A 55,508-nucleotide genomic window follows, 5' to 3' on the forward strand; every position below is an offset into this window, starting at 1 on the left:
TCACTCTTGAGCAAAATGGTGAAAACCTACTGACGGGTTTAGAGAAGTTAAAAGAAGATGTTGAGTCGAGTGCCGACATTCTCAAAGTACGCATGACCAACAACAATGCGTTTCGCGTTGGGGATGATGTAGCGACGACTGCGGGCGATGTTGTGTTCCAAAACGAATTGTTTGAGCTGATTCAGTACCGTCCCTTGACGGAAAAAGTGAATGCGACACCGCTATTAATCGTTCCACCGTTCATCAATAAGTACTACATCCTTGACCTAACGGCGAAAAACTCAATGGTTCGTTGGTTATTAGAGCAAGGTCATAGCGTATTTATGATGTCTTGGCGCAATCCGGGTAAAGAACAAGCGCAGGTTGAGTTTGGGGACTACGTAACCGAAGGCGTAGCGAAAGCGGTTACTGCGATTGAGGATATTACTGGTCAAGAGCAAATCAACGCAGCTGGCTACTGTATCGGTGGTACGGTTCTCGCCAGCACCGTAGCTTACTATGCAGCGAAACGTATGAAGAAGCGTATTAAGTCTGCGACCTTCTTTACGACCTTATTGGACTTCTCTCAGCCGGGGGAGGTTGGGGCATACATCAATGACACAATCATCAGTGCTATAGAAACGCAAAACAACGCCAAGGGTTACATGGATGGTCGCTCGTTAAGCGTGACATTCAGTCTGCTGCGTGAAAACAGTTTGTACTGGAACTATTACGTCGATAATTACCTCAAAGGTAATAGCCCTGTTGATTTTGATCTGCTGTATTGGAACAGTGACAGCACTAATGTGAGCGCCGCTTGCCATAATTTCTTACTGCGAGAACTCTATTTGGAGAATAAGCTGGTACAAGACAAGGGTGTTAAAATTGGCGGTGTTTGGATTGATCTCAACAAGATTAAGATCCCAAGTTATTTTGTATCGACCAAAGAAGACCATATTGCACTGTGGCAAGGAACGTATCGTGGTGCTCTGAATACAGGTGGTAATAAGACCTTTGTTTTAGGTGAGTCAGGGCATATTGCTGGTATCGTGAATCACCCAGCGAAAAACAAATATGGATATTGGTTGAACGACAATCTTGATGACTCGGCGGACGAATGGTTCAACAACGCGAATCATCAAGAAGGTTCTTGGTGGACGCATTGGCACCAATGGTTGATGCAGTTTAACCCGAAAGAGCAAGTTGAGCCTTTCCCAGTTGGTTCTGAGCAAAATCCGGTTATTGAAGATGCTCCTGGTCAGTATGTTCGACAAGTTCTGCCTATCAACGAGTCCTAGACTGCTCCTCGCAAGCAGTATTATTTGGCGATCTGAATGGTCGCCTTTTTTCTGTCTGAAGCTTTGCTTCGCAAGGAGCAAAGAATCATCACAACAAGCAAGTGTGAGAACCTCCATAAGCCGTCAGAGAGTATTGGGTTTGGTGCTTTGGTTGGAAACGTAGAAAGAAAAAACGCCAAGCAAATGCTCGGCGTTTTCCGTCAACAAAATAGGCAAAAAAGTTGACTGGTTCGAGGTGAATTACACCTCTTTATCCTTACCTAGTGAGAGTAGCCATAGAGAGATTGCTGCTACTCCGACAAAGCCGGAAAGAATAATGACTGGCATTGCGCTGTATCCAAGGAAGTGCCAGATAAAGGATTCAAGATTACTCATTGTCTATGTTTCTCCTTATTGCCAGCCTTCAACACCGTGCATGTCAGGCAGTTTGTGTGCGATACCTTTATGACAGTCTACACAAGTTTTATCGCCTGAAGCCAGAGCGGTAGAGTGTTGAGCTGCCGCTCGTTTACCCTGCTGCGAGTAGTCCATGTAATCAAACTGGTGACAGTTACGACATTCAAGAGAATCATTCTTCTTCATACGCGCCCACTCACGTTCCGCTAAGTGTTCACGACGAGCTTGGAATTTCTCCGGCGTATCGATCGTCTTCGTTACGAAGTGAGCAAACAACTCTTTAGACGCTTGAACTTTACGAACGATCTTATCGGTCCATTCGTGTGGTACGTGACAATCAGAACAGATTGCACGAACACCAGAACGGTTCGAGTAGTGAATCGTTTCTTGAATTTCAGCGACGATAGGAGCGTGACAGCCAGAACAGAATTCTTCTGTGTTGGTCGCTTCCATACCTGTGTTGAATGCGCCCCAAAACAGAAGACCACCAGCGAAGCCAAGGAATAAAACCACACCAGCGGCAGCTTTACTCGGGCTCGACAGTCTCTTCCAAAACGCTTTAAGTATTTTCATAAGTAACCTCTTAGTACTCGCGTTTCAATTACTGAAGCGAATCGACTGCCTTAAACTCGTTTTCCACTAATGGTTTAGCATCCGTTTGTGGAACGTGACATTGCAAACAGAAGTAACGACGTGGTGACATGTCTGCTAGTACCGCGTCTTCACGGTTAACGTAGTGCGTTACACTGATCTTGGTAGCGCCTGCGTCTTTAGCATTTTTCCAGCTGTGACATGCTAGACATTTGTTTGCGTTCAAAGACACTTCGTAGTTACGGATGCTATGAGGGATCAGTGGCGGCTGATATACAAAGCTGTCTGCAACGATCTGGTCTTTGGGAAAGTCTTTAAAATCATCTGCAGGGCGAGTGTCTTCAAGTTGCGCAGTGCCGCGTAGCGAGTCTAGACCGCCTGTGCCACCTGGATTGTCCAGTTCCGCTTGTGCAACGCCTGTCAATAAAGCACCTACAGATAAAAGTGCGATAAGGTATTTTTTCATCATTTCATCTCCGCCTTATGGCTTAAATTCTTTTTAGGCCGCCGAGTCGACGGCCTTTGCATTCGTTATTTGACGGTTAAGCAATTTTCGTGATTTTGACTGGACACTTCTTAAAGTCTGTCTGTTTTGACAGAGGGTCAGTCGCATCAAGAATCAGCTTGTTAATCAAAATACGGGCATCAAAGAACGGTACGAATACCAAGCCTTCAGGTGGACGGTTACGACCACGGGTTTCAACACGAACGCGTACTTCGCCACGTTTGTTTGCAATCAGAACTTCTTCACCGCGACGTACATTACGTTTTTTCGCATCCGCAGGGTGCATGTAAACCACAGCGTCTGGTACAGCTTTGTAAAGCTCTGGTACACGACGAGTCATAGTACCTGTGTGCCAGTGCTCAAGAACACGACCTGTACATAGCCATAGGTCGAACTCTTCATTTGGTACTTCTGGTGGCGCTTCGTAAGGCGCAGAAATGATCTTCGCTTTACCATCAGCATTACCGTAGAAGTCCCAACCTGAACCTGCTTTAGCGTATGGGTCAGAACCTTCTTTAAAGCGCCATTGTGTTTCTTTGCCATCAACAACCGGCCAACGTAGACCACGTACAGTGTGGTAGACATCGTAAGGTGCTAAGTCGTGACCGTGACCGCGACCAAATGTTGCGTACTCTTCGAACAGACCTTTCTGAACGTAGTAGCCGAAGTGGTGCGAATCATCGTTTAGTTCACGAGCTTCTTCGATAGGGAACTGGTCAACTTGACCGTTCTTGAACAGCATGTCGTACATGGTTTTACCACGGTACTCTGGTGCTTTTGCAAGAAGCTCTTCTGGCCACACTTCTTCCATCTTGAAGCGTTTAGAGAATTCCATTACCTGCCAAAGGTCAGATTTTGCATCACCGATGGTCTCTACTTGTTGGTACCAAGCTTGTGTACGACGCTCTGCGTTACCGTAAGCGCCTTCTTTCTCGATCCACATTGCAGTAGGAAGGATAAGGTCAGCGGCTTGCGCTGTTGCTGTTGGGTATGGGTCAGACACAACAATAAAGTTTTCTGGATTACGGTAACCTGGAAGACGCTCTGTGTTGATGTTTGGACCAGCTTGCATGTTGTTGTTACATTGAACCCAATAACAGTTCAGAACGCCATCATGCAACATGCGGTCTTGCAGTACCGCGTGGAAACCTGGTTTCGGTGGGATGGTGCCTTCTGGCAGTTTCCAGATCTCTTCCGCGATTTTACGGTGTTTAGGGTTAGCAACCACCATGTCTGCAGGTAGACGGTGAGCAAACGTACCAACTTCACGAGCGGTACCACATGCTGATGGTTGACCCGTTAGTGAGAATGGACTGTTGCCCGGAGTAGCAATCTTACCGGTTAGTAGGTGGATGTTGTAAACCAAGTTGTTCATCCATACGCCACGAGTATGTTGGTTCATACCCATTGTCCATAGAGACATCACTTTCGTGTTTGGATCCGCGTACTGCTTAGCAAGTTCGATTAGTTTCTCTTTTTCTACGCCTGAGATTTCAGATGCTTTCTCTACGGTGTAAGGCGCGACAGTCTTCTTGTACTCTTCGAAAGAGATAGACGTCAGCTTGCCAGAGTTCGGGTTCTTAGCGGCTTTTTGTAGCGGGTCATCGTCACGCAGACCGTAACCGATGTCAGTGTCTGTTTTGGTAAAGTTCGTGTGCTTGTTCACGAAGTCCCAGTTCACTGCATCGTTTTGAATGATGTAGTTTGCGATAAAGTTAGCAATCGCAAGGTCAGACTGAGGATTAAAAATGTAGCCGTGGTCTGCCAACTCAAATGAACGGTGGTAGTAAGTAGAAAGCACGTTCACTTTTACATGAGGGTGGCTTAGGCGACGGTCAGTAATACGTGTCCACAGAACTGGGTGCATTTCTGCCATGTTTGAACCCCAAAGAACGAATGAGTCAGCGTTCTCGAAGTCGTCGTAACAACCCATTGGTTCATCGATACCAAATGCACGCATGAAGCCTACTACTGCAGATGCCATACAGTGACGCGCGTTCGGATCGATATTGTTTGAACGGAAGCCTGCTTTCATCATTTTGGCTGCGGCATAACCTTCCATTACTGTCCATTGACCAGAACCGAACATACCGATGCTTGTTGGACCTTTCTTCTCTAGAGAAGCTTTCCATTTCTCAGCCATGATATCGAAAGCGGTGTCCCAAGATACAGGAGCGAAGTCACCGTCTTTGCTGTATTTGCCATCTTTCATACGTAGAAGAGGCTGAGTCAGACGGTCTTGACCGTACATGATCTTAGAAAGGAAGTAACCTTTGATACAGTTCAGACCTTTGTTTACCGGCGCTTCAGGGTCACCTTGAGTCGCCACGACTTTGCCGTTTTGAGTACCAACAAGAACAGAACAGCCTGTACCACAGAAACGACAAGGTGCTTTGTCCCATGTGATCTTAGTTTGGTCAGAGCTTGCAATCAGATTGGTTGCAGAAGCTGGTAGTGTGATACCTGCGACAGCAGCAGCTGATGCAGCCGCGTTTGCTTTCACAAACGCACGTCTTGTCATTTTCATACTTCACCCTCGATTTGGGAATGTTGTGTTCCAGTGTCTTCTTCTTCCGTTTCTTCAAGCCCAGTTTCGATTTGGTGATAAACCAATACTGTGCTCAAGACATTCGGTAAATTATTAATCGCATCGATAGTGTCGGTGATGAAACCTTGATTCTCAGTTTCTAGCACCACCACGATTTTGCCTTCTGGGCTGTCACCGTAGATTTCTGCGTTTTCGTACGCTTCAATCTGGGTTTTAACTTCAGCCAAATGTTCAGGCAGAACATGGACTACCAGACTCGAAATGTGCACTTCGTTTAGTGACATACATCTCTCTCGTTTTATCGCCTATCGCGCCGACCACTAACGGCTAGGCTGTTATATTGCTCACATTGATGGATGAAGTAGGGCACACTGAAACACAGGCGCCGCAGCCGTTACACTCATCAAGGTCTAAATTTGGTTGTGCTACTTTGCCAAGTTCTAACTTGAACTTAATCGCCATCGGGTCGCACATGTCCCCACAGCTTCGGCATTCGACATCTTGTTTTGCTAAACAGCTATCGGTGATGCTCGCTTTTGCCTGCCAAGGTTGCTCCGCTTCTGCTAAAAACAGTGGCTCTGGGCAAGCCTCGGCGCATTGGTAACAAAATGTGCATTCATCAATAGAAAAATCGACTGCAGGAAAACCGCCGTCGCTTTTGGTTATAATCTTGGTTTCACATGCCTCGATGCATTTGCCACAGCGAGTGCAGTCATCCGTGAATTGAGTTGGCTTTGCTAACCAAGGAAGACGTACCGAATTATCCGGTTGCGCTTTGCGTGCAAAAAGTCTTCGTCTAGAAAGGTCTACCACTTAGTCACCTCAAAAATTGAAACCCAAACTAAGCATAGTCCACAATTTCATTAATAAACTGTCATTTAAGTACACGAAATTGTAGTTTTTGACATATATGTATAAATACCTCTTAGGAGGTAATTAGGATGCAATATTGTTTTGGATCAATAAATTCCGGCGCAGGTGATCACATATTGATAAAGTTGAAAGATAATGCGCGTTGTATAAAGACAAACGTGGTTATCAAACGAGCGGAGTTCAGAGTTGTTTAAAAATGTGAAAAAGTCAGTAACACGCACTATTGCGTCTGCCATGATGTTGATTTTACTCCTATCGGTGGCGACGACTGGCTTTGCTATATTCACTCTTGCATCAAGCCTTAATGATGCGGAGGCGGTCAACGTAGCGGGTTCGATGCGAATGCAAAGTTATCGTTTAGCCCATGATATTCAAAGTGAATCTGTTGACTATTCTTCACATATTGACTTATTTGAGCAGTCAATTTACTCCCATTCAATGCTGGCACTACAGCATTGGTCAGTACCAGAAGATATTACAAAAGACTACTATCGGTTGATTCTGCGCTGGCACGAGCTGAAATCGGTACTAAAGAGCCAAGATAGAGACAAATATCTGATCTTAGTGGCTGGTTTTGTTCAACAAATTGATGCTTTTGTATTTAAACTGCAGAACTACTCAGAACAAAAACTGATCAACTTAGCGTGGATTGGTGGCTTAGGGCTTGGCGGCATACTGTGTGTCAGCATGTTTGTCGTGCACTTTGTGAGACTAGAAGTTGTCAGACCTTTACGTGCTCTTGTGTTTGCAAGTGAACAAATTCAGAATCGTTCGTTTAATGTGTCACTCAATGTATCGAGTGACAACGAAATGGGTATTTTGACCCGAACTTTCAATAGGATGGCGAACGATCTTGGTAAGCTATATCGAGGGTTGGAGCAAGCTGTCGACGAGAAAACACGTAAGCTACAACATGCTAACCAATCGCTGAGAGTGTTGTATGATTCGTCGAAAGAGCTGACGGCGTCACGTATCTATCAGGAGAATTTCCAAGCGATTTTACAACATATTGCAAGTTTGGAAGGAATTCGTGCAGTTAAGCTCGAAATTGATCAAATTGGGGAACCAAATTGGATACTCTCAGAGGGGGAAGAGTGCCGTCACGAATGTGATAGCGAATGCCACACGAAGATATTAACGCTGGACGGTGTTCACCTTGGGTATTTGCATTGGAAAGCGGGTTTGCCGTGTCCTAATGAGTCTCTTATTGATAACTTTGTTCAAATTTTATCTCGTGCGGTATATTACAACCGAGCGCAGAGACAAGCCGAGCAGCTGCTTTTGATGGAAGAACGTGCCACCATCGCTCGTGAGTTACACGATTCACTAGCCCAAGCATTGTCTTATTTGAAGATCCAAGTATCGCTACTCAAACGAAGTGTGAAGAATATTCCTGATGACAAAGCGATAGAGCAGACAAATCAAGTTATTGCTGAACTCGATACTGGGCTTTCAGCAGCATATACCCAACTTCGTGAGCTTTTGACTACATTCCGCCTAACAATAAAAGAGGGTAGCTTTGGTCAAGCGCTTCAAGAAATGGTTTCGACGCTTGATGATCAAACTGCGGCGAAAATCTCGCTTGATAATGAGCTTTCTTCAACTGAATTAGATGCACACCAGCAGGTCCATCTACTACAGTTGATCAGAGAAGCGACAATAAATGCGATCAAACATGCTCAAGCGAACAATATTAAGATTCAATGTCTTGATTCTGATGGGAAAGTCACAGTGACTGTTACCGATGATGGTATAGGCTTTGAGCAGCAAGACGAAAAATTAAATCATTACGGTATGAGTATCATGCAAGAGCGAGCAGCCAGATTGCACGCTGAGTTGCAAATTGAAGCCGCAGCAAATAGCGGCTGTATCGTAAGACTAGAATTCCAACATAGTAAGGAAGTAAACATTGACAGTGTGTAAAGTAATGCTGGTGGATGATCACCCACTCATGAGACGTGGTATTCATCAGTTACTCAGTTTTGAGCCAGAATTTGAAGTCGTCGCAGAGGCAAGTAGCGGTGCGGATGCGGTTGCGAAAGCTCATGAACTTGAGCTGGATTTGGTACTTCTTGATCTGAATATGAAAGGCATGTCTGGTCTAGATACGCTAAAAGCTTTGCGTGCTGACGGTTGTGAAGCTCGCATTGTTATTCTCACCGTATCGGACAGTCCGGCAGACATCGAAGCTATCGTGCGTAGCGGCGCAGATGGTTACTTGTTAAAAGACACAGAGCCAGATGAATTGGTTGAACTGCTAAAACAAGCACACGAAGGGGATAAAGCCTACAGCCAAGCGGTAGCGAAATACCTAAATGAGCGTGAAGGTCAAGAAGACGTATTTGACTCATTGACTGACCGTGAAACGCAAATCCTCCAAGAGGTGGCGCGTGGTTTTCGCAACAAGCAGATTGCCGATCGCCTGTTTATCTCTGAATCGACCGTTAAAGTGCACATGAAGAGCTTGCTGAAAAAGTTGAAAGTACCTTCACGTACTGCAGCAACAGTGCTTTATCTAGAGCGATTCGGCGAAATTAAGTAACACTTTAGACGCCCATTCTAGAAACGCCAAATAGAAAAAAACCGCCCAAACAAGGGCGGTTTTTTATTGGTCTGGGCGAATGGAGTACAAATCACTGTTGTGTTTGCCACACTCCAAATAGTAACGATGCGCCGCTTTCTTATCTTCCGCGACGACTCTCATACTGTGCATTTTCCCCTGTTCAAAGTAGCGAATTTCGTATTCTACACTCGTATCAAGTTGCTCAGCAGCAGCCATGCTACGCCTCCATAAACTATCCTGATGTTATTGAAGCAATTTATATGCCACTTTAAGGAACGCTATATCGTTCGAGTTTTGGCTAATAATTGCGCACTAACTCACTTTTTTGCGGATAGTTGTGATAAAAAAGTTAATTTCAAACTCTATATACTACTAGGGTGGCAATGTCACTTTGCCAGACTGACGTAAGTTTGCCGCAATAATAAGTGATTTAGATTGAGTATAGAACTTAATCAATGGAAAAGGGAATATGGATCGGTGATGAAATTAAAAAGTTTATCTAATAAAGCGGTTCGATATGGATGTATCTTGTTATCTATTTTGGCGCTTGCTGGTTGTGCAAAGAAGTTTTTATACAGCAATATTGATTGGGTAGTGATCGAATATTTAGATGACTATGTGTCTTTAGATGGTGAACAAGAAGCTCTGGTAGAGGAGCGAATCTTATTATTAGCCGATTGGCACAAGAAAGAAGAATTACCTTTATATATCGATCACTTAAAGCAATTGGAGGCACTGAATAAAGACAGCATTACGTTGGAAGCATTGCAAGCGAATCGAGACCAAATGCGTGAACATTATCAACGTCTTGTTTCGAAGGCCGCTCCAGATCTGTTCTCGTTAAGTATGCAGCTCGATAATCAACAAGAAGCAGAGTTTATTGATAGTGTAAGAGAACGTTATAAGGAGAGAGATGAAAAATATGTAGGAAAAACGGAACAAGAACTGAGAGAAGTTGTCTTAGAGAATACAGAGGATTGGATGGAAGAATGGTTGGGGAAATTATCTAGCCAACAAAAAGCGCGAGCCAAACAGCTTTCTCAACAAGTGATTATAAATAGTCCCTTATGGCGTGATTATCGATCTTCCATTATTCAAGAATTAGAATATCTTTTCGAAAATAAAACCAACAGCGTGGTTTACCAGCAGGTATTCATGCAGCTCTTATTTGAACCAGAAAGTTATTATAGTGATCAATTGACTAAGAATATTGATCAAAATATCGCACTAACGGATCAATTCACTCTAGATATAGCTCAATCCATGAGTGATAAACAATGGAAACACTTCCATGGCAAAATCCGAGAGTGGCGAGAACTTGCCGAAGACCTATTGAATTAAAACTCGATAAATCAAATTCTTAATGTGAGTGCTGTAGGAGTGCGCCAGCACTTTTTAATGAAAAACTGATTCAAAGCAAATTCTTATCGCCTTATGAGCGTAACATGGTTTGTCGAACCATGTTGGATAGGATCCTCGCATACCAAGCATCCCTGTGTGTGGCATCCTTCGCCCAAAACAATGAGAATAATTATGAAACATTTAGTTGAAAGATTTCTTCGCTACGTCACGTTCGATACTCAATCTAATCCCCACGAATCAGCTTGCCCAAGCAGCAGCGGGCAACTGGTGTTTGCTCAGCAACTTAAAAAAGAGATGATTGAGCTTGGCTTAAGCAATGTGACGTTAAGTGACAACGGCTACTTGATGGCAAAACTGCCATCTAACGTTGATTACGATGTACCTGCTATTGGCTTTATCGCGCATATGGACACTGCACCAGATGCCTCTGGTAAAAATGTAAATCCTCAGTTTATTGAGGACTATCAGGGTGGCGATATTGCACTTGGTTTGGGCGATGAAGTGTTATCACCAGTCCAATACCCAGATTTGCACGATCTTCATGGCCACAACCTGATCACGACTGATGGTACGACACTACTTGGTGCTGACAACAAAGCCGGTATTGCAGAAATTCTTTCCGCGGTTGCGATGCTGATTGAAAACCCTCAAATCCCACACGGTGATATTTGCATTGGTTTTACACCAGATGAAGAAATTGGTCGTGGTGCGGACTTGTTTGATGTTGAAAAGTTTGGTGCGAAATGGGCGTACACTATCGATGGTGGCCCTCAAGGCGAGCTAGAATACGAAAACTTTAATGCAACCAGTGCAGATGTCATTTTCCATGGCGTGAGTGTTCACCCTGGTACAGCAAAAGGCAAATTGGTTAATGCGATGAACTTGGCGGCAAAATTCCAAGTGCAAATGCCAGAAGATCAGACGCCAGAAACCACAGAAGGCTACGAAGGCTTCTTCCATCTTAAATCAGGTGAACTTGGTGTGGCTCGCAGTGAGCTAGGTTACATCATCCGTGACTTCGATCGTGAAGGTCTAGAAAGCCGTAAAGCCTTCATGCAGAAACTTGTCGATGATATGAACGCTGGGTTGAAGCATGGCTCTGTTGAGTTGAAGCTCACTGACAGCTACTACAACATGCGTGAAATGGTTGAACCATACCCGCACATTATCGACTTGGCGAAACAAGCGATGGAAGATTGTGATGTAGAACCTCTGATCAAACCAATTCGTGGCGGAACAGATGGCGCTCGTTTGTCATTTATGGGTTTACCGTGTCCAAACATCTTCACTGGCGGTTATAACTTCCACGGTATCCACGAGTTTATTTCAGTTGAGATGATGGAGAAATCGGTTCAAGTGATCGTTAAGATTGCTGAGCTAACGGCGAAGAAGCACGGTTAATATCATTTGCTGAGTAATCTCATCCTTCAAGTAAACAAAAGCCCAGACACGTGTCTGGGCTTTTTAATTTTGCTCGAGTGAAATGAATTCTGTACGTTTATTAGCCATCCAAGAGGTGGTTTAACGAACGCTTTTTTCTTCGATTTCACTAATTGGTAGCCAGTTCACTTCGACTCCGGCTTGGTCGAACATATCTTGGCTTACTTGAATCTTATCACCCCAACGAGACAAGAAATCTTCAGACTGTTCCGGGCAACTCACGCGAGCGATACCTGTCTGAATGATCTTTGCCGCACAGTTTGGGCAAGGGAAGTGCGTTACCCAGATATCACATCCATCTAAGTCGCGCTTTGAAAACAAAATCGCGTTCTCTTCTGCGTGCAGTGTTTTTAAGTATTTCAGTTCACGTTCATCCGTATCCACACTGTCAGAAACACCATGTGGGTAGCCGTTGAAGCCAACAGAAACAATGCGGTTTTGTTTTGTGATAACCGCACCTACCTGTGTCGATGGATCTTTACTCCAAGATGCCACCAGCTCAGCCATTTGGTAAAAACGTTTCTCCCATTTAGAAATCATACTCATCCTCTCGGTCGAAAGCTTTGAATTATCTGCATGATAACGCATTCTGTTTAAAAAAATAGTCAAAACATGTCTAGCGATCATGAAGATTCTATTTTCCTATGTAGACTTTGATCTCCAAGTGATGATGACGCCATATTCTCATTGCTTACTTCACATCAATTTTCAGCGTGATTCGTGTACATGATCGCAACAAATTTAGCCTGTTGATTACGATGTTTGCGAGTCGTTTCATCGGCTTACACTTTGATACACTTTCCCCGGTTTCTCTTAAAGTTTTCGGACAAAGCACCCTGTAAGGTTAGGGTATTGTCAAACGAATCCTGTTCTATAAAGACGGTATATACATGCAAAAGAAACCACTCGTCGCACTAATGGCGGCAACAGCTATCCTCGCGGGATGCGGAGAAGCAAACAATGCCCAGAAGGGGGCGCAAGCTCCTCTTGTTGTGACTCAAGATGTCACAATTATCGACTACCAACCGAGCAAGTCTTACATCGGTCGCATTGAAGCAGTAGAAGATACGAATATTACGGCACAAGTCTCCGGCTATCTTGAAGCTCGCCATTTTGACGAAGGTCAGATGGTAGAGAAAGGGCAGTTGTTGTACTCCATCGAGCCTTCTTCTTTTGAAGCGCAAGTGGCGAGTGCAAAAGCAGCGCTAGCTCAGGCAAAAGCGGCGCTTAAGAAAGCAGAGCTCGACCACCAACGTGGTAAAAACTTGTTGCCACGTGGCAGTATTTCCCAATCAGAGTTCGATGCGTTGACGGCGACGTTACTTGGCGCGCGAGCAGAGCTTGAAGCAGCAAACGCTCAGCTTAAGCTTGCGGAAGTAAACCTTTCTTACACTCAAATTCGTGCTCCATTTAGCGGTCGCATCAGTGACAGTAAAGTAAGTACTGGTGATCTGCTTTCACCATCTTCTGGCATTTTGACGACATTAGTTAGCTTAGACCCAGTGCATACCTCATTCAGCGTGAGTGAACGTGAACGTTTAAACCTTGGTATGGACGGTATTAAAGGCGACGGTAGTGCAGAGTCGAGTGGCGTTGAGGTTCAGCTTGAACTGGAAAACGGAGAGTACTTCGAACATCTAGGTCAATTGGACTTTTTAGGTAATCGGATTAATACGCAAACCGGTACGATCGCGATGCGTGCAGTGGTACCAAACCCTGAGCAAAAGCTACTTCCTGGCCAGCACATTAAAGTGAACCTTCGCGACAAGAATGCAAAAGACGTCATCGTGATTCCTCGTCGTGCAGTGCAAACGGACCTAGAAGGTGACTTTGCCATGGTGATGGCAGAAGGCAATGTTGCGGAGCGCCGTAACGTTGAACTTGGTGCGCAAGTAGAGCAGGGTATCATCATCAAAGAAGGTTTGAACAAGGACGACACTGTGATTACACAAGGTCTACAACGTGTACGCAACGGTGTAGAAGTGCGTATTCAATCACCTGCTGAACAGAAACAGTAGGAGGCGTCATGTTAAGTCGTTTCTTTATTCAAAGACCGAAATTCGCACTGGTTATTTCGATCATCTTGACGTTGGCTGGTGCCATCTCATTAGCGATCTTGCCTGTTGCTGAATATCCTAAAATCAGTCCACCATCGGTGAGCGTGACAGCATTTTATACGGGTGCAAGTGCTGAGGTTGTGGAGCAGGCGATAGCCGACCCAATAGAAACCTCCGTGAACGGCGTTGAAAACATGATTTACATGTCTTCAAAGAGTGCTAACGATGGTTCTTACAGCCTAAACGTCACCTTCGATGTGGGTACTGATCCAGACATGGCGCAGGTTAACGTGCAAAACCGTGTATCGCAGATTGAGTCAAAACTGCCTCAAGAAGTACGCATGGTAGGCGTAACGGTGAAAAAGCGTTCTCCTGACTTGTTGATGGTTTTGAACTTCTACTCACCTGACGGTAAGTACGATGACAAGTTCCTTATCAACTACATCAACCTGAACGTAAAAGACCAACTTGCGCGTGTTAAGGGCATCAGTGAAGTTAACGTTATCGGTGGTGGTGAATACGCGATGCGTGTTTGGTTAGATCCAGAAAAAATGGCTAACCTGAACCTCACAACAACCGATGTGTACTCGGCGTTGGCGGAGCAGAACGTACAGGTAGCAGCAGGTCGTATTGGTGCTGCGCCATACAACAACCCTCAAGAAGTTCAGTTCAACTTGGTGACCAAAGGTCGTCTTGAGAGCGTGAGCGAGTTTGAGGATGTAGTACTTCGTGCAAACCCAGATGGTTCTACTGTATACCTAAAAGACGTTGCTCGCGTTGAGCTTGGTAAGAAGTTCTATGACGGTAACGGTAAGTTCCGTGGTCAAGATGCCTCTATCGTCGCGTTGTCACTGCAATCAGACGCAAACGCATTGGAAAGTGGGCAAGCGGTCATGGACTTGCTTGAGCGCTTAAGCACTAACTTCCCTGAAGGCATGGCTTACGAAACCAGTTATGACACAACCGTGTTCGTTGCAGAGTCGATCAAGGGTGTAGTGAAAACGCTGATTGAAGCGATCTTGTTGGTAATTGCAGTTACTTACCTGTTCCTTGGTAGTGCGCGCGCAACCTTAATTCCTGTTGTTGCGATTCCAGTATCCCTTATCGGCACATTCGCTATCATGCAGGCGACGGGTTTTACCATCAACACGGTAACCCTGTTCGGTTTGATCCTCGCCATCGGTATCGTGGTAGATGACGCGATTCTAGTTATCGAAAACGTCGATACCACTATGGCGAAAGACCCAACCATTTCACCACGCAAAGCCACTTTGCTGGCGATGAAAGAAGTAACGGGTCCAATCATTACCTCGACCTTGGTTCTATTGGCGGTATTCCTACCAGTAGCCATGCTTCCGGGGATTACCGGCATCATGTACCGTCAGTTCGCATTGACGATCTGTATCTCGGTAGTTATCTCGTCTATTAACGCATTAACGCTGTCTCCAGCACTATGTTCGTTGGTGTTGAAGCAGGGTGGTGGTAACACGGCAAACTGGTTCCAAGCGTTCAACCGCGGTCTAGAGCGCGTAACAGCGCGCTACGGTCAGATCGCTGGCTTCTTGGTCAAGAAGTCTATGTTGCTGATTGCTTTCTTCTTCGTCGCGGTTGCCGCAGTAACTTTCTTCGCGAAAACAACGTCTACGGCGTTTGTACCTCAAGAAGATAAAGGCATTTTGTTGGTGAACGTGCAACTTCCGGACTCTGCGTCACTTTCTCGTACCGAAGAAGTGACCAATGAACTGATGAAGATGGTTGAGCAAGAACCGGGTGTTGATGGCGTGACGGTTGCGAATGGTTACTCATTCATGACGGGGGCCGCAGCATCAAATGGTGCGTCTCTGTTTATCAAACTGCATGATTGGGATACGCGTAACTCACTTGACGGTGAACATGCTGCTAACGCAATTGCAAACCGCATCAACGGTCGTGCTGCGATGGAACTGCCGCAAGCGATAGTATTTGCGATGGGACCTCCTGCCGTTCCGGGTATGGGCGCAGCCTCAGGCTTTGAATTTGTACTTGAGGACACGTTAGGTCGTAGCCGTACTGATTTGTCGATGGTAATGGGTGAAATGATTCAGGCGGCTAACCAAGCTCCAGAAATTGCATATACCTTCAGTACCTTCCGTGCAAATGTACCGCATTACTATGTCGATATTGACCGTGAGAAAGCACAACAGTTAGGTATTCCACTGTCGTCAATCTTCCAAACATTGCAAGGTAACCTTGGTTCGCTATACGTGAACGACTTCACCATGTTCGGTAAGAACTTCCGTGTGACCATGCAAGCAGACAGTGAACACCGCAGCAGTATGGAAGATCTTGAGCGTTTCCACGTTCGTTCTTCGAGCGGCGATATGGTGCCACTGAGTACATTAGTGAGCTACGAACAGGTGTTTGAGCCGGATGTTGCATGGCGTTATAACATGTACCGCAGTGCCATCATCCAAGGTCAACCTGCTCCGGGTTATTCAAGTGGTGACGCGATTGCAGCAATGGAACGTGTCGCGGCTGAAGTTCTGCCACAAGGTTACACCTATGAGTGGACGGGTATGGCGTATCAAGAAGTCTTGGCAGGTAACCAAGCGATTTACGCGTTCGCATTGGCATTGATCTTTATCTACTTGTTCATGGTGGCGCAGTACGAGAGTTGGAGTATTCCTTTAGCGATCATCCTAGTGGTGCCAGTGGCAACGTTGGGTTCCTTCCTCGCATTGAACTTAACCGGAACGCCACTCAACTTATACGCTCAGATAGGTCTCGTCCTGCTCATAGCGCTCGCGGCGAAGAACGCAATCCTAATTGTGGAATTCGCCAAGCAAGAGCGTGAAGAAAAAGATGTGGATATCGACAGTGCAGCAGTACAAGGGGGTAAGCTTCGTTTCCGTGCTGTTAACATGACGTCTTGGTCGTTTATCTTGGGTATTTTCCCATTGATCTTCGCCGCTGGTGCGGGTCACGTGAGTCAGAACTCACTGGGTATTTCCCTAATTGGCGGTCTGCTATGTGTGCTTCTAGCAGGTACTTTCCTGATTCCGGGCTTCTACGCTCTGGTACAGAGAAAACGTGAGAAGATCCACGGTGGTAATACCAAATTGGTTCCTTTAGATGATGAATAAGCACTAAGTAACTTTAAATAGAAAAGCCCGAAGCATGAGAGTGCTTCGGGCTTTTTGTTGGTACTCATTTAAACCGAGTAAGTGAACTTGGGCTACGCGCTGCGAGTTTTAAATTCCGCAACCGCTTCGTCCATGTCATGGGCTTGAGCAGAGACAGAGTCGACTTCATGCAGACACTCTTGTGCGGATTGCATGTTGTTTTCTGAAATCACGTTCAATTCAGTAATCGAGTCGCTCACCTGATTCATCACGATGCCTTGCTCTTCAATTGCTGATGCGATGCGTTCAGAGTTGCCTTGAATTGCATGCATGTCTGCAATGATTTGCTGAAGGCTTGAATCCAGCTTCTCCGATGCTTGTAGGGTTTGCTGCCCCTGATCGTTACATTGGTCGATATCAGATACGACCATCGACATTTGTGACTGAATGTCTGATACCACGCGAGTGATCTCTTCTGTCGATTGATGAGTTCGACTTGCGAGTGCGCGTACTTCATCCGCCACGACGGCAAAGCCACGACCTTGCTCGCCGGCACGTGCTGCTTCAATTGCTGCGTTTAGCGCGAGTAGGTTAGTTTGCTCTGCAATATCTTGGATGATGTTTACTGCACCGCCAATTTTCGCTACATGTTCGTTTAAAGAGCCAATTGATTGCTGGCTGTTCGAGAGAATACCAGTTAATTGACCGACATTTGTTACTGTGGTTTCAACAACGGTACGACCTTGCTCCGCATTGTTTGCAGCTTGGTGAACGCCTTCTACTGCCACAGAAGTACTTTCAGAGATTTCACCAATCGTGGCGACCATTTGCTGAACTGCTGTTGCCATTGATGAGGTATGGTCTGCCTGAGTGTGGAACTGTTCCATCACACCTTCTAGTTCGCGATGCATGTTGTCAGTACTTGCTGATAGCTGTGCTGACTTCTCTTGTGTGCTGTGAATCAGGTGCTCAAGCTTATCCAACAGATCGTTTAAGTGGTGGCTGATGTCCGCCAGTTCATCTTTACCTGCCAACTCTGAACGTAAACCCATGTTATTACTTTCACTGATGTTCTTTATGGTCGCAAGCAGGCTACTAACACGTGCATTGATTGAGCGTGAGATTTGCGAAATCAGAGCTAAGATAATAATAAATACTACCGCAGTGATAACTTGTTTCACCATGGTGTTTTGACTATCACGTTCGGTCGCTGCATTACTCAACGCAGATGAGAAGGTCTTAAATTGTTCTTCAACTGTGTGTGATAGGGCACGAGTGTCACCCAGTAGACCTTTGTTGTACGCGACTCCAATCGTCTGTTTCTGCGTCGCAAGTTGGCGCGCATTTTCGATTAATGAAGGAACATACAAACCTTGCAACAGGCCTTCGTCCATTTGTCCGGCTTTAACTCGTTGTGCGAACTTAGTCAGTGCCATTACTTGTTGGTGGTTTGCATTTTGCTCGGCTTCAGATAAAGCCTGTTCAAAGCTCGCTAATAGACCACTGTTTGCATCGAGACCATAGCGTTCGTAAGCAGCAACTAATTTTTGAAATCCTTTTTGGTAAGCCAGTAAATCTTGCTTGAATTGATGACTAGAAGGAAGTTCATAAAGGTTGAGAATGCCAGCCAATTCTTGTTCGGTACCCAAAAATTTGTCGACGTTAGCATTGAATTTATCGAGGTATTTGATGTTGCTGCGTAGCAAGAAGTCTTTTTCATTACGGCGCAGGTTAAGGAGACGAATTTCGAGATCGCCAACCAATTTGATTGCATGGTTGAGCTCTTGGCTTTGGTTAGCGAAGTGTGACGAGGTACCCAATAGGGTAACAATGCCAAGAATGGCAATTACTCCTAGGGAGTAGAGCTTGTGCCTAATAGTCATATAGTTTGTCCTGAAGAATTGACTAAGTTAAGAAACCCAAAGAGGCTTCCAATGGCTAGCTCTGACGTTTGTTAGTACAGCACTTTCTGGCGTTGCTGTTTTTTTGTCGCTTGCTTGGTTTTGCTATCAAGTCTGCGACGTTGTGAAGCGCGAGTTGGTTTCGTTTTAATACGCTTCTTTTCCTGTCGGCTGGCAGATTGTATCAACGCTTGTAATCGATTTAGTGCGTCTTCTTTGTTCTGCTCTTGCGTCCGAAACTGCTGAGCTTTAATGATGATCACCCCTTCTTTTGAAATCCTACTATCCGAAAGGGCGAGGAGTCGCTCTTTATAGAATTCCGGCAGTGTGGAATGACGTACATCAAAGCGCAGATGTATTGCGGACGATACCTTATTAACGTTCTGCCCACCATTTCCTTGAGCCCGGATAGGCAATAATTGGATTTCCCAATCTTGAATTGTGACGGAGTTCGAAATTTTGAGCATGATTACTAAATGCCAATAAGGAATGTGACGATGGCTGATAAATTACCATCAGAGATGTACAAATAGAAGAATTGACATGAACACAATAGATTTAAGCCCCTATAAAGGGTTAATTTTCGATATGGACGGCACCTTGATTGATACGATGCCAGCGCACTTAGCTGCATGGCAAGCGACAGCAGAGCGTTTCGAGTTCCCTTTTAACCAAGAGTGGTTGCATAGTTTAGGGGGCATGCCAAGCTTCAAAATTGTTGGCGAAGTGAATCGTCAACACGGTTTATCTCTCGACCCAAAAGTTATTTCTCGTTTCAAAATGGACACGTTTGCAGAAATGGAACAACACGGTGAAATCATTTCATGCACGAATACGGTTTTGGACCAACATCTTGGTAATAAGAAGATTGCTGTTGGAACAGGCAGTCAACGTGATAGCGCACTGCGTCTGTTAGCAAAAGCGGGCATTCTGAAGAAGTTAAATGCTGTCGTTACGGCAACGGATGTAGAAAATCACAAACCTTTCCCAGATACGTTTCTTATGGCAGCCGAACAGCTTGGTTTGTCTGCACAAGAGTGTGTGGTGTTTGAAGATACCGAGTTAGGAAAAAAAGCCGCTCATGCCGCAGGAATGGATTGTGTGATGGTCGAGGGTAATGAGCTAGTATTTTATCCAAAATCTTAACTTAATAAGTTAATTGTCATTTAAAAGACCACGATATTATCGTGGTCTTTTTGTATAACCTCAGTGAATTTATATAATTCTCATAATGAGAATGTGAATGTTTATTGTGAAATTAATCAAATTATCAATCTAATTATAAAGTATTAATAATCTACACTCGCTATAGTTATTTATTCCTTTTACTAAATTATTTTTACAGGAAAGGATCATGACACGCTCTCAAAATGTTTATGTAATTTCTTCTGACTCAGATTGGTCAGGGTTAGTTATTGCTGGTTTATCTCATTCTTTTAAAAACTACACTTTTTACACTGAGAAAACTGTCAATAATATATGGAATTTAAAAAATACTGATATTGTTATTTATGATCGCCTTACTTTAGGTAATCCATCATTGCACTTAATCTCACCACTTTCGCGTGGCGGCGCTTGGTTGCTTGCCAATGCGAGTAAGCAAGACTTAGAGGGAGTTCAAGGGCTTATATCTCTGGGTTGGGGTGGGTTACTAGAGAATGACTTTACCTTAGAACTGCTTCACAAATCCGTCCGAATGGTGGCTTCTGGTCAGTTATGGTTTAGTCGAGAAGCCATGTCTTCTTCATTGAAGAATATTGTTAGGGGACAAGTTCATAGTTCTTCATCTGCGGAAGTTCTAGGTGCTAAATACGAACTTTCTACTAAAGAACAGAAAGTATTTATGTATTTAGTTCAAGGTTATTCAAATAAAGAAATAGCAGGTCAACTGAGTGTAAGTTTAAGCACGGTAAAAACACATGTCTCCCATATATTATCTAAAACAGGAAAGCAAAGCCGTTCTCAGTTAGGATCTTTAATGGTTGAGTGATTTTTGATCTAGTTCAAATTAATTATTTGGTTGTCCTTTACTCATCCTTTTATGTGGTTCTTTTGGTCAGATGACCGATAGGAAAAAAGTTAATAAGGCGTACATTTAACTCGTCTACTTAATTCAACTTTTGGTCTATACCGCAGGAAAAAATGTAAAGGAGAACAATCATGAAACGTTTAGCAGGTTTTGCAGCAATGGCGTTGCTTGTATCGGCTGGTGCAGTTGCGAATCCATGGGTCGTTGGGTCTGACGAAGGTCGCGCAGACTTTTACGTTAAATTCAAAGGTGAAGTGCCTAAGCGTTGTGAAATGATGACTTACGGCAACTTGGATGTCATCAATTTCGACTTAACTAAGTCATCTGATACAAAAGAATTTGGCTTTAAAACGTGGTGCAACTCATACGGCACGAAAGGTATCGTCCAAGTTGACCCATTTGGTTTTACCAACAGCAATGAAGATGAAATTCCAATGGAGTACAGCTTCAATGGTGAAACTAAGCTAAAAGACAAAGGGATTGACACTACCGTTGCTCGTATCCATCAAGTGGTTGAAATTAGTAACAACCTAGATAAAACGATGACTGATGAGCACAAACTTTCAATTACCTCTAAACCTCAAGCTGGTGCGCGCTGGGGTGAATACAGCGGCGCGATGTATGTGACTCTATTCCACATGTAGGAAGGAATGCGCTGAGGGAGGTCCCGTCCATCCCTCAGCCATTATGTTGTATGAAAACACTTCGAATATTATTTCTCATCTTGATTTACATGCCAGCACAAGTGTTGGCTTTTGAGCTTTTCCCAATGGTGCAATTTCTTTCCGATTCAGGGAAAGAGACAACGGTATTTTTCAAGGTAACCAATACCTCTCTTGCACCTTTGCCTATCGAGGTGACTGGCGTTAAGCGATTAGTTGAATTCAACAACGAAGAGTCGCTTCTTGAAACCGATGACTTGATGATCTTTCCACCGCAAGTACTTATTCAGCCGGGGAAATCTCAGACCATTAAGGTGCAATACATTGGCGCACCCAAGGGTGTAGCAGAATCCTATCGTTTGATCGTGAGCCAATTGCCACTCAAAGCGGATGAAGTTGAGAAAGATGCCATACAAATGTTGTTCCGAATCGGAGCGCTTGTGTTTGTCTCTCCACAAGATGCGCAAGACCAATATTCCAGCGAAATCACTGTATCCAATGACAACAAGCCAAATCTGAAAATTAGCAATACAGGTTCAAGTGTTATTGAGTTAAACAAACACACTTACTCGGTTGATTGGCAAGGTCAAACGAAACGTTGGGATTGGGAGCAACTAGAGCCGGTTCTACCGATGCAATATCTCGTGCCAAACCAGAAAGTTCAGGTGAACGTCGAGTCACTTCTTGTGAACTAACGACACCCAGTTTTCATAACGTCGCTGACATACACGGAAGGTTACAATGTGGCGCGCATTCGTCGTATCGATCGCTGTCCTTATTTCTGGGGCTGTATGGGGAAGCTCTTACAGCCTCTCCTTACCCCTTGTGTATGAACAAAATCAGCTTGGCGAACTCCCTGTTGAAATAAACGGCATGGCTCTTGAGCGAGTGTCTGTCGATGCCCTCCAAGATTTGCTCGGAACGCGCGTGAGTCCGGAATGGTGGTCGCAGTTTTTTGGTTCAGAGCCGTCAACATTCGTTGATATCGAAACACTCGCTGAGCGAGGTATCGAGGTGACACTTAATACTGAATCCTTGTTTATTGACGTTCGGCTCTCGGCACAAATTCTTAGCGAACAAGACATTACTTTGTCGTCTGGCTATCCCGATTTTATTCCCTCTGAAAGTGGCTCGATAAACTGGTTAAACAGTTTTAGCTTTGCCTATAACAATTATTGGCAAGAGGATGTTGAGACTTGGGATTCGTCGCTGGATTGGTTGTCACAAGGCAATATCGGTGGTGCCAGTGGTGTGAATTTTCTTTTAGCCAATTATCTTGAAGCGGATAACGAAACCACAAAGTTTTCCCGAGGTGAGTGGATTGCTTTCTATGATGATCCAAACTTACCGATGCGTGCTTCCACAGGGGATGTTATCAGTGGTGAATCTGGACATATTTATGGCATGTCCTTGGGTGGTTTTTCTATTGAGAGTCGATACGCTGACTTACAACCGGATCGTGAGACAAGCCCTGAGAGTAGCCAACAACTTGTTCTGCTCGAATCCGCTGAAGTGGAAGTTTATGTCAACGGTGAACGAATTTCTGGTGGGCGATTGGAGCCGGGACGTTACAACCTCAAGAATCTGATTTTAGATAACGGTGCTAACGATATTACGGTTGTCGTCAACTATGTTTCTGGTAAGCAAGAAGTATTGCGCTTTACTCAATTTTACAACGCTAAGCTGTTGAAAAAAGGTCTGATTGATTACTCGTTTTCCGTTGGGCAGCCAATCATCTATGACAACCGTCAAGTAGAATACGAAGAGGAATGGGTAGCGACAGGTTACTTAGAATATGGTGTCACTGACTGGTTAACTGCAGGTGCAAACGGCTTATATGCTCAAGATGGTTCGATATTTGGGGTTCTGACTACTTTCAAAAGCGGTGTAGGGAATGTGACTGCCCGTTATTCGCTAAGTTCTGCAAGTTCGGGAGAAGACGGTTGGATAGCTTCCCTTGATTATGAAAACAGCATTTTTGGAAGTGGGGAAAGCCAATCTCCCAACCTACGTTTTGCGATTGAAAAATCGGATGATTTTCAAAACAAACCTTGGAAAGAATCCCAAGAAGGCAACTCATATACACAATATCTCGCAAATTACTTTTGGCAGATAAACAGTAAATTTGATCTGACATTAACAGGACGCATGACTCAGCTCCCTCCTGATGACGATGAGTTACGTGGTTCGGTCTTGCTAAATTGGCGACATGGTGGTTTTACGGTAGGGGTTGGCAGCGAATACGAAGAATCCGAGCGTTATAACGAACCGGATACGCGTTTCTTGTTTACCTTTGAATACAATTGGTATTCGGATGAGCATGGAAATCGTATAGGTCTCTCTTACAACAGTGAGAATGAACGGAGCCGAGCGTATTTTAGTAATGAAGGTTTGAACTACGTTAGTGACTATGGCGTAAGAATCGAAGCTGAGCAGGACGAATTTCGTGATACCCAACGAGCTCAATTGAGTTACACCGCAAATCGTTTTAGAGCAGAGTCCGAAGTAAGCCGTGATGTAGTGAGAAAAGAAGATACCGAGCAATACCAAGCTTCACTGCGCCTAGCGACTGCAGTTGGTATGGTTGACGGTGATTGGGGGTGGGGACGTGCGACCAGTGGTCCTTTTGTTGTGGCAGAAATGCACCCGACGTTGGGTGAAGCGACTGCGAACCTAGATGTAGACTCCCAAGGAAGACCAACCGCAATAGCGACAAAGCATCTTAATGGTCTTGTTTCGATCTCCCAGCCTTATGCTCGCTATGCGATGGATTATAACGTGATGGATTCTCCCGTTGGTTATGACTGGGGAGATGGCAAACTTGAGCTAATGCCGGCGGCGGCCACCGGATATTTGTTGACGATAGGTTCCGATGCGTCATATACGGCGAGTGGTTATTTGAAGCGTCTTAGCGGTGAACCTATCGAGTACCGACAAGGGCGTGTGTTGGTTGATGATGAACAAATTGAGTTTTTTACCAACAAGCAAGGACGATTCTTCATTCAAGGTCTACGTCCTGGCATATATACACTTGAGCTTTATGGACTACAGACTAGCCCTGTCGTTATCTCGATTCCTGAGTCTGATACGAGCTTAATCGATTTAGGTGAAATCACAGTAATGCCGAACAATGACAAATAATTTAGCGCATTGTACTGGTAAAGGAAAAGGAGAATAGGATGAAAACAGTTAATCGCAGTGATGTCTTAACATTCGCAACCGTGCTATTTCTTACTGCTTTTGCTTCACCGTTGTTGGCGAATGATGCCAGCGAAGCGCAGTGTGGGGGGACATTTAGGGTAAGCATCAATGATACACCTTATAAACCTCATGTGACGCAACCTGATACCTTGTGGTTTCAAGGCAAAATAGAGTTAGATAGCCAACTAGTTAACTGTATGAGCGGCATTGTCATCAAGCCTTCAAATGGTTGGCAGCAGGTTGTTTCTGGCCCTCAAGGTAAGATCAATTCGACCGTCCTTAACACGCAAAGAAAAAGCCTAAATAGAACCCCTCAAGGAGACTTTTTACTACCAAGTCGTGGTAGTAAGCAGGTCGATTTTTGGGTGCAAGTGCCCGAAGGAAAAACCATGCAACCGGGCAATTATCGGGCAGATTTTGAATTTTCGTTACTTGGCAAGCAAGTTGAAGTTGGTGTGAGAAATGCAGGGCTCGACTACACGATAAAGCCATTCGTACGAGCACGCATAGAGGCAAATTCAAGTTCCAATGTGTCTGTTTCTGGGGCAAGAGTGACGGTGGATATGGGGAATTTAACCAAGCAAAACCGAAGGGATTTGGACATTGTCATGGTGAGCAACGCTTCCGTAAAACTTGAGCTCGACTCGTTGAATCATGGGCACCTTGTCAATACTAGGAAACCGAGTCATAAAGTTCCGTACACCACATTTTTGCAAGGTCAGACTCTTGGGTTGGATAGTCCGGTGTTTTTAAATACTCACCGTGGGAACCAAACTCGCTTCAATATGGCTTTTGAAAATAAGGCAGTGCCAGGTGCTGCTGCAGGGTTATATGAAGATGAGATGACCATTAGTTTGATTGCCTACTGATTAACGTAAGTTGAGACGAATAAAAAACGCCGCAATTGATGCGGCGTTTTTTTGTTCTTGCTGAGGATTATTGGATGTCCAATAGCTCCACATCAAAGATCAGTACACTTGCTGGTGGGATAGGGCCAGTACCGTTTTTACCGTAACCAAGTGTGCTTGGCACGAACAGGCGGATTTTCTCGCCTACAACCATGTATTGCAGACCTTCTTGCCAGCCTTTAATCACCTGATTTAGACCGAATGTGATCGGCTCACCACGTTCTACTGAACTATCGAAAACCGTACCATCGATAAGCGTGCCATGGTAGTGAACTTTCACTTTGCTAGTTGCAGTTGGATGAACGTCGCCCGTTCCTTTCTCAAGAACAAGGTATTGCAGACCACTCTCTGTGGTAATCACACCTTCTTTCTTGCTGTTTTCTAGCAGGAATTCTTGCCCTTTTGCAAAGTTTTCGTCTGCCGCTTTGTGGTTTGTCCAAGTACGGTAGATAAAGAATGCCGCTAGGACGAAAATAATAAGAGGAAACAGAAATTTAGACACAGTAGCTCCTTGTCTTATTTTGGTTGTTTTAGCAGGTAGTTGATAGTGTCAGCCATTGCTTCAACGGTCTCGTGGCCACCAGTGATTACTTGGTATTTACCATTTACGATGAAGGCAGGAACTGAGTTGATTTGACCACGAGTCGTGATCTCTTCTGCTTTAGTAATATATTCAAACAGTTTCGCTTGTTGTGCGTCGTCTAGCTGGTAAGGGCTTACTAGGTTACGAGACTCAAAAGCTTTCTCTACCGCAGCTTGGCGCTCATCGGCAGTTGCATCTGTACCCATTTGAACGGCAGCAAACAGTTCTTCCATAAACGCTTTGTCCGGAGTGCCGTTAACTTGCATTGCCGCTGTATAGAAAATGATCGCGCTGATTTGCGCACTTTCGTTAAAGGTAACGTGCATCTTCTCAACTTTCTGTTCTGTCAACGATTCAATTTGAGGAACGAACTGCTCCATCGTACGACAATGACCACAGGTGAGAGAAAACGCTTCAGTTACTGGTGCTAAGTTGTATTCAGCAAGAGAAACTGGCAGAACTTCGTATTGCTTGCCTTGTTGTGGCTGACTATTGCCGTTGTCACAAGCTGTTAGGGCAAAAACTGCGGCAAAAAGTGCAGCGCCTTTAGAAATGGTTTTGAACATGGGTAAGGCTCTAAATAGTAAAATTGGTGCTAGTTTATCGGTTAACGGTATCGACGAAAACCATTAATACGGCTTGTTACACTAAAGTGAGACAATCGAAGAAAGTTTAGACAAAACATGGCAATGACGTTGTGTTTAGTGCGCTCAGCTATTGAAAATTCGTGAAGTGAAACGCCATTAAGCGACAGTTTAGTTAACGAGATTTTCTTTGCTCTCTTATCTACCAAATAATGTTTGATAAAAATGAATGCCCAACTTAAATCGTTGGCATGAACTGTGCTTGTGTATTGAAGAAAATATGGTAATAGGCACTAAAGTTTGGGCGATTTAAGCCGACACAGTGAACAGGAATTCATTCTACGTTGGTAACGGTATGAAGCATTGGTTTTTAGTGGCATGCGGTCTATTAGCCGGGTGCACGAGTATTAATTCAGATATGGTTCCGGGCGGTAATATTCTCGATACTGCCCCGAGAACTAACTCAGAGCTAAGACATCCAGAGTGGGGTTACGCGAAATCTTACGTGTCAACTCCACGTTATGTTGCTCAGACTCCGAGTACAGCTGGAAAAAAGTCACAGGGCGTGACGTCACTGGAGATGTTTTTAAATAGACATCATATCGCCCATGAAACCATCAGTGGCGACCACCTTATGGTGCGTTTGAAAGAACAAGTGCATTTCCAAACGGGCTCTGCGAGATTATCATCGCAATCTCAAGACTGGATCCGCAATCTTGGACATTATCTTGCCGGGCGTACTGATGTTGATGTGGTGATAGACGGTCATACAGACAGTACAGGCGCAGAGAGTTTTAATGATTCGTTATCGGAAAAGCGTGCTCGTGAGGTAGAAAAGCAGCTACTTGCAACCAGCTTGCCTCGTCAAAGAGTGTTCTCTCGTGGCTTTGGCGAATATGTGCCGCAGTGCAGTAATACCACAGCAAGCGGTAAGGCATGTAATCGTCGAGTGGAACTGATGCTGATTGTCGATCAGTAAGCGCCCATATCATTGAATTGAGATAAAAGAAAAGAGGCACCGTATGGTGCCTCTTTTGCATCCGCCAATGTTCTTAGGGGGAACTAGGCAAATTCTTTTTCAATGTAAGCGACGATGTCTGAAGACTCGTAAAGCCATTGCGTCTCGCCATCTTTTTCAATACGCAGACAAGGTACTTTTACACGACCACCACCTTGTTCAAGTGCTTCGCGATGTACTGGGTCGTTTTTCGCATCACGTAATTCAATATTCACGGATTGACGTTTCAAAGCACGTCGAACTTTTACGCAGAAAGGACAAGCTTCAAATTGGTACAGTGCGTAGTTTTTGGCTTTATCATCAACGCTTTTCTGTGCTTCTGCCGAACGTTTAACGCCACGGGGAGAGAATACTGCATTGAGAAGTAGAATGATTTTTCCCAAAATCCAACGGATAAACTTCATAATGATCCCTTGATGTTCAGTGGATGAGTGTCCTTGTATATCATGCAACGAACTTACGTAACGAAATCGTTGTATGAAGGGCGTAGTCTATCAGGTGTTTGGTTTTGACAAAACCATGTATTTTATGAGGAAAACAGACGTTTTACCCAACCCAATAGCCCGCTTGCTTTTACTGGGTTAGCTTCTTTACCAAGATAGAAACTCTGCATTAAGTAGACACGTTCGAGTCAGTTATAATTTCACCAGATTTTGGCAAGTGGCGACAAACTGGCGGCAGACGTTAGAAAATATGACGAAGTAAACTATACGTTGTTGAGTGGGTTGAGCGTGATGGTATCAGTTAAGTGATCTGGCGCGAAATGCGCATAACGCATGGTCATTTTTATATCTGCATGCCCTAGTACATCTCGAAGTATTAGTATATTACCTCCGTTCATCATGAAATGACTGGCGAATGTATGGCGGAGTATGCGTGATGCTTGACCTTTAGGAATGCTAACTCCTAATTTGTTTTTTTAGAATATAACAAAAAGGTGTATAGCACTCTTCAAATAATGGTCCAGAAGTGGGTTTGTTGATCTCCTTATAGAGCTCTTCTGATATTGGAACTGTGCGGTTTTTCTTTGTTTTTGTTTTGGTGAACGTTACTTTGAACTGGGAAACCTGTGATCCTCTTAGTTGAGCAGCTTCATTCCAACGAGCTCCAGTAGAGAGGCAGAGTTTGATGATCTTAATCATGTCTGCGCGTTTGTGGTATTCAGCATAAGTCAGTAACTTCACAATTTGCTCATGTGTGAGAAATGCCATCTCATGTTCTGATTCTTTAAATGGTTTCACATTTTCTATTGGGTTGGGTAATTTCCATTCCCCTAGTTCAATAAGTTTATTGAATACCGCTTTAAAACGACCGAGTTCGTAATTTACCGTATCTTTGGCTGAAAGAGGATAAATCTGTTTGGCTGTTAGTACCGGCTGCTTTCTGTCTTGCTATATTTGCATGGTTATTGTCTTTACATCCCATTACTGCAGGTAGGGTCTATGCAGCATATGGTGGTGTTTACATTTTCGTGGCTATCTTATGGTTGTGGGTCGTAGATGGTATTCGTCCTAGCTTATGGGACATAGTCGGTATTTGTGTAGCGATGCTAGGAATGGCAGTCATAATGTTTGCGCCAAGAGCTACATAACGAAGCGTTTAAACAGATTCGCAACGCTCGGCATTTTTGGTTTGATTCGACTTTAGTATTTACGGCACAATGGTTTAGGTAGATGGCATCGTTATTCACTACTTAACACGGTGTTATGTGAATAGGGAAAGGAGAACGAAGAATGATGGAATCCAATGTTTTTGAACGCACTAACAACGGAGAGCAGGAAATAAGCTCTCGGCTGTATAATTTTACGATTGGAGCGGTACTGTGTTGGGGCTTTTGGATTAATTGGTTAATGGTTGGGAATATCCCGGTAGAGTCAATTGCCGCTATTAATCCTTGGGTCTTTTTCATCGGCTATTTTGCGAGCTGCTTCTTTGGAGTTTACTTGTTCAGTAAATCTTCGAATCCATTGGTTAGCTTTGTTGGCTACAACTTTGTAGTTGTGCCTTTTGGATTAATCATCAACTTGGTGGTATCACGCTATGACCCATCCTTGGTTTTAAGTGCGATTAAGGTTACAGGTCTAGTGACTGGCATGATGATGCTACTAGGAACAATTTTCCCTGCTTTTTTCCAAAGAATCGCTGGTGTATTAACTATTGCATTAGTTGTTGTACTTGTGGTTGAGCTCTTTCAAATATTTATCCTTGGGATCCACCAAGAATGGATAGACTGGGCTGTCGTTATCCTTTTTTGTGGTTATATCGGTTATGACTGGGGGCGAGCAAATCAAATTCCCAAAACAATGGACAATGCAGTAGATAGCGCAGCCGCTCTATACATGGATATCATTAATCTATTCTTGAGAATACTAAGAATCATGGGGCGCAAATAGAGTCCGCATAACAAATGGTTTAAGAGTGATTCGGCACTCGTGGCATTTTTACTATACGTTGGGTTTAGTGGTTAAGGTGTATGCTGTGGCTTATGGATTGCGCTGCTCACATCTTCGAATGACGTTATGTGCTTTGCGGCATATATCACAAGCTATGAAACAGATGAGAGTAAAATTCCTCGAAAAATACCTTACAAAATAGTTTTTTCATGAAGTTCAATAGGTTACTTTTCATCGCTTGTTGTTTTGTCTCCACCTCAGCCATTGCTTCCACCAGTACCTTAGAGTGCATATATAAAAAGTATGCAGACCCAGAGGGCGTTAGACCAAAATCTGCAAAGGATTAGTGATGAAAAGTTTGAAATTAATTTGTGGGTTGCTTTTGTTTATTAGCATTGCAGCATGTTCGCCTTTTGAAGTATTTCAAGACATGAACAATAAAGAAGAGCAGTTTAATGAGTCAAGCCTCCAGAAGCTTGGTGCTAAGGCTGAGACTAGTTGGAATATCCAAAATGGACAATTAACTAGTATTACAGTTATTTATCGTGCTAACTCGTTAAATGACGTGACAGTAAGTAATCTAGGAAATGAAGTAGAATCAATGGTTAAGAGCATTTATGGCGACGGATCGTATGCGATAAGTATTGCAATTAACTTAGGTGATGAATAAATTTTTAACAACGTTGTTTATAATTAACAGAGGAAATGAAATGGATTGGTATTTGGCGGTCTTAAAGAAGTATGCAGTTTTTAATGGAAGGGCTAGACGAAAGGAATACTGGATGTTTTTTTTGTTTAATCTCATTTTTTCTTTTGTTTTAGGGTTTATTGATGGGATCTTAGGTACAGTATTTATCGGTACTATTTACGGGCTAGTTGTTTTAATTCCAGGTATAGCTGTGACGGTTCGTAGGTTGCACGATATCGGGCGAACAGGCTGGTGGGTGTTAATTGGATTAATCCCGTTAATTGGATTAATCGTGCTTATCGTATTTGCAGTAACTGACGGAAATAAAGGAAGTAATGAGTACGGGTCCAACCCGAAGGATCTGGCTGATACATTTGCCTAATAATTGGCTTAAGAGTGGTTCGCAACGCACGGCATTTTTGCTATGCGTTGCTCACACTCTAACAAGATGTATGTGCCTTCAGGTTAGAGCACATACTCGAAGTCATTCCAGTTGAAGTCGGCTTATTTGATACACTTGACGACATACAAAATCTAGTTCGACTCAAAGGAAGCTATGAAAGTCATTTCAAAGAATGACATCGATCAGTATATCGGTGTGGATATCGAGCCAACAGATTGGTTTGTTGTAAATCAAGACCAAATTAATCAATTTGCAGATTGTACCTTAGACCATCAATTTATCCATACGGATCCGGTTAAAGCACAAGGTACAGTGTTCAAGTCTACAATTGCGCACGGTTTATTATCTCTGTCTATGCTCCCATATTTTGCAGAGAGTTTTGGGTACCATTTGGAGGGGGCTAGACTCGCTCTCAATTATGGCTTCGATAAGGTGCGTTTTATCCACCCAGTAAAAGTAAATAGCCGTATTCGAGCTCATGCCAAATTGGTTGCTGTAGAAGAAAGGAACCCAGGACAGTATGTATTTAGTACAGAAGTTGTTATTGAAATTGAAGGTGAAACAAAACCTGCGTTGAGCGCTGTATGGTTAGCTATGCAGATCGTTCCTTAGTGGCAAGGTATTAAGAGTATAACAAACTGCTTAAGGGTAATTTGCAACGCGTGGCGTTACTATGTGTTGGTTCTAGTGGTATGCGGTGACTTCGGTATTGCGTTGCTCATCCCTTAACAGGGTATTAGAAGAGTTGAATAAATGAAGAGATTAATTACGATATTTATAGCTGCTTTGTGCCTAGCTTCGGTTGGTGTCCAAGCCAATGACTATCAGTTAAAACAAGCATATGAAAATCATCAAAGTGATATTCAAGTTCAAGGCTCAGGTAAAGTAATTCGCGTGCTACCAGACGACAATGATGGAAGCAGACATCAAAAATTTATATTGAAACTAGATGGCAAACAAACCTTACTTGTTGCGCACAATATTGATTTAGCTCCTAGGATTCCAGATCTAGAGGTGGGGGATAGAGTGCAGTTCTACGGTGAATATGAGTGGAACAAAAAAGGTGGAGTAATGCACTGGACACACCATGACCCAAACAATAGACACCCTCATGGTTGGTTAAAACATAACGGCAAGACGTACGAGTAAAAATTCACATAACAGACAATTTAAGCATGATTCGGCATGCGTGGTAATTTCACCATGCGTTACGTTTAGTGTTTAAGTTGGTTTGTGGCGGTATCTGCATTGCGTTGCTTACCCTTAACGCAGCGATATGCTTTTCGGGAGGATATATGGAAGTATCGTTGTACCGCGCAAAAGGTTCTAATAGCTCCGAAAGAGTGGAGTGGGTCCTCAATTTTAAGAGCCTACGTTACAATAGAATTGAGGTCAGCTCTGCCGAACTATCGACAACATACCTAGATATAAATCCTTTTGGCTATGTCCCATCTCTTCGTGTAGATGATGCGTTATTTTCTGAATCAATGGCCATTATTGAGTATTTGGAAGAACGATTTCCTAGGCCAGGCTTATTTGGCAAAAGCCTTAATGAAAAAACGCACATCCGCAGAGTTTGTGAATACGTAAACTCCAGTATTCACTCCCCCCAAAACCGAACAGTATTAAGATTCATGCGTCCTGAGTTAGACGAGGCGTCAAAGCGCGAACTTCGTGGGAAATGGATTATGCGGTGCCTAGAAAAGTTAAGTCCCTCAATCTACCGTGAGTCGGGATTTACAGTGGGCAACGACTTTAGCGTTGCCGATATATTTGTGGCTTCAATCTACAAAAAAGCGCTGCAACATGGTTGTACTAGAAGCGGCTTTTACGACAAACATTTGATGTACATAAGAGCACATGACCGTGTTGTGGTTTCAGAACCACAAGCATCGCAAACAATTTAAGAGTGATTCGGCACGCGTGGCATTTTCACCATGCGTTGGTTTTAGTGGTTAAGGTGGTATGCGTAAGCTTCGGTATTGCGTGCCTCACCCTTAACAGGGCGTTATGTGCAAGTTCAATAATAAGAGGTCGCGCACTTGAATTATGAATTCCCAGATGAATTGGATTTTTTTGAAAGAGGCTTCGGTTGGTCTGAAGAGTACAGTCATGATGAAGGACAATTCTCATTTATAATGCAGTACGATAATGGAGATAGCTTAATCTTTACTCATTCACCATTTTGTAACTGTTCAGTGAGTGTGAAATTGGTTCAAGATGAAGTGGTTGTTTTTGACGTATTTAAAGAAAATGTTTCTTCGATTGCTTTCCAAGCATGGGGAGCAGAACAGGTTATAAGAGTTTATTTCTCCAAAGACACTGAAAATAATGACTTTCTTGTGTATTTTAACCCTAAACCAAGGCTACGGTACTCCGAGCTTTGAGTTTGCACAAAACAATCTGTTCAAGAGGTATTCACAACGCGTGGCATTTTTGCTATGCGTTGCGTTTTGTGTTTAAGGTTGCATGCGGGAGCTTCTGTATAGCGTGCTCATTCCTTAACGGGGTGTTATGTGGTGTATGAAAATGCATGAATATTGCAAGTTAAAAAGCAGAATAAAAGACATCCTAATCGAGCGAGGATACAAAGAAGTAAAACCTGATACCTACATAGACTACTGTGGTTCAATGCACAGTATTTATGCCTCAGGCAATTATAGGTTTATGATCCAGTGGGATGGTGAAGAAGGTTTCGGCTCGGTTGAATACTGGGAACATGATAGTTGGAAATTGTTAGAACCGATAGTTCCCGAAGGTTTCAAAGAAGCCTTTGACAGCAATCTTGAAGCTCTGTGTATTAGTGTTCAACGCCACCTTTGAGTCACCACATTACAAGGTGTTTAAGACGGATTCCCAACACTTTGCGTTTTCGGTTTGATTCATCTTTAGTGTCTACGGCACAATGCTTTAGGTCAGGTGTTAGCGTTGCTCACACCTTAACAGGGCGCTATGTACTTGAGGGGATATGAAAGTTTCTGAATTACAGGAAGTATTTCTGGCTGAGCTGGGCTCTCTTCTTCCTGAGTGGAAGTATGTTAATTCACAGCGCACTTTTAAGTTAAAGTCTGGTAACTTCAATTGGCATTTGCATATCAGTTGTATTAATCGTGCGTCAGGTTTTGATGCGACAGCTGATGTTGCGGTCGAATTTCTGGATAAAAAGAAGAAGTTGATAATTGTTGGGGCTGAGCTTGGAAACATAGAGGGTGCTGGGCAACGACGCTTTCCAGTGATTTCGTATGACGATGCTGTTGGTTCTGCTCGTAGATTGAAGCTCTGCTTCGATGCCGTTGGTTTACCTTTCCTTAATTTATATAGTGATCCAAAAGTAGTTCTATTGTCACTTAAAAAAGGTGGTAAAGATGCTATGTTAATCAGTCCTTTGCCAAATTTACACGACCAGCAAATTGAAATATTAAGTCAATATATTGAAGAGTGTACACAGCAAAGCGTTTAAGACATATTCGCAACGCTCGGCGACTTTGGTTTCAAGTGGCTTTTGTGTTTATGGCGCAATAATTCAGCTTAGGTGGTAAGCGTTGCTCACTACTTAACGCAGCATTATATATCTCTATTACATGGAGTAATTAATTTGAGTTGGAATCTTACTATCTGGCGGTGGAGGTCAGATTTAGACACGATGGCTAAGCGGCGGAAGTTCAAAATGAGAACAATCGCAGCGGCGTTGCTAAATACTGGCTGCCACAATGCAGTAGATGAATGTGACTTCAGTGAGTTTCTAGAAGAAATAAATGACCTTTTCGGACTAGATGAGTTGGGTCGCCCATTTGTTCTTGAAAATTATAGAGACTACATCGTGTTTAATTATAGTTCAGATGTAAGGTTTACTCTTGTGCCTCAATTAGGGGCTATTGCGCAAAAACACGGTTTCAATGCTGTCGAGGGATAATACATAATAAAGCGTTTAAGATGGATTCCCAACGCTCGGCATTTTCGGTTTGATTCGGATTTAGTGTATGACGTACCATGGCTTAAGTGTGGTGGTCTGCGTTGTTCTCCACGTAACACGGCTAGTTTTCTCAAGGAGATTTTGTGGAACAGTTCGGTATTACTTATTTCGACTTAGCACTATTAATTCTATGTCCGATCGGCGGAGTAATGGGAAGTTTTGCATTTGCAATAATGGATTCTATTGATCCGTTGAATTCACCTAAAGATGAAGTAAGCTTGATCTTCGCATCTGCTCAATTGCAGGAAAAGCGAGGTGTTTGGCTTGGCTTACGCTGTACACTGGGTTTTATTTTAGGTGTAGTTGTATCACTATATTTTCTTGGTTCAATTCAACCTAACATTGCAACTGTAGCTAAGATTATGGCGTTATCAATTGTTGCCGGCTATGCGGCTCCTAAAGTATGGGCAGCACACGAAATTATAGTTGAAGCCAAGATTAAACAGTTAATGACCGAAAACGAGAAAAGCTAACAAATTGTTTATGAGCGATTCGCAACGCGTGGCATTTTGACTATGCGTTGGTTTAGGTGATTAAGGTGTTATGCGGCGGCATCGGTATAGCGTTGTTCACACCTTAATAGGGCGCTATGCGCTTAAGGTTATATGAAAGAACTATTAGAAAGAATTCAAACAGAGTTTGATGAATCAGAAGGTAATATTCGCATCGTTGATGCTGATTGGTATGCGGACGGTCTTAGGATTAGCCTTTCAGTCTTGATGCATAATGAGGCTGAACCTGAACTTTGGGAAGTGCAGTGTATTGGTGTCGTTGAAGAGTCTATATGCTCTGCTGAAGAAGAGTTACTCTCTATATCTAAGAACTCTCCTCTTTTAATTCCATACCAAGAAGTAGAAATTGACCTGTTTTTTTCGGGAAACTCATGCAGCCCAGAGTCACTTCTTGGTGTTCTTTTTAGCGCCTGTGTGGAGATAATGGGAAAAGCGGAATACTTAGTCCGGTTCTTGAATCAAAAGCCAACTGTAAATGGGATCGTGAAAACTAAATTTGGTACTTTAGGTCGCTTCCCCAAATCATTGGCTGACAAAATTACTCAAGAGCTAAGTGCACTGCCAATAAATATCAAGCCCATTGAGGTAGTTCCTCCAAAACATTGGACAGGATCAGAACTCATAAGTTACCCAAGCTTGTCTGTTTTTGAGTTAGGTAATTCTTACGTTATAGCAGAAAGCTTTGCCGCAGTACGTGCATAACAAAGCATTTAAGAGTGATTCCCAACGCTTGGTATTTTCACTTCATCGCTGGGTCTTTTGTTTAAGATGGGGGTATACTGCTGCATCGGTACTGCGTTGCTCTCACCTTAAAAAGGTGTTATACACCCAATCTTAAAGTGCACTGCAATTGTTGTCTTGCCAAACTTGCTCACGAGCTTTCATGCTTTCTATCATGTAGTTATTTTCTTCAAGTTTCTGGTTTGTTTGAGAAAAAAATTGTGTAACGGCTGTCTCTTGAACTTGGTGAAATAACTCTTCTCCTGCATCAAGGTTTTCTAAATCAGCAATAATAAGGCGCCAGTAATAAGATGTTTTCCTATTTGTTAGGTCGGCAGCTACCCAACAAAATGTGTCTTGCTTCAGCTCTCTAAGGTGTTCACGAGTTCCTGCAAGCGTGCTACAACTAAACAATAAAAAACATACAAGCATTAAGTTCTTCATTCGTGAACTTCCTGTTCTACCGAGGTTTTGTGGAAAACGGTGATGATAGCAGTGGGAATAATTGGGCACAAATAGTACTCGAATGATTATGTAGTATTAAATGAAAAATAAAATTTTGGATTTAGGTGTATAACAAACTGTTTAAGGTTGTATGTGGGAACTTCGGTATTACTTTGCTCACCCTTTAACAGGGGTGTATGTTTTTTATCGAAAAAGAACATGGAGGTTAATCGCTATGGGTAAGCAATTTTCAGAGTTATCCGATAAACATATTGAATTTATCGAACAGCAAAAAATCTATTTTGTAGCTACTGCTGCTGAGAGTGGCAGTGTGAATTTGTCCCCTAAAGGTGGAGATTCCTTACGGGTTATCAACCCAAAGCAAATAGTTTGGTTGAATCTTACCGGAAGTGGCAATGAGTCTGCATCACATGTCATTCAACATCCAAGAATGACTATCATGTTTTGTGCTTTTCAAGGCTCTCCTCTAATCCTTCGAGCCTATGGCAAGGCGACAGTTTTACACTCTCAAGACGATAGTTGGGGTAAGTACGCATCGCTGTTCCCGAAGAGTGTTGCTGCTAGACAAATCTTTGTCTTGGATATCGATTTAGTACAGTCTTCCTGTGGAATGTCAGTTCCTTACTTTAGCTATGAGGGAGATCGCGAAGACTTGGCTAATTGGTCAGAAAAGCAAGGTAGAGAGGGTATAGAAAAATACTGGCTCAAAAAGAACCAAAAGAGTATAGATGGTTTTGAAACTGAAATTGTGAGAAGGACTGGCTTGGATACATAGTGATCTAACTACACCGTTTGATTCCACGCAGACATAATAAACAATTTAAGAGATATTCAGCGCGCTTGGCATTTCGGGCTTGAATGGAGTTTAGTGATTAGAGTGTTCAATTTGAGTGGCGTGGTAGCGCGCTTCACGCCTTATATACAAATAGAGGAAAACTATGTACAAGGCTGCTGATTTTGACTTGGATTCAAAAGAATTTAGGTTTAAGAAAGACTCATATCCTTTGTCTAAGATAAATAATGCTAGGGTTAAAAAGTTAAGTCTTCTTGATAATCTAGGTCAAATGTTATTCTGGGTGTTTATTTTTTCTGGGGCACTTTGGTTAGGCATTCCAAGCTTTGAAGAGGCACCACAATGGCTAAAAGTTTTAGTTCTTAGTTTGACGGCTGTCGGTTTCATTTTTGCTCTTTTTCGTTGTTCAAGATATGCACTGCAAGTCGAGTTTCGCCACATAGATGAAACGGGCGTTCAATGGGTTAATGTCGCTAAATCATACTCAAAGTTAGATTGTGAGTTGTTTGAGCAACAAGTGCTGGCACTGAAGGAAAAGTTCGTATAAAAATCGTTCAACAATGCGTTGGCTCGTGTGGCATTTCTACTATGTGCTGGTTTTCCTCAAACCTTAAACAAGGCGTTATATGCCAGTAACCAAAAAATCGATAGCAGCGATGATTTCGTTTCTAAACGTGCTGAGCTCGTTGACTGGGGTCGTAAGGATTTTAGTAGGTACACTAGCCATTTGTTGAGTGAGAAGCACAAAGTCACCTTCATCAATATGGATTGTAGGACACAGATGGTTAGGGGCTTTTTTCTCTAGTAGCTCGATTGGAGTTAAAGGAATGACTAAGCGAGTATTCAGTGAATCTAGCAACTCGCTTTGGACATCAACAAAATATGGATAAGTGCTAGCGGTGCGCTTATCGTTGTTTTTATAAAGCGTAAATTGTGACATTAGAATACTCGGTATGAATCGGAAAATAGTCCGTGTTTTGCAGTTAAGTCGTTACAAGCATCAATAGCTTCAGCATTTTGCTCTAACCATTCGGCTTTCAATTGCTGTTTTACTTCTTTTTCCAAAGCCTTTTCCATTGTGGCTGATAGGTTGATATTTAGGCGTTTAGCTTCGGCGAGTAACTCACTGTTTAGACTAAGGTTTGTCGCCTTTTTAGGTGCGTGTGTGTTATATGTGTTTCTCATGAATTAATCCTATGCGTATTAATGGTGCGCATTGAGTATAGGTGAAAGTTAGAGGTATAACAAATTGTTCAAGATTGATTCGCAATGCGTGGAACTTTCCAATATGTTGGGTTTAGTGTTTAAGGTGGTATGCAGTGGCTTCGGTATTGTTTTGCTCATACCTTAATTGGGAGTTGGGCGACTATCGGCTATTCAGCCCATATTAAAATAAATAGGAAAGGTTATGGAACTTAGTAATCAGTTTGAGTATGCAGGCTTTTGGGTAAGATTTGGAGCGGCTTTAATCGATACAATTTTATTTCTTATGTTGACCATGCCACTACTATATTGGATATATGGTAATTACTACTTCGAGTCTGAGGGTTTTATCCTTGGTGGTTGGGACCTTTTACTTAATTGGGTGTTTCCATTCATAGCGACAGTACTATTTTGGGTATATCGCTCAGCAACACCTGGTAAAATTGCGTTAAAGTTGAAAGTGGTGGATGCCAAAACGGGTGAAGCACTTTCAACGAGTAAGTCAATTATTAGGTATTTAGCATATTACGTTAGTACCATACCTTTGTGTTTAGGTTTTATCTGGGTAGCTTTCAACGGTAAAAAACAAGGTTGGCACGACCTGATAGCCAATACGGTTGTTATTCGACCTAAAGATCGTAGTGTCGAGGCTGTAGAGTTCGAAAAACGCACCTAACAAACTGTTTAAGACTGATTCGCAACGCGTGGCACTCTAACAGTTAGTTTATTGCTCATAGCACAATGAGTTAGGTATGGTGTTAGCGTTGTTCACTCCTTAATTTAGCGTTTTGTACTTAGAGGAAAATCCGTCGTGATAAGAGAAATGGATATCTCAGATTACTCACAAGTGATCGGCTTATGGTCAACAACAGAAGCGATGCTGTTACGAGATGCAGATTCAAGGGAAAACATAGGTAAGTACCTAAAACGCAATCCTAACCTGAGCTTCGTTGCATTGGATGGTGACAATATTATTGGTGCTATTTTAGTTGGAACTGATGGTCGTCGAGGTTATGTTCAGCATCTGGCTGTTGATTCAACTTTCCGAGGCAAAGGCGTTGGTGCCAAGCTCATATCATCAGCAGTGGAAGCTCTATCAAAAGTAGGCATAGCCAAAACGCATCTATTCGTTGCAAATGAAAACATCAATGCGCAGTCTTTTTACGAAAGACTAGGCTGGATTTGTCGCGACGAAGTTCGGATGTTTTCTTTCAATTCTTCCAGCTGTGACAACATTTAGTGCGCATTTAGCAAACTGTTTAAGGGTGATTCGCAACTCGTGGTATTTTCACTGCCTTATCTGCAAAAAATAAGAACTCATTAATATAACTAACAGTTACGTAAGTGTATGAAGTTATATGTAAGGTAAATGTTTGGTTGATCGCAACGTAACAAGCGGACAACAAAAGGGAACGCGGATATGAAGGTTGTCACGATGGTAGCTATGTTGTTGAGTATGGAGTTAAAACGCACACTGCCACCCGTTTCGACTTGTCAGCAGTCCCTGACAGCGTAGGAGACTAAATGGATAGAGCTGACAAGATCGCGGTAGGTTGTGTCGTAGGGACTGTCGTCGCGGCAATAATACTAAGCAGAGGCTATATTGTGGCTTTTTTACTTATAATCGCAGCGATATGCCTAGCCCTTATTTTTGTTTACAACGGTTACTATTTTGTACAAATAGCTACAGATTTAGTTGAAAGCCGCAAGCCCCCGAAAGATTGGAATGTGATACTCGGTTATTTTTTTGCATCAATCGTTTTTGGGGCATCAGCAATGATAGCAACGTTTGTTGCCATATCATTCATCGTCAATAGAACGTAATTAAAAGCCAGCTTAGACGCATTCTGTAGAATGCAGCGACAAGGACGCCAATGTGGTATAGGCGTGCAGTCCGAGTCGCGAATTTCGAAACTGACGCTGACTGCTTACAGCTCTAGTAAGGTAATCACTCCTACCTTGGTACTGAATACCATGTATGCACGCTGGCGACCAGTTTACTGAGCGTATGCTCGTCCATGGTGATTATTCAGGTCGGTGTGGTCGCCAGGCGCACAAAGAGCGAAGCGATATTGACAAAAAGATGTTGTTTAAATCTAAGTTAGATGACGCCTCGAACTTGTTTTGTAATCAGAAGTTCGTAGAGGTTTTTCTTGAGCATGGTTTGAGTGGCATCACTTTTACGGATGAACTCGCTGGGTCGCTTTAACAAGGATTGACCAAGACCGATAGGAGCATTTGAGTCTGATTTAGACCCGGTTATTGAAGGATTTGGGAATGCTTATGTGTGTCTGGGCTTTGGTTATCAAATAGAGGTTTCATTTACTATTTTGATGTTTAGTTACTGTGTTTATTGTTGTTTAACTTGTTGATTTTATTTGTGTTTGTTGTTTTTTATGAAGTTCGGCGGATAAACTTCATAATGATCCCTTGATGTTCAGTGGATGAGTGCCCTTGTATGTCATGCAACGAACTTACGTAACGAAGTCGTTGAGCGTAGAAAGCCGTTGCATGAAAGGGCGTAGTCTATCAGGTGTTTGGTTTTGACAAAACCATGTATTTTATGAGGAAAACAGACGTTTTACCCAACCAAATAGCCCGCTTGCTTTTACTGGGTTAGCTTCTTTACCAAGATAGAAACTCTGCATTAAATCGGTACGAAAAGCATCCAAATCCATGCGCTTAATCACTAACTCATGTTGCAGGATATTTTGCGTTTGTTCTGCATGGTCATGAGCAAGGCTAAAATCCATATTTAGATAGCCTTGGGTGTATAGCCATAAATGCGTCACCAGTACTAAGTCTTCGGCCGACTGATTGGTGAACTTTTCCGCGTGCTCTTCACCAAGCGTGTCGTTCAACACTTGCTGCATGTGGTGAGTGGAGGTGGCATGTTGTTCATACAGGGCGCTGGCTTCGATGTGAGATTTAGTCAAAAGCCCAAGCATATGCAGCGCAGGGGCTGTGTCAGGCTTGTTTTCACATACTCTAATGAACAATGGGGCTTGTTCTTTTGTCCAACGTCGCCTTGCAGCCTTATGCTCATTAACGAAGGGAATGTTTTTGAACCCCATTTCTTGGATCAGTTCATTAAGAGGCGTCATTACTTTGCAATTCCTTCACCGTCACTTCGACGTGTTGTTCGTTAATATCAACGAAAATAGAGGTGCCGGTAATCATAACAGATAGGCTAGTGCCACGGTCAAGGTGTTGTGAAATCAAGTCGATAGCATCGTAGTCAAGGCTTGCCACATCCACTGGAAGCATGCCAAATTTGCCCGCCATCTTATCCCACCAAACGGAGGCTTTGGTGTTGTAGGTATAGACTTTTACTTTCTTAGCCAAACGGGTCGCTTTCTTGATGCGATCTGGTTCTGGTTCGCCAATCTCAATCCAGTGAGTGATAGATTGGTCGTCCTCTACACGCCACAAATCTGGTTCTTCTGTTGTAGATAGACCCTTAGTGAACTCAAGATCATCTTGTGCATTCAAGCAGTAGGCGAAAATACGAGCCAACATGCGCTGTGGCTTTTCAGAAGGGTGAAGGGCGATAGTAAGATTTTTTGAATCGTAGTAATCGTTGTTCATATCAGAGATTGCGATACGAAACTTGTAAATTGTTGGTTTTAGAGCCATAGGAAGTATCGATAAATGAAGGGCAAAAAAATAGCCAGCTAAAAGCTGGCTACCATATCAAAATCTTAAAGGATTAAACTAGAGTGATTTTCTCAGCTTGTGGACCTTTTTGACCTTGAGTGATTTCGAATTCTACTTTCTGACCTTCAACAAGCGTACGGAAGCCGTCACCTTGGATTGCAGAGAAGTGAGCGAAAACGTCAGGACCGTTTTCTTGTTGGATGAAACCGAAGCCTTTAGTTTCGTTGAACCACTTAACTGTACCAGTAGCTTTGTTAGACATGTCTATTTCCTAAATATCTAATTTTATGTAAATCTTCGCCTAATCGGCGCTTATAGCGTGGAAAAATAAATTGCTATTGCGTACCACAGGACGGGGGAGTTACGAGTAATCCAACGAAATGTGAAAACAAAGAACTTTCTTTCTAGCCGTGTTCGAGTCTAGGTTAATTACGGGTATAGTCAACATATATCGACCCATCAAGGGCAAATATTTGTATCTAGTCACTTTTTATACGGTGTATTTTTGATGAATTTTCAAATAAATGACGTTGTTGTGAAGTTTTTGGAGAATAAAATGAATTTTATTATACAAATTTGACTATTTTCCCTAATTATTGTCCAATCTGGTTCGACCATTAAGGAGGAAGTATGGTAAAGAACAAATCTAATCCTCAGCCAAATGAATTGAATCAAGATACCGAGTTTGGCAGAGGGGAAATCAAAGACAACGCACTTAAAGCTGTCGTCACTAGTCAACTGTTTAGAACGCGGGTTGTGAAAGCCAAAAAAGGCAAAGGCAGCTTCAATCGGAAAGCAAAACATAGAGGCAAAGAGCCCTATTCAAAGTTCTCACTAAAGTGGATTTTGAATAGGGCTTTTTTCTTATCTGAAGGTGATGGCGAGAGGGGGTTTTAGCGTTCTATTTTTGGAGAGTAAATTGAGTAAGCCGTGATTTGCCCCGCAACGATAGCAGAGAACATAAACAGCGCAGACAGACCAATACTTGGAATGGGTAAAATAGATTGTTCAAACACGGATTGGCTTGCGCTTACTAAGACGCGGCTACCTGGAACCAAAATGATGATGCCTTGAACAATGTAGATAGAGCCAGTCAGTTCCATCTTTTTCGCAATCCAAGTTCCGTATAATGTAATCAGAACTGTAGTTACCCAAGTCCCCACAACCCAGCCACTTTCGAAACCAAGATAAAAAGGTCCCCACATGCCCAGCATTGCAACGGGTAAGCCAAGCAGAATGTCGATAGGGCGAGCGTTAAAGATCACTCCAAGGCTGGCGGAAATTAAGAATAGTCCGCTGATGTGCATCCAAATCGGGATTTCATTGGTGTAGGCGATGGATTGCGCTTGTCCCCAAATGGCTTCACCGATATTGAGCCCCATGGTGATGCCAACAAACAACTTGATCAACGTAAGAGCGCATTGCCCCAATAAACTGGTCCCTGATACCAAATCATTAAATGCGAGACATTCAAGGGAGTTAGCGATGGAGAGTCCGGGTACAAATAAGACAATCGTTGCGATACATAGCGCCCAAACAGGGATCGGCAGTCCAGTGCTGGACAGGTACGCAACAATAATACCTGTGAACAAAGCTGCAATGAACTCAACTGCAATTGCACGTCTCGCTCGGCAAACTTGCTGGCATCCCCAGACCATAAAACCAAGAATAAAAGCAAAGCCGACCGCTTCTAAAGTACTGCCGACCAGCATCAAGTACGCGGGTGGAATGCCCATATTCGCCAATGCAATAACCCATGAAGGATATCCAGCAGGCTCTGGGACGGGTTCGCTACTCGGTTGGTTGATTCGAATGATGGTGTTAGCTAGCAAACTTAAGTTGATTGAAGCTGGTTTCAAGCGCTTGAGTACCACTGCATTGTTATCATCTGGAAATTGATAATTGATCGCGGTTGGCGTGGCTTGAATCATCACATCCACGCCATGTTTTTGCGCGTAGTGCTGAGTGTATTTCTCTACTTTGTATGGCGCACAGCCACTACGATGCAGCGTATCGCCAATTTCGACGATTTTGTTAATTCTATATTGAGAAGGCATGGCGAAAGCGAAAATTTCGAGTCACAAAAAAATTGCGCGTAAGTTAACAAAGTGATTCTTGTCGAGCGAATAATCATTAACTTTTTTGTGTGATTTTGTGGACTGTGTCAGGTGTTACTCATGTCGAGAAAAGGCTCAACCCAGAGAAACCCGGAGTTTCGAACTTTTATTCATATTAAATTCATAACAATTCGTGATGATTCTATAAAATAATCTAATGTAAAAGTGCCGTTTTTCAGTGTAAAGGTACTAATTTAGATTCATATCAATAAGAGTTGCTACCTAAAGAAAGAACCTCTGCTATACCTTTAGTTCTATTTAAGTCTTAGATAGCCCTTTAGGGTAGGTTAGTGAGAAGTAGGTATGACCTTCATGCGTTATAGTACTAATGATTGGAAAAACACAATATTTGGCATGTTTCTGCTGCTTATTGTTGCGTTCCATTCCAGCGCAGTCTACGGGCACGAAACTAAACAAGGTACCTTGGTTGTTGCCAATTCAAAAGCATGGAAACCCTTCTCATACCTTACGCCAGATGGTGAGCCTCAAGGCATCTTAATTGACTTCTGGCGCGAGTACTCCGTTCGAAATGATGTTCATGTGAAATTTCTTTTGCTTGACTGGGAAGAATCTTTACTAGCAGTAAAAGAGGGACGAGCAGATATTCATGCTGGATTGATATTTTCTGCAGAGCGCAACCAGTATCTGAACTTTGGCACAGTGATTATGCCTATCGATACTCAACTTTATGTCAACAGTGACCTGTTAGGAATTGACGTGGAATCGGTGCTGAAAGGTGAATCGGCAATGGAAGTTGGTTTGGTGAAAGGAGGATACGAAGAGACTTTCGTTCGTAAACACTATCCGAACGCGGCAATACGGTTGTTTTCGAATAATGATGCGTTGCTAAAAGCGGTTACGAGTAAGCAAATTTTTCTGTTTGTCGCTGATACCCAGGTATCCAATTTCTACATGGCAACAACACCTGACTCGGTGACTTTCTTACCCGCATTGCATCTTTACAGCAAAGATTTAAGAATCGCGACGGGTGACGGCAGTGCAAAGTCGATTGAAGAGGTATCGAGGAATTTTGAGATAGTCATGGAGGCAAATAAGGACCGGATCCTCAGTCGTTGGATTCATGTTAAAACCGTCTATCCAGCGTATCTTGCTCCACTTGCTGTTTTTGCACTGATTATTGCTGCCATGTTCCATATTTTTTCACTTAAGCGTACGGTTGCTTTGCGTACTCGGCAGTTAACTTTAGCCAACCAACAGTTGTTTGAGTTGACCCTAACAGACCCTCTTACCAAGCTTTATAACCGACGTCATTTGATTGAAAGGTTGGCGACGTTAAGTACAGTAAAAAGAAACCTGACGGTGATGGTGTTTGATATTGATGACTTTAAATCCATCAATGATCAATTTGGTCATTTAGCTGGAGATCAAGCAATCGTTGCTGTTGCGAATACCGCGAAATCGGTAACCGATGAAAAGGTGACATTAGCTCGAATTGGCGGCGAGGAATTTGCGTTGGTGAGTGTGTCACTATCGGCAGAAGAAGCCCAAACGCTGGCGTGTGAAATCTGTACTCACGTTAATCAAATGCCAATCCCATTAGATGGTCAGAACATTCATGTGAGCATCAGTCTTGGTTGCGCGTATTATCCAAAATTTGATGAACAACCAAGCCTGCAAGATGCTGATCAACTTATGTACCATGGCAAGGCAAACGGGAAGAATCGCGCTGTGTTCCAAATCATCAACAGAAACAAAGTGGAACCATTACTTCGTAAAGCTCAGTAAAACTTTGAGCGAGCTCTCGCTGACCTTCATCCTCTCCTTGCTATACTGATCTGAACTCCCTGTTTTTATTGTCATTTCTGACGCGAATAGTGTTGGATTTCAGTGTCGAGGACGGTTATGCGTACTGCTTTGTTATCTCTTTTGTGTTGGTCCATTTCATTTACTGCTGTGGCTGAAAGCCCTTTTGATATCGTGCAAAAGTCAGATCAAGCCATGCGCGGCGATTCCAGTTATACCGAATCTACAATGGAGATCATTCGCCCTGATTGGACTCGGTCGATGACCATGAAGAGTTGGACAAAAGGGACAGAGTTGTCTTTGGTGTTGGTCACGGCGCCAGCCAAAGATAAGGGCAGTGCTTCTCTAAAACGACAAAGAGAAATGTGGAACTGGGTGCCGAGTATTGAACGCGTCATCAAAATTGCGCCATCTATGTTGAGCCAATCGTGGATGGGCTCTGACTTCACCAACGATGATTTGATCAACCAGTCCTCTATCGTGGTCGATTATCAACATGAATTGAAAGGCGAGGATGTGTTTGATGGCGACAAGGTCTGGGTGATAGACGCCGTTGCTAAGCCCGATGCTCCTGTGGTTTGGAGCAAAGTAACGTTGTGGATTTCCAAATCGACCTACCTACAGCGCAAAGTAGAATTCTACGATGAGTTTGATGAGCGAGTGAACGTGATGACGACTTATGACGTGGAAGAACTCGGCGGGAGAAAATTAGCAACCAGAATGGAAATGCAGCCGCTTGATAAGCCAGAGAACAAAACCGTACTCATTACTCACCAAGCACAGTTTGATTTTGATATTGATGACAGTTTTTTCTCTCAACAACAGATGAAATCGCTGCGCGACTAAGTTTGGATAAATGAACGGCTAGAAGAAGAAACGGATAATCAAATATCAACGGAAGGAAGCGAATCAATGCTTGTGAAACTGGCTTGGCGAAACCTCTGGCGACAAAAGCGCAGGACACTACTGACGGCGTCTGCGCTGGCATTGGTGTTGTTTCTTTCGCTTATTACGCGAGCGTTTCAAGAAGGCAGTTACACGTCCAATATCAAAAATGCTGCCAAGTTTTATACCGGGTTAATTCAACTGCAAAACCCCGAGTTTGGTGACTCTTCCAGCATTGATGATGTCTTGCCGCAAACCAACACCTTCATTTCGGCGGCGAAAAACAATCCCAACATTGATGTCGTATTACCTCGGGTGGAATCTTTTGCTCTAGCCGCAAAAGACGAACGCTCAAAAGGCGTGATGGTACTAGGCGTTGAGCCTGAAGCGGAAGATCAGTACTCCAATATCAGCGACAAATTGATTGAGGGAAGCTACATCCAATCAGGGAAAAAAGCAGTGCTAGTTGGTGGTGGTTTAGCGAATTATTTGCAACTCAAGGTTGGCGATGAACTGGTGCTATATGGTGTCGGTTATCGAGGACAGACCGCGGCAGGTTTGTATCAAATCTCGGGCATTCTTCATTTTCCTTTGCAGCAGCTTGATTCTCAGTTGGTGTACATGCCGCTCGATACTGCGCAAAACCTGTATTCATTGGATGGCCAAGTCACCGCATGGGTTTTGAATACTGAGAGTCTAAGAGACTTACCTGATACCGTTGAACAACTTAAAGCCGAGTATGGCAAAAATGTCGCCGTGAAGGATTGGAAAAAGTTGTCGCCAGAAATGGCACAGCAAATCGCCTTGGATAAAGCGGGCGGTATTTTCTTGATTTATATTCTCTACGGCATTGTTGGTTTTGGCTTGTTCGCGACTATCTTGATGACAACATTAGAACGCCAACGTGAGTTCGCAGTCATGCTGGCAACCGGAATGCTGCGCTCCAAGCTCGTCCTTCTGCTCACGATAGAGTCTCTGTTTATGTCCACAATTGGCATCATTATTGGGCTTATCGTGAGTGCTCCCGTGTTGGGGTATTTCTATTTTAATCCAATCGAAATTACTGGCGATGCTGCCAAGCTCATGCGCGAAAGTGGTTTTGAACCTATTGTGCCTGTTTCGCTCGACCCACACTTACTGCTCAATCAAATCGCCGTCGTGCTGTTCATTCTTTTGTTATGTCTGCTTTACCCAATGGTTCGCATGTTTCGAATGCCCATTGCGGCAGGGTTAAAAGGAGGTGCTCATGCTGGTTAAGTTGGCTTGGCGTAACTTGTGGCGCAACAAGTTGAGAACCTCAATCATGCTCGGAGCTATGGTATTTGGCTTGATGGGCGTGGTTGCCATGATGGGATTCATGAATGGCTTGGTCGATAGTATGATCAAGAACGCCATCTCTTGGCAAACCAGTCACTTTCAGATCCAGCAAAAGTCCTACTTGGTCAATCCTGAGCTAAAAGATGTGATTCCCGATGCGGATAAGATAAGCAAAGTGTTGGCGAGTAACCGAGAAGTGAAAGCCATTTCTGAGCGACTATTAGCAGATGGCATGATAGCGTCGGCGCGCAGTACACGTGGTATTCGCATCAACGGCGTTAGTATCGAGCAAGAGCAAAACATCACGCCACTCTCGAAACACATTGTTGACGGAGAATGGCTGAGCGAAGAAGGCAGAAATCCGATTTTAGTATCGAGCAAGATAGCTGAGCGATTAAAGCTACGTGTCGGCTCCAAAGTGGTACTTACTCTGTCTGATGTCAATGGAGAGGTTGCAGGTGCGGCATTTCGTGTTCGAGGCATATTCAAAACACCATCAACAGGGTTTGATGACGGGAATGTTTACGTCCGAAAAGCGGATCTTGAAAAGGTAGCGGGGCTGAGTGGCACGCACGAAATTGCGATACTCCTTACTTCTAATAACGATGCTGAGCTCAAGCAGTTACTGGCGTTCACTCACTCTATTTTGTCGCCGGAAAGTAAAGGCTTGCTCAGTGTGAGACCTTGGCAGGAGATCCAGCCTTTGCTCTCCACCATGATGAGCACGATGGATGTTTCCAACCAAGTGATGCTCGTGGTGTTTGTGCTGGCGATGACCCTTGGCATCATCAATATCATGCTGATGTCGGTGTTTGAACGCACACGAGAGTTCGGGGTGTTAATGGCTGTCGGCATGCAAAAACACAAGATACGCTTGTTGATTGTTTTTGAAACCTTGTTCCTCGGATTAAGCGGTTGTGCGCTTGGGTTGCTCGGGAGTGCAATTATGCTCAAGGTGCTGAGTATTACCGGATTGTCGCTGGCTGGTATGGCGGAAGGGCTAGGGGCTTATGGCGTGGATACCTTGCTTTATCCACGGGTATCAATAGCGGAATATCAAATGATCATTGTCGCGATTTTTGTTGCCAGCCTTATCGCAGCCCTATATCCCGCACGACAAATTTTGAAGCATCGACCTGTGGATGCCATGGCGGAGAAAAACTAATGACCATCAAACTAGAAAGCCTAACTAAGATTTACAACGCCGATGGTGATTACCCTGTGCACGCAGTGCAGTCGGTGAACTTAGAGATTAAGCAGGGTGAATTTGTTGCGATCATGGGACCATCCGGTTCGGGTAAAACGACGTTGCTGAACATGATTGGAGGTATTGATGCCCCAAGCTCTGGCAAAGTGGAAATCGACGGCTGCATGATTTCATCGATGTCAGAAAAAGAACTGATTGCCTATCGTCGCGATAATATAGGCTTCATCTTCCAAGACTACAGTTTGTTACCCGTATTAACCGCGCTTGAGAATGTGGAATTCGTCATGCAGCTGCAAGGTAAAACCGAGCGAGAGTGCCGTGAACGTGCGACGTCCTTGCTTGAACAAGTAGGGTTGGTGGAACAGATGAATAAGGTGCCAGGCAAAATGTCCGGCGGGCAGCAGCAGCGTGTTGCGGTTGCTCGTGCTTTAGCGCCGAAGCCTCGTTTTGTCATGGCGGACGAACCGACTGCCAATCTAGACGCCCAAAGCACCGCGGAGCTGCTCGACATTATGGAGCAACTTAGTGAACAAGAGGGAACGACGTTTATCTTCTCGACCCACGATCCGCGGGTGATAAAACGTGCACACCGAATTATCGTGTTTGAAGACGGTCGTTTGGCGCGTGATTTCAGTAATATTGATAATCGTGCAGAGAGGTCGCATGCATAGAGCTGTTTCCTATTTGTCTGCGACTTGCACCAAAGCTCTCCAATTCAATACCGGCTTGCTCAGAACAAAAGTAAATACAGTGTTTATTAAGGCGTTAAGTCTTTCATTGCTATGTCTTCAGGCAGGTTCTGCCTTGTCTGCTGTCCCCGGATTAGAGCCTCAAAAGTCATGGGATTTGGATGGCTACATCAAATACATGGCAACCTACAGTGTTCCTGATGGCACTGATAATACGTTCGATAACCTGATACACAATCGACTTAACTTTGAATACCGTTTTTCCTCTAGCTGGCGTGTGAATGTTGGGCTTAGAAATCGAGCTCTTTGGGGCGATTCTACCGACTTTCCTGGCTATACCGATTTGGTCGCGTTGGACTCTGGTTACATGGATTTAAGCAAAAACTGGCATGAAGATGATGTGGTCATTAACAGTCAGCTTGATCGTCTATATTTCACTTGGCAGCAAGATGACTGGGGAGCGCAACTAGGGCGCTTTCGTATCAATTGGTCGATGAATACGATATGGAATCCAAACGATATCTATAATGCGTATTCGATTTACGATTTTGATTATGAAGAGCGGGCAGGCACGGATGCGGTCATGCTGAGCAGAAAATTAGGTTTTGCCGATGGGGTAGATTTGGTGTTTTCACCAGCTCGTCAGTCAGGACAAGACAGTGCCTCACTGCGTTATTTCGCCAATCAATCGGGATGGGATTATCAGTTTATTGCAGGACGAGCTCGGATGGATTACGTACTCGGCGCTGGTTTTGCAACGGATGTGTTTGATGCGGGTTTTCGTGGAGAGCTCACGTGGTTTGATCCCATTGATCCAGAATTTGAGGGTGAACCGACCAAAAAGACTACAGTTGCCAGTATTGAATCGGATTACAGCTTTGGCGGCAAACGCAGCTGGATGGGGCGTGCAGCGTGGTTATTTATCTCTGAACCTCAAGATGCATCAAGCGCATTGGCGTATTTGAATCTTCCTCTCGATGCAAAAACGTTGAGCTTTACACGAAATACATGGTATGTCGATGTGAGCTTTGACTTAACGCCTTTAAACCGCTTAACGCTCTCAACCAGTTACTACGACGATCATTCCTATTTCCTTGGGATATCGAGTAACTACTCCCTCGCTAATGACTGGCAATTGCTCACGGTAATCCAAAGCTTTAACGGTAGCAATGGCAGCTTGTTTGGCGAAGTACCTGCGACTTTGTTGTTTGCTAATGTAAAGTACAGTTTTTAAATATATGTTTTAAAAGTGAATTTATTTAACTGTTAGTAAGTGAAACTCTTCTATCAACTCTGATGTAAATACGATACTGAATGTTGCTCCATAAATCCCAACCCGCTCACGCTTTGACAGTTGAGTGCAGGGTTGATATGAAATTAAATGCAATTTCTTGGTAAAGCTAAAAAGCCTTGTCTACACTCAACGTAAAACGAATGTTATTCGTTGGGTGGCATATTAATTGAGCCACGGAGAAAAGTAGCCAAAGAGCTACACCAGTAAAGTTGGCTGATAAGGACGGGGAAATGAACAACGAGTGTTTTGCTAGGTCCCGAGGTGTCACGGATGAGATGCCAATGAAAGAAACGTTTTCTGCAGGTAAAGATCCTTATGCACATTACCTAAAAGACATCGTGGGGATTGATTTACTCTCTCGAGAAGATGAACTGCATTATGCCAAACTCAATCGAGCGGGGGACAAAGAAGCGCGCGAGGTGATGATCGAATCAAATTTGCGTTTAGTGGTGAAGATTGCCAAAAGCTACTTAAAACGTACTGGCAACAACTTCACGCTGCTTGATTTGATTGAAGAGGGCAACATTGGCTTGATCAAAGCCATCGACAAGTATGATCCTGAGCCGGGTTATCGTTTTTCAACTTACGCTGTGTGGTGGATTCGCGAAAACATTGAAGCGGCATTAATGAACAACGGTCGCACGGTGCGTTTACCTGCTCACGTTTGTAAGGAGATAAATAGTCTTGCGTCCAAAAAGCATGATGCGAGCAAAACCATGAGCAAAGACATCTCGATTTCTGAGTTGTCCCACTGTTCAGGCGTAAAGGTAGAGCGTGTCGATGAGTTAGTCGCGTTGAGCGGCTTTATTGATGTTTCAACGACTGTCGACCTTAATCATGCGCCATTTGTGCTCGAACAGTGCGAAAGCGAATACACAACAGATCCACAGCAAGATTGCGAAGACCATTGCTTTACTCAAGCACTGGAGCACGTCGTTAACACATTGCCTGTGAAGTTACAGCAAGTGCTGATTCATCGCTTCGGCTTATTTGAACACAACGTGAAAACATTAGCTGAAGTCGGGGACTTACTGAATGTCTCTAACGAACGCGTGAGACAAATGCAGAAAGAGGCGGTAGAGCGAATACAAAAACGTCTTCAGTTTGATGGATGGGTTTGATACCGATAAATAGCTTCTAAAAAGCCAGCGTCGTTGCTGGCTTTTTTCTATCTGTTTGTTGCTCAGTTGGTCTTTGCTTGTTCTTCGGCAAAAAGCAGTAACTCAAGTTGTGCTTTTGCGGAGGGTTCGAGTGTCCAGATGCTCAATATACGGTTAAGGGCAGCTCGATACACACGACTCTTGAGTAAGAAAGCGAGTGTGGTCGTGTAGTTGTTCACCACTTGAGTTTGTGTTGCCACTAGCTCCGCTTTGTTTGCGATGTCGATTTGCTCGAGATTGAAATCAGGCAAAAATGCACACTCATACCACACCTCGACAATCTCGCGGATTTCGAGTTCTTCTTCAGGCACATCAAAGTCCTGCAATGCGTGGTTTTCCGGTATCGCTGATAAATAAACCACATCCAATTTGTCAGCAACAAATGTATACATCTGAATCCTAAACACCTCTAAATCTCGGTCGAATCATCTCTCTGGTTTATATCTTTGTCAATTGTATCTGCCTGATTAAAGAGTTAATTGTGAATAAGCGCCACAGTATTAACTTAAGCTGTTTAAGTATCTGTCTGTTAAGCCAAAATATTTCAAGTTGCCGTCTGGCTCTAATACCAAGCTCATGTTCGAAGTGGCGATCAACCCCGGATCATTGGTAGAGAACACCACGGTTTTGTTTAGCAATTTATCGGTGAACAAGCGGTTGAAGTACTGGGCATTTTCTTGCTCAGCGCCATTAAATGGTTCATCAATGATGATCAGTGATTGTTCACAACTTCCAAGCCCCAGTGCGAGGCGCAATTTCTGTTGAATACCGTTGGGTAAATTCTTGCATTTATCTACGCTTAGCTGAGTGTTCAATCCTTCTGGCAACCACGCATCGAGTTCGAAAAAGCTCACCATCTCTTGCATCTTTTCTGTAGGGATGAGTCCATTATGCAAGATGAAGTTAGTCTCCAGAGAGCCTTCAAAAATATGCAAATTAAACGGGATGTAGTTAATCGAGGTTCGGTAGCGATAGCTGTTGAACTGTTTGATGTTGTAACCGTCTACCGACACTGCGCCTTGGTATCGATCTTCTAAACCCGCAAGGATGGAAATTAGCGTGGTTTTACCGCAACCAGTTGGTCCACAAATCACCACTTTCGCCCCTGGGGCAATTTTAAATCCGAGATTGGTTAAGCCCGTTGCTGCGCCAGTGTAGCGATGGCTTACACCGCTGCCGACAATGCTGCCTTGGAAGAGGCGAATAGGGGGGCTTTTCTCCAACGTTAGCTTGTCGTCATTCATTGCCATCAGGTTGTTGATTTGCGCAGAGGACGCCTTAATGGATTGGAATTTGGATATGGAGTTGTAGATACCCATTATCGGACCTAACGCCTTCCAGACTAAAATTACGGTTGCAAGCATGGCACCAGCGTCAGACGTTCCATCCATTACACCAATAACCGCGGTCACGATACTTGCGGTACCTATCACCTGAATCAAACTGCCACCTGCGGCTTGAACCTTACTGTTGGTCACCGCAACGTTTTCAGCATCGTTGGTGCTTTGCATGTGTGAAGCACTGAAGCGAGATTGAATAACGCGCAACAGTGGCAAGCCTTGGATGGTTTTGATGCCGCGAAGAATCTCATTCCACTGGTAAGAAACCATGGCGTTAGCGCGAGAGCTCTTCGACGTGGCTTGTGAATAGATGTAACGAGAGTAAACACAGAATACCAACATCAGAATCAACCCCGCCATGACGACCAATGCAGCGGTTCCTGACATGATGGCAATCGCGACAATGAACACGATAACAAACGGCATGTCGAAGTAGCTCAAAGTTGACTCTGCCGTTACCAATCGGCGGAATGTGTCGATGTCTTTCAAACGCGCCAACTGAGAAGACACGCCAGCGGTGGATGTCATCGCATAAGGGAGCCATAAAAGCTTAGATATAACCGCTTGAGAAATGTGCACCGCCAAATCCTTACCTGACGTGGCAATGATGTTGACTCGCATTTTCTTAAAAAAGTATTCCGAAAATCCAACAATCACGGCAAACAACGTGAGCCAATAGAGCGTGGCTTGGGAGCTAGACGTCAATGCGAAGTTGTACACACTCATGATAAAGAAGGGTTGGAGCGCGCCCAAGATACTGATGACAAAGCTAAGAATAATCAGGCTTTTGAGTTCATTGTTGTAGCGATAGAACGCGTATTTAATCCAGTTACTGCGGTCTTGAGATTCAGGTGGCGGCTCTCGGAACAAGCGCGAGTATTCGCTGATCGAAACCAACAAGCACGGCTTCTTGCAGAGCGGGTATTCAATGGTGTTGTTATTGGTGTAATCAAACAGGATCAGTTTGCCGTCTTTAGTGCCCAAGAAAATCGCAGTGAGGTTTTCTATCTCGATAAAACAAGGATGAGGGTGCCCCTCGATGTGCTCCAACGTTTTTAATTTGGTGACGTCACAACGATAACCAAGGCGTTCAATGGTGGCGATAAAACTGTCGCTGTCTTTTGGTTTAGGGATAAAAGCGTCGCTGAGGATAGAAGGTGTGCCTTCCCATTCAAGCGCAATGAGGGTGTAAGCTAAACCACGAATCAAAGGTGACTGATTGTATCGCTCGTCATAACTGCGAGCCTCAAAGTCCAACAAGCGCTGAGGGACATTATTAAAATCAACCAAAATACTCATTGGTCACCTCCGGTAAGTTTGACGCGTTTG

General features: G+C 43.7%; 63 protein-coding genes and 2 pseudogenes (2 of these 65 running past the window's edge). 41 read left to right on the plus strand and 24 right to left on the minus strand.

The annotated features are described in order from the left end of the window. On the plus strand, positions 1-1,277 hold the 3' portion of the coding sequence (gene phaC, locus NL647_RS02225) for a class I poly(R)-hydroxyalkanoic acid synthase (RefSeq protein ID WP_017819305.1). 499 nt of this gene lie to the left of the window's left edge; the window shows 1,277 of its 1,776 coding nt (coding positions 500-1,776); its start codon lies beyond the left edge, outside the window; its stop codon occupies positions 1,275-1,277. Between the two features lie 240 nt (positions 1,278-1,517). On the opposite strand, the gene NL647_RS02230 is transcribed toward phaC, so the two are convergent. From NL647_RS02230 to napF, 6 genes are all read right to left on the minus strand, one after another. After that, positions 1,518-1,652 carry a TIGR02808 family protein gene (locus tag NL647_RS02230; protein ID WP_005433365.1) on the minus strand — a complete coding sequence of 45 codons (135 nt, stop codon included), beginning with the start codon at positions 1,650-1,652 and terminating at the stop codon, positions 1,518-1,520. Between the two features lie 15 nt (positions 1,653-1,667). After that, positions 1,668-2,246: a NapC/NirT family cytochrome c gene (locus NL647_RS02235; RefSeq protein ID WP_005453621.1), complete on the minus strand. Its 579-nt coding sequence runs from the start codon at positions 2,244-2,246 to the stop codon at positions 1,668-1,670. Between the two features lie 28 nt (positions 2,247-2,274). After that, positions 2,275-2,730 (minus strand): nitrate reductase cytochrome c-type subunit, encoded by a 456-nt coding sequence (locus NL647_RS02240; RefSeq protein ID WP_005453623.1) that lies wholly within the window; start codon positions 2,728-2,730, stop codon positions 2,275-2,277. 76 nt (positions 2,731-2,806) lie between these two features. Next, positions 2,807-5,296, minus strand: a complete 2,490-nt coding sequence (gene napA / locus NL647_RS02245) for a periplasmic nitrate reductase subunit alpha (protein ID WP_005453626.1) — start codon at positions 5,294-5,296, stop codon at positions 2,807-2,809. Then, positions 5,293-5,601 (minus strand): chaperone NapD, encoded by a 309-nt coding sequence (locus NL647_RS02250; RefSeq protein WP_005453631.1) that lies wholly within the window; start codon positions 5,599-5,601, stop codon positions 5,293-5,295. Before NL647_RS02250 ends, napA begins: the two co-directional genes overlap by 4 nt. 43 nt (positions 5,602-5,644) lie before the next feature. Further along, entirely contained in the window at positions 5,645-6,130 is a 486-nt protein-coding gene (gene napF / locus NL647_RS02255; protein WP_253649552.1) for a ferredoxin-type protein NapF, read from the minus strand. A 246-nt stretch (positions 6,131-6,376) separates the two neighbouring features. Between napF and narQ the strand changes: the two genes are divergently transcribed. Next, complete coding sequence (gene narQ, locus NL647_RS02260; RefSeq protein WP_009696218.1) at positions 6,377-8,113, plus strand: nitrate/nitrite two-component system sensor histidine kinase NarQ; 1,737 nt, start codon at positions 6,377-6,379, stop codon at positions 8,111-8,113. Continuing rightward, positions 8,100-8,732 carry a response regulator gene (locus NL647_RS02265; RefSeq protein WP_005453637.1) on the plus strand — a complete coding sequence of 211 codons (633 nt, stop codon included), beginning with the start codon at positions 8,100-8,102 and terminating at the stop codon, positions 8,730-8,732. Before narQ ends, NL647_RS02265 begins: the two co-directional genes overlap by 14 nt. Positions 8,733-8,795: 63 nt before the next feature. On the opposite strand, the gene NL647_RS02270 is transcribed toward NL647_RS02265, so the two are convergent. Further along, the gene (locus tag NL647_RS02270; protein WP_005453640.1) at positions 8,796-8,969 is read right to left on the minus strand and encodes a hypothetical protein; all 174 of its coding nucleotides are present in this window, start codon (positions 8,967-8,969) and stop codon (positions 8,796-8,798) included. Positions 8,970-9,233: 264 nt separating this feature from the next. Between NL647_RS02270 and NL647_RS02275 the strand changes: the two genes are divergently transcribed. Beyond that, positions 9,234-10,094: a DUF6279 family lipoprotein gene (locus tag NL647_RS02275; protein ID WP_154202420.1), complete on the plus strand. Its 861-nt coding sequence runs from the start codon at positions 9,234-9,236 to the stop codon at positions 10,092-10,094. Between the two features lie 192 nt (positions 10,095-10,286). Further along, positions 10,287-11,516: a peptidase T gene (pepT, locus tag NL647_RS02280; protein WP_005453643.1), complete on the plus strand. Its 1,230-nt coding sequence runs from the start codon at positions 10,287-10,289 to the stop codon at positions 11,514-11,516. 120 nt (positions 11,517-11,636) lie between these two features. Here the strand turns inward: pepT and NL647_RS02285 are convergent, their stop codons facing one another. Then, complete coding sequence (locus NL647_RS02285) at positions 11,637-12,095, minus strand: dCMP deaminase family protein (protein ID WP_005453645.1); 459 nt, start codon at positions 12,093-12,095, stop codon at positions 11,637-11,639. Positions 12,096-12,445: 350 nt separating this feature from the next. On the opposite strand from NL647_RS02285, the gene vmeY reads away from it, so the two are divergent. After that, the gene (gene vmeY / locus NL647_RS02290; RefSeq protein WP_005453651.1) at positions 12,446-13,573 is read left to right on the plus strand and encodes a multidrug efflux RND transporter periplasmic adaptor subunit VmeY; all 1,128 of its coding nucleotides are present in this window, start codon (positions 12,446-12,448) and stop codon (positions 13,571-13,573) included. A gap of 8 nt (positions 13,574-13,581) precedes the next feature. Next, positions 13,582-16,734, plus strand: a complete 3,153-nt coding sequence (gene vmeZ / locus NL647_RS02295) for a multidrug efflux RND transporter permease subunit VmeZ (protein WP_005453652.1) — start codon at positions 13,582-13,584, stop codon at positions 16,732-16,734. Between the two features lie 92 nt (positions 16,735-16,826). Here the strand turns inward: vmeZ and NL647_RS02300 are convergent, their stop codons facing one another. Together NL647_RS02300 and arfB are read right to left on the minus strand one after the other, a co-directional pair. Then, the gene (locus NL647_RS02300; protein WP_253649553.1) at positions 16,827-18,596 is read right to left on the minus strand and encodes a methyl-accepting chemotaxis protein; all 1,770 of its coding nucleotides are present in this window, start codon (positions 18,594-18,596) and stop codon (positions 16,827-16,829) included. Positions 18,597-18,667: 71 nt separating this feature from the next. After that, positions 18,668-19,081: an alternative ribosome rescue aminoacyl-tRNA hydrolase ArfB gene (gene arfB, locus NL647_RS02305; RefSeq protein WP_017819300.1), complete on the minus strand. Its 414-nt coding sequence runs from the start codon at positions 19,079-19,081 to the stop codon at positions 18,668-18,670. Between the two features lie 76 nt (positions 19,082-19,157). Here arfB and NL647_RS02310 point away from each other — a divergent pair, with 76 nt between their 5' ends. The 6 genes from NL647_RS02310 to NL647_RS02335 all read left to right on the plus strand — a co-directional run bounded on the left by NL647_RS02310 (position 19,158) and on the right by NL647_RS02335 (position 25,375). Next, on the plus strand, positions 19,158-19,760 hold the full coding sequence (locus tag NL647_RS02310) for a beta-phosphoglucomutase family hydrolase (protein WP_253649554.1): 603 nt from the start codon (positions 19,158-19,160) through the stop codon (positions 19,758-19,760). A gap of 208 nt (positions 19,761-19,968) precedes the next feature. Next, on the plus strand, positions 19,969-20,604 hold the full coding sequence (locus NL647_RS02315) for a response regulator transcription factor (RefSeq protein ID WP_005453657.1): 636 nt from the start codon (positions 19,969-19,971) through the stop codon (positions 20,602-20,604). Between the two features lie 170 nt (positions 20,605-20,774). Beyond that, a complete protein-coding gene (locus tag NL647_RS02320) occupies positions 20,775-21,287 on the plus strand; it encodes a hypothetical protein (protein WP_005453662.1) in 513 nt (170 codons plus the stop codon). 50 nt (positions 21,288-21,337) lie between these two features. Beyond that, positions 21,338-22,000, plus strand: a complete 663-nt coding sequence (locus NL647_RS02325; protein WP_020480898.1) for a molecular chaperone — start codon at positions 21,338-21,340, stop codon at positions 21,998-22,000. A gap of 46 nt (positions 22,001-22,046) precedes the next feature. Continuing rightward, on the plus strand, positions 22,047-24,446 hold the full coding sequence (locus NL647_RS02330; protein ID WP_253649555.1) for a fimbria/pilus outer membrane usher protein: 2,400 nt from the start codon (positions 22,047-22,049) through the stop codon (positions 24,444-24,446). A 38-nt stretch (positions 24,447-24,484) separates the two neighbouring features. Beyond that, positions 24,485-25,375 (plus strand): hypothetical protein, encoded by an 891-nt coding sequence (locus tag NL647_RS02335; protein ID WP_253649556.1) that lies wholly within the window; start codon positions 24,485-24,487, stop codon positions 25,373-25,375. 67 nt (positions 25,376-25,442) lie between these two features. Here the strand turns inward: NL647_RS02335 and NL647_RS02340 are convergent, their stop codons facing one another. Both NL647_RS02340 and NL647_RS02345 read right to left on the minus strand, forming a co-directional pair. After that, positions 25,443-25,916 (minus strand): FKBP-type peptidyl-prolyl cis-trans isomerase, encoded by a 474-nt coding sequence (locus NL647_RS02340; RefSeq protein ID WP_005453668.1) that lies wholly within the window; start codon positions 25,914-25,916, stop codon positions 25,443-25,445. Between the two features lie 14 nt (positions 25,917-25,930). Then, the gene (locus NL647_RS02345) at positions 25,931-26,563 is read right to left on the minus strand and encodes a thiol:disulfide interchange protein DsbA/DsbL (RefSeq protein WP_253649557.1); all 633 of its coding nucleotides are present in this window, start codon (positions 26,561-26,563) and stop codon (positions 25,931-25,933) included. A gap of 373 nt (positions 26,564-26,936) precedes the next feature. On the opposite strand from NL647_RS02345, the gene NL647_RS02350 reads away from it, so the two are divergent. After that, positions 26,937-27,560, plus strand: coding sequence for an OmpA family protein (locus tag NL647_RS02350; protein WP_017188748.1), 624 nt, complete (start codon positions 26,937-26,939; stop codon positions 27,558-27,560). A gap of 83 nt (positions 27,561-27,643) precedes the next feature. On the opposite strand, the gene NL647_RS02355 is transcribed toward NL647_RS02350, so the two are convergent. Together NL647_RS02355 and NL647_RS02360 are read right to left on the minus strand one after the other, a co-directional pair. After that, the gene (locus tag NL647_RS02355) at positions 27,644-28,003 is read right to left on the minus strand and encodes a glutaredoxin (RefSeq protein ID WP_009696209.1); all 360 of its coding nucleotides are present in this window, start codon (positions 28,001-28,003) and stop codon (positions 27,644-27,646) included. 302 nt (positions 28,004-28,305) lie between these two features. Further along, positions 28,306-28,930 (minus strand): annotated as a pseudogene (locus NL647_RS02360) (tyrosine-type recombinase/integrase); the annotation flags it as partial. On the opposite strand from NL647_RS02360, the pseudogene NL647_RS02365 reads away from it, so the two are divergent. From NL647_RS02365 to NL647_RS02445, 13 genes and pseudogenes are all read left to right on the plus strand, one after another. Next, positions 28,924-29,190: pseudogene (locus NL647_RS02365) on the plus strand (YnfA family protein); the annotation flags it as partial. The pseudogenes NL647_RS02360 and NL647_RS02365 sit on opposite strands and share 7 nt — an antisense overlap. 142 nt (positions 29,191-29,332) lie before the next feature. After that, a complete protein-coding gene (locus tag NL647_RS02370) occupies positions 29,333-29,992 on the plus strand; it encodes a Bax inhibitor-1 family protein (RefSeq protein WP_050933277.1) in 660 nt (219 codons plus the stop codon). Positions 29,993-30,341: 349 nt separating this feature from the next. Further along, the gene (locus NL647_RS02380) at positions 30,342-30,662 is read left to right on the plus strand and encodes a hypothetical protein (protein ID WP_253649558.1); all 321 of its coding nucleotides are present in this window, start codon (positions 30,342-30,344) and stop codon (positions 30,660-30,662) included. 40 nt (positions 30,663-30,702) lie between these two features. Further along, positions 30,703-31,062 carry a DUF805 domain-containing protein gene (locus NL647_RS02385; RefSeq protein ID WP_050934903.1) on the plus strand — a complete coding sequence of 120 codons (360 nt, stop codon included), beginning with the start codon at positions 30,703-30,705 and terminating at the stop codon, positions 31,060-31,062. 174 nt (positions 31,063-31,236) lie between these two features. Next, positions 31,237-31,695, plus strand: coding sequence for a MaoC family dehydratase (locus NL647_RS02390; RefSeq protein WP_050934902.1), 459 nt, complete (start codon positions 31,237-31,239; stop codon positions 31,693-31,695). Between the two features lie 141 nt (positions 31,696-31,836). After that, positions 31,837-32,232, plus strand: a complete 396-nt coding sequence (locus NL647_RS02400) for a DUF3465 domain-containing protein (protein WP_253649559.1) — start codon at positions 31,837-31,839, stop codon at positions 32,230-32,232. 146 nt (positions 32,233-32,378) lie between these two features. After that, on the plus strand, positions 32,379-32,990 hold the full coding sequence (locus NL647_RS02405) for a glutathione S-transferase family protein (protein WP_253649560.1): 612 nt from the start codon (positions 32,379-32,381) through the stop codon (positions 32,988-32,990). Between the two features lie 135 nt (positions 32,991-33,125). Further along, on the plus strand, positions 33,126-33,470 hold the full coding sequence (locus NL647_RS02415; RefSeq protein WP_010648728.1) for a hypothetical protein: 345 nt from the start codon (positions 33,126-33,128) through the stop codon (positions 33,468-33,470). Between the two features lie 136 nt (positions 33,471-33,606). Further along, positions 33,607-33,906 carry a hypothetical protein gene (locus tag NL647_RS02425; protein WP_050932882.1) on the plus strand — a complete coding sequence of 100 codons (300 nt, stop codon included), beginning with the start codon at positions 33,607-33,609 and terminating at the stop codon, positions 33,904-33,906. 145 nt (positions 33,907-34,051) lie between these two features. Further along, on the plus strand, positions 34,052-34,543 hold the full coding sequence (locus NL647_RS02430; protein ID WP_172581414.1) for a hypothetical protein: 492 nt from the start codon (positions 34,052-34,054) through the stop codon (positions 34,541-34,543). A gap of 207 nt (positions 34,544-34,750) precedes the next feature. After that, positions 34,751-34,996, plus strand: a complete 246-nt coding sequence (locus tag NL647_RS02435) for a hypothetical protein (protein WP_139817842.1) — start codon at positions 34,751-34,753, stop codon at positions 34,994-34,996. A gap of 143 nt (positions 34,997-35,139) precedes the next feature. Further along, on the plus strand, positions 35,140-35,529 hold the full coding sequence (locus NL647_RS02440) for a hypothetical protein (RefSeq protein ID WP_101960213.1): 390 nt from the start codon (positions 35,140-35,142) through the stop codon (positions 35,527-35,529). A gap of 132 nt (positions 35,530-35,661) precedes the next feature. Next, positions 35,662-36,270 (plus strand): hypothetical protein, encoded by a 609-nt coding sequence (locus NL647_RS02445; protein WP_050936909.1) that lies wholly within the window; start codon positions 35,662-35,664, stop codon positions 36,268-36,270. Positions 36,271-36,402: 132 nt separating this feature from the next. Here NL647_RS02445 and NL647_RS02450 read toward each other — a convergent pair whose 3' ends face one another. Further along, positions 36,403-36,732 (minus strand): hypothetical protein, encoded by a 330-nt coding sequence (locus NL647_RS02450; protein ID WP_050936908.1) that lies wholly within the window; start codon positions 36,730-36,732, stop codon positions 36,403-36,405. Positions 36,733-36,967: 235 nt separating this feature from the next. Here NL647_RS02450 and NL647_RS02455 point away from each other — a divergent pair, with 235 nt between their 5' ends. Both NL647_RS02455 and NL647_RS02460 read left to right on the plus strand, forming a co-directional pair. Then, entirely contained in the window at positions 36,968-37,528 is a 561-nt protein-coding gene (locus NL647_RS02455; RefSeq protein ID WP_253649561.1) for a pyridoxamine 5'-phosphate oxidase family protein, read from the plus strand. A 163-nt stretch (positions 37,529-37,691) separates the two neighbouring features. Further along, on the plus strand, positions 37,692-38,093 hold the full coding sequence (locus NL647_RS02460) for a hypothetical protein (protein ID WP_050937191.1): 402 nt from the start codon (positions 37,692-37,694) through the stop codon (positions 38,091-38,093). 75 nt (positions 38,094-38,168) lie between these two features. Here the strand turns inward: NL647_RS02460 and NL647_RS02465 are convergent, their stop codons facing one another. Beyond that, complete coding sequence (locus tag NL647_RS02465; protein ID WP_253649562.1) at positions 38,169-38,486, minus strand: CcdB family protein; 318 nt, start codon at positions 38,484-38,486, stop codon at positions 38,169-38,171. Then, complete coding sequence (locus NL647_RS02470; RefSeq protein ID WP_253649563.1) at positions 38,486-38,731, minus strand: type II toxin-antitoxin system CcdA family antitoxin; 246 nt, start codon at positions 38,729-38,731, stop codon at positions 38,486-38,488. The genes NL647_RS02465 and NL647_RS02470 overlap by 1 nt, the downstream gene beginning before the upstream one ends. Positions 38,732-38,954: 223 nt before the next feature. On the opposite strand from NL647_RS02470, the gene NL647_RS02480 reads away from it, so the two are divergent. The 4 genes from NL647_RS02480 to NL647_RS02495 all read left to right on the plus strand — a co-directional run bounded on the left by NL647_RS02480 (position 38,955) and on the right by NL647_RS02495 (position 40,958). Continuing rightward, the gene (locus tag NL647_RS02480; protein ID WP_050935675.1) at positions 38,955-39,425 is read left to right on the plus strand and encodes an RDD family protein; all 471 of its coding nucleotides are present in this window, start codon (positions 38,955-38,957) and stop codon (positions 39,423-39,425) included. A 147-nt stretch (positions 39,426-39,572) separates the two neighbouring features. After that, positions 39,573-39,989: a GNAT family N-acetyltransferase gene (locus tag NL647_RS02485; RefSeq protein WP_181859651.1), complete on the plus strand. Its 417-nt coding sequence runs from the start codon at positions 39,573-39,575 to the stop codon at positions 39,987-39,989. 284 nt (positions 39,990-40,273) lie between these two features. Continuing rightward, complete coding sequence (locus NL647_RS02490) at positions 40,274-40,573, plus strand: hypothetical protein (RefSeq protein WP_050935923.1); 300 nt, start codon at positions 40,274-40,276, stop codon at positions 40,571-40,573. A gap of 154 nt (positions 40,574-40,727) precedes the next feature. Next, positions 40,728-40,958 (plus strand): hypothetical protein, encoded by a 231-nt coding sequence (locus NL647_RS02495; RefSeq protein WP_172581415.1) that lies wholly within the window; start codon positions 40,728-40,730, stop codon positions 40,956-40,958. 352 nt (positions 40,959-41,310) lie between these two features. Here NL647_RS02495 and NL647_RS02500 read toward each other — a convergent pair whose 3' ends face one another. From NL647_RS02500 to NL647_RS02510, 3 genes are all read right to left on the minus strand, one after another. Then, positions 41,311-41,853 (minus strand): hypothetical protein, encoded by a 543-nt coding sequence (locus NL647_RS02500; protein ID WP_029790218.1) that lies wholly within the window; start codon positions 41,851-41,853, stop codon positions 41,311-41,313. Beyond that, positions 41,840-42,385 carry a YaeQ family protein gene (locus NL647_RS02505; RefSeq protein ID WP_005453677.1) on the minus strand — a complete coding sequence of 182 codons (546 nt, stop codon included), beginning with the start codon at positions 42,383-42,385 and terminating at the stop codon, positions 41,840-41,842. The genes NL647_RS02500 and NL647_RS02505 overlap by 14 nt, the downstream gene beginning before the upstream one ends. A gap of 73 nt (positions 42,386-42,458) precedes the next feature. Beyond that, on the minus strand, positions 42,459-42,668 hold the full coding sequence (locus NL647_RS02510) for a cold-shock protein (protein ID WP_005433440.1): 210 nt from the start codon (positions 42,666-42,668) through the stop codon (positions 42,459-42,461). A gap of 368 nt (positions 42,669-43,036) precedes the next feature. Between NL647_RS02510 and NL647_RS02515 the strand changes: the two genes are divergently transcribed. After that, a complete protein-coding gene (locus NL647_RS02515) occupies positions 43,037-43,303 on the plus strand; it encodes an alternative ribosome-rescue factor A (RefSeq protein WP_005453679.1) in 267 nt (88 codons plus the stop codon). Here the strand turns inward: NL647_RS02515 and NL647_RS02520 are convergent. Next, entirely contained in the window at positions 43,300-44,463 is a 1,164-nt protein-coding gene (locus NL647_RS02520; RefSeq protein WP_005453681.1) for a threonine/serine exporter family protein, read from the minus strand. The two genes, NL647_RS02515 and NL647_RS02520, sit on opposite strands and share 4 nt — an antisense overlap. A 363-nt stretch (positions 44,464-44,826) precedes the next feature. On the opposite strand from NL647_RS02520, the gene NL647_RS02525 reads away from it, so the two are divergent. From NL647_RS02525 to NL647_RS02555, 7 genes are all read left to right on the plus strand, one after another. Next, positions 44,827-46,269, plus strand: coding sequence for a diguanylate cyclase (locus tag NL647_RS02525; protein ID WP_253649564.1), 1,443 nt, complete (start codon positions 44,827-44,829; stop codon positions 46,267-46,269). Positions 46,270-46,386: 117 nt separating this feature from the next. Further along, complete coding sequence (locus tag NL647_RS02530; RefSeq protein WP_253649565.1) at positions 46,387-47,133, plus strand: outer membrane lipoprotein-sorting protein; 747 nt, start codon at positions 46,387-46,389, stop codon at positions 47,131-47,133. A gap of 66 nt (positions 47,134-47,199) precedes the next feature. Further along, a complete protein-coding gene (locus NL647_RS02535; RefSeq protein WP_253649566.1) occupies positions 47,200-48,429 on the plus strand; it encodes an FtsX-like permease family protein in 1,230 nt (409 codons plus the stop codon). Next, positions 48,419-49,654 (plus strand): FtsX-like permease family protein, encoded by a 1,236-nt coding sequence (locus tag NL647_RS02540; protein ID WP_253649567.1) that lies wholly within the window; start codon positions 48,419-48,421, stop codon positions 49,652-49,654. The genes NL647_RS02535 and NL647_RS02540 overlap by 11 nt, the downstream gene beginning before the upstream one ends. Further along, complete coding sequence (locus NL647_RS02545) at positions 49,654-50,367, plus strand: ABC transporter ATP-binding protein (RefSeq protein ID WP_253649568.1); 714 nt, start codon at positions 49,654-49,656, stop codon at positions 50,365-50,367. Before NL647_RS02540 ends, NL647_RS02545 begins: the two co-directional genes overlap by 1 nt. Next, positions 50,360-51,619: a hypothetical protein gene (locus NL647_RS02550; protein ID WP_253649569.1), complete on the plus strand. Its 1,260-nt coding sequence runs from the start codon at positions 50,360-50,362 to the stop codon at positions 51,617-51,619. The genes NL647_RS02545 and NL647_RS02550 overlap by 8 nt, the downstream gene beginning before the upstream one ends. A gap of 290 nt (positions 51,620-51,909) precedes the next feature. Continuing rightward, the gene (locus tag NL647_RS02555) at positions 51,910-52,800 is read left to right on the plus strand and encodes an RNA polymerase sigma factor RpoD/SigA (RefSeq protein ID WP_032802095.1); all 891 of its coding nucleotides are present in this window, start codon (positions 51,910-51,912) and stop codon (positions 52,798-52,800) included. A 62-nt stretch (positions 52,801-52,862) separates the two neighbouring features. On the opposite strand, the gene NL647_RS02560 is transcribed toward NL647_RS02555, so the two are convergent. The 3 genes from NL647_RS02560 to NL647_RS02570 all read right to left on the minus strand — a co-directional run. Further along, entirely contained in the window at positions 52,863-53,231 is a 369-nt protein-coding gene (locus NL647_RS02560) for a hypothetical protein (protein WP_253649570.1), read from the minus strand. Positions 53,232-53,339: 108 nt separating this feature from the next. Beyond that, positions 53,340-55,478, minus strand: a complete 2,139-nt coding sequence (locus NL647_RS02565; protein WP_253649571.1) for an ATP-binding cassette domain-containing protein — start codon at positions 55,476-55,478, stop codon at positions 53,340-53,342. Next, positions 55,475-55,508, minus strand: the 3' end of a protein-coding gene (locus NL647_RS02570) for an ATP-binding cassette domain-containing protein (RefSeq protein ID WP_253649572.1). 1,553 nt of this gene lie beyond the right edge of the window; the window shows 34 of its 1,587 coding nt (coding positions 1,554-1,587); its start codon lies off the right edge, out of view — the gene reads right to left on this strand; it ends in the stop codon at positions 55,475-55,477. Before NL647_RS02570 ends, NL647_RS02565 begins: the two co-directional genes overlap by 4 nt.

It is taken from the genome of Vibrio sp. Y29_XK_CS5 (assembly GCF_024181835.1).
Lineage (GTDB): Bacteria > Pseudomonadota > Gammaproteobacteria > Enterobacterales > Vibrionaceae > Vibrio > Vibrio harveyi.

What these genes read in the sequence shown, in the direction of transcription:
- NL647_RS02230 (WP_005433365.1), bottom strand. Translation starts at nt 1,652, where the DNA reads ATGAGTAATCTTGAATCCTTTATCTGGCACTTCCTTGGATACAGCGCA.
- NL647_RS02235 (WP_005453621.1), bottom strand. Translation starts at nt 2,246, where the DNA reads ATGAAAATACTTAAAGCGTTTTGGAAGAGACTGTCGAGCCCGAGTAAA.
- NL647_RS02240 (WP_005453623.1), bottom strand. Translation starts at nt 2,730, where the DNA reads ATGAAAAAATACCTTATCGCACTTTTATCTGTAGGTGCTTTATTGACA.
- napA (WP_005453626.1), bottom strand. Translation starts at nt 5,296, where the DNA reads ATGAAAATGACAAGACGTGCGTTTGTGAAAGCAAACGCGGCTGCATCA.
- NL647_RS02250 (WP_005453631.1), bottom strand. Translation starts at nt 5,601, where the DNA reads ATGTCACTAAACGAAGTGCACATTTCGAGTCTGGTAGTCCATGTTCTG.
- NL647_RS02270 (WP_005453640.1), bottom strand. Translation starts at nt 8,969, where the DNA reads ATGGCTGCTGCTGAGCAACTTGATACGAGTGTAGAATACGAAATTCGC.
- NL647_RS02275 (WP_154202420.1), top strand. Translation starts at nt 9,234, where the DNA reads ATGAAATTAAAAAGTTTATCTAATAAAGCGGTTCGATATGGATGTATC.
- pepT (WP_005453643.1), top strand. Translation starts at nt 10,287, where the DNA reads ATGAAACATTTAGTTGAAAGATTTCTTCGCTACGTCACGTTCGATACT.
- NL647_RS02285 (WP_005453645.1), bottom strand. Translation starts at nt 12,095, where the DNA reads ATGATTTCTAAATGGGAGAAACGTTTTTACCAAATGGCTGAGCTGGTG.
- vmeY (WP_005453651.1), top strand. Translation starts at nt 12,446, where the DNA reads ATGCAAAAGAAACCACTCGTCGCACTAATGGCGGCAACAGCTATCCTC.
- vmeZ (WP_005453652.1), top strand. Translation starts at nt 13,582, where the DNA reads ATGTTAAGTCGTTTCTTTATTCAAAGACCGAAATTCGCACTGGTTATT.
- NL647_RS02300 (WP_253649553.1), bottom strand. Translation starts at nt 18,596, where the DNA reads ATGACTATTAGGCACAAGCTCTACTCCCTAGGAGTAATTGCCATTCTT.
- arfB (WP_017819300.1), bottom strand. Translation starts at nt 19,081, where the DNA reads ATGCTCAAAATTTCGAACTCCGTCACAATTCAAGATTGGGAAATCCAA.
- NL647_RS02310 (WP_253649554.1), top strand. Translation starts at nt 19,158, where the DNA reads ATGAACACAATAGATTTAAGCCCCTATAAAGGGTTAATTTTCGATATG.
- NL647_RS02315 (WP_005453657.1), top strand. Translation starts at nt 19,969, where the DNA reads ATGACACGCTCTCAAAATGTTTATGTAATTTCTTCTGACTCAGATTGG.
- NL647_RS02320 (WP_005453662.1), top strand. Translation starts at nt 20,775, where the DNA reads ATGAAACGTTTAGCAGGTTTTGCAGCAATGGCGTTGCTTGTATCGGCT.
- NL647_RS02325 (WP_020480898.1), top strand. Translation starts at nt 21,338, where the DNA reads ATGAAAACACTTCGAATATTATTTCTCATCTTGATTTACATGCCAGCA.
- NL647_RS02330 (WP_253649555.1), top strand. Translation starts at nt 22,047, where the DNA reads ATGTGGCGCGCATTCGTCGTATCGATCGCTGTCCTTATTTCTGGGGCT.
- NL647_RS02335 (WP_253649556.1), top strand. Translation starts at nt 24,485, where the DNA reads ATGAAAACAGTTAATCGCAGTGATGTCTTAACATTCGCAACCGTGCTA.
- NL647_RS02345 (WP_253649557.1), bottom strand. Translation starts at nt 26,563, where the DNA reads ATGTTCAAAACCATTTCTAAAGGCGCTGCACTTTTTGCCGCAGTTTTT.
- NL647_RS02350 (WP_017188748.1), top strand. Translation starts at nt 26,937, where the DNA reads ATGAAGCATTGGTTTTTAGTGGCATGCGGTCTATTAGCCGGGTGCACG.
- NL647_RS02355 (WP_009696209.1), bottom strand. Translation starts at nt 28,003, where the DNA reads ATGAAGTTTATCCGTTGGATTTTGGGAAAAATCATTCTACTTCTCAAT.
- NL647_RS02370 (WP_050933277.1), top strand. Translation starts at nt 29,333, where the DNA reads ATGATGGAATCCAATGTTTTTGAACGCACTAACAACGGAGAGCAGGAA.
- NL647_RS02380 (WP_253649558.1), top strand. Translation starts at nt 30,342, where the DNA reads ATGAAAAGTTTGAAATTAATTTGTGGGTTGCTTTTGTTTATTAGCATT.
- NL647_RS02385 (WP_050934903.1), top strand. Translation starts at nt 30,703, where the DNA reads ATGGATTGGTATTTGGCGGTCTTAAAGAAGTATGCAGTTTTTAATGGA.
- NL647_RS02390 (WP_050934902.1), top strand. Translation starts at nt 31,237, where the DNA reads ATGAAAGTCATTTCAAAGAATGACATCGATCAGTATATCGGTGTGGAT.
- NL647_RS02400 (WP_253649559.1), top strand. Translation starts at nt 31,837, where the DNA reads ATGAAGAGATTAATTACGATATTTATAGCTGCTTTGTGCCTAGCTTCG.
- NL647_RS02405 (WP_253649560.1), top strand. Translation starts at nt 32,379, where the DNA reads ATGGAAGTATCGTTGTACCGCGCAAAAGGTTCTAATAGCTCCGAAAGA.
- NL647_RS02425 (WP_050932882.1), top strand. Translation starts at nt 33,607, where the DNA reads ATGAAAATGCATGAATATTGCAAGTTAAAAAGCAGAATAAAAGACATC.
- NL647_RS02430 (WP_172581414.1), top strand. Translation starts at nt 34,052, where the DNA reads ATGAAAGTTTCTGAATTACAGGAAGTATTTCTGGCTGAGCTGGGCTCT.
- NL647_RS02435 (WP_139817842.1), top strand. Translation starts at nt 34,751, where the DNA reads ATGAGAACAATCGCAGCGGCGTTGCTAAATACTGGCTGCCACAATGCA.
- NL647_RS02445 (WP_050936909.1), top strand. Translation starts at nt 35,662, where the DNA reads ATGAAAGAACTATTAGAAAGAATTCAAACAGAGTTTGATGAATCAGAA.
- NL647_RS02450 (WP_050936908.1), bottom strand. Translation starts at nt 36,732, where the DNA reads ATGAAGAACTTAATGCTTGTATGTTTTTTATTGTTTAGTTGTAGCACG.
- NL647_RS02455 (WP_253649561.1), top strand. Translation starts at nt 36,968, where the DNA reads ATGGGTAAGCAATTTTCAGAGTTATCCGATAAACATATTGAATTTATC.
- NL647_RS02460 (WP_050937191.1), top strand. Translation starts at nt 37,692, where the DNA reads ATGTACAAGGCTGCTGATTTTGACTTGGATTCAAAAGAATTTAGGTTT.
- NL647_RS02465 (WP_253649562.1), bottom strand. Translation starts at nt 38,486, where the DNA reads ATGTCACAATTTACGCTTTATAAAAACAACGATAAGCGCACCGCTAGC.
- NL647_RS02470 (WP_253649563.1), bottom strand. Translation starts at nt 38,731, where the DNA reads ATGAGAAACACATATAACACACACGCACCTAAAAAGGCGACAAACCTT.
- NL647_RS02480 (WP_050935675.1), top strand. Translation starts at nt 38,955, where the DNA reads ATGGAACTTAGTAATCAGTTTGAGTATGCAGGCTTTTGGGTAAGATTT.
- NL647_RS02485 (WP_181859651.1), top strand. Translation starts at nt 39,573, where the DNA reads ATGGATATCTCAGATTACTCACAAGTGATCGGCTTATGGTCAACAACA.
- NL647_RS02490 (WP_050935923.1), top strand. Translation starts at nt 40,274, where the DNA reads ATGGATAGAGCTGACAAGATCGCGGTAGGTTGTGTCGTAGGGACTGTC.
- NL647_RS02495 (WP_172581415.1), top strand. Translation starts at nt 40,728, where the DNA reads ATGCACGCTGGCGACCAGTTTACTGAGCGTATGCTCGTCCATGGTGAT.
- NL647_RS02500 (WP_029790218.1), bottom strand. Translation starts at nt 41,853, where the DNA reads ATGACGCCTCTTAATGAACTGATCCAAGAAATGGGGTTCAAAAACATT.
- NL647_RS02505 (WP_005453677.1), bottom strand. Translation starts at nt 42,385, where the DNA reads ATGGCTCTAAAACCAACAATTTACAAGTTTCGTATCGCAATCTCTGAT.
- NL647_RS02510 (WP_005433440.1), bottom strand. Translation starts at nt 42,668, where the DNA reads ATGTCTAACAAAGCTACTGGTACAGTTAAGTGGTTCAACGAAACTAAA.
- NL647_RS02515 (WP_005453679.1), top strand. Translation starts at nt 43,037, where the DNA reads ATGGTAAAGAACAAATCTAATCCTCAGCCAAATGAATTGAATCAAGAT.
- NL647_RS02520 (WP_005453681.1), bottom strand. Translation starts at nt 44,463, where the DNA reads ATGCCTTCTCAATATAGAATTAACAAAATCGTCGAAATTGGCGATACG.
- NL647_RS02525 (WP_253649564.1), top strand. Translation starts at nt 44,827, where the DNA reads ATGACCTTCATGCGTTATAGTACTAATGATTGGAAAAACACAATATTT.
- NL647_RS02530 (WP_253649565.1), top strand. Translation starts at nt 46,387, where the DNA reads ATGCGTACTGCTTTGTTATCTCTTTTGTGTTGGTCCATTTCATTTACT.
- NL647_RS02535 (WP_253649566.1), top strand. Translation starts at nt 47,200, where the DNA reads ATGCTTGTGAAACTGGCTTGGCGAAACCTCTGGCGACAAAAGCGCAGG.
- NL647_RS02540 (WP_253649567.1), top strand. Translation starts at nt 48,419, where the DNA reads ATGCTGGTTAAGTTGGCTTGGCGTAACTTGTGGCGCAACAAGTTGAGA.
- NL647_RS02545 (WP_253649568.1), top strand. Translation starts at nt 49,654, where the DNA reads ATGACCATCAAACTAGAAAGCCTAACTAAGATTTACAACGCCGATGGT.
- NL647_RS02550 (WP_253649569.1), top strand. Translation starts at nt 50,360, where the DNA reads ATGCATAGAGCTGTTTCCTATTTGTCTGCGACTTGCACCAAAGCTCTC.
- NL647_RS02555 (WP_032802095.1), top strand. Translation starts at nt 51,910, where the DNA reads ATGAACAACGAGTGTTTTGCTAGGTCCCGAGGTGTCACGGATGAGATG.
- NL647_RS02560 (WP_253649570.1), bottom strand. Translation starts at nt 53,231, where the DNA reads ATGTATACATTTGTTGCTGACAAATTGGATGTGGTTTATTTATCAGCG.
- NL647_RS02565 (WP_253649571.1), bottom strand. Translation starts at nt 55,478, where the DNA reads ATGAGTATTTTGGTTGATTTTAATAATGTCCCTCAGCGCTTGTTGGAC.